Source organism: Streptomyces sp. NPDC055254 (assembly GCF_053606025.1).
The window spans coordinates 56,036-100,990 of sequence record NZ_JBSGQV010000019.1 but is presented as its reverse complement, the minus strand read 5'-3'; the positions used below and the strand labels follow the sequence as shown (position 1 = coordinate 100,990).

General features: G+C 72.5%; 38 protein-coding genes and 1 pseudogene (1 of these 39 running past the window's edge). 29 read left to right on the top strand and 10 right to left on the bottom strand.

Annotation, left to right across the window (positions count from 1 at the left end):
- Positions 1-330: 330 nt before the first annotated feature.
- The 6 genes and pseudogenes from leuS (at position 331) to ACWFQ8_RS19750 (ending at position 9,705) form a co-directional block, all read left to right on the top strand.
- Complete coding sequence (leuS, locus tag ACWFQ8_RS19775) at positions 331-3,201, top strand: leucine--tRNA ligase (RefSeq protein ID WP_453787538.1); 2,871 nt, start codon at positions 331-333, stop codon at positions 3,199-3,201.
- A 145-nt stretch (positions 3,202-3,346) separates the two neighbouring features.
- Positions 3,347-4,111, top strand: a complete 765-nt coding sequence (locus tag ACWFQ8_RS19770; RefSeq protein WP_453787537.1) for a hypothetical protein — start codon at positions 3,347-3,349, stop codon at positions 4,109-4,111.
- A 156-nt stretch (positions 4,112-4,267) separates the two neighbouring features.
- The gene (locus ACWFQ8_RS19765; RefSeq protein ID WP_453787536.1) at positions 4,268-5,113 is read left to right on the top strand and encodes a DegV family protein; all 846 of its coding nucleotides are present in this window, start codon (positions 4,268-4,270) and stop codon (positions 5,111-5,113) included.
- A 416-nt stretch (positions 5,114-5,529) separates the two neighbouring features.
- Positions 5,530-6,306, top strand: coding sequence for a helix-hairpin-helix domain-containing protein (locus tag ACWFQ8_RS19760; RefSeq protein ID WP_453787535.1), 777 nt, complete (start codon positions 5,530-5,532; stop codon positions 6,304-6,306).
- Positions 6,303-8,687: pseudogene (locus ACWFQ8_RS19755) on the top strand (ComEC/Rec2 family competence protein); the annotation flags it as partial. The gene ACWFQ8_RS19760 and the pseudogene ACWFQ8_RS19755, both read left to right, overlap by 4 nt.
- A gap of 136 nt (positions 8,688-8,823) precedes the next feature.
- Positions 8,824-9,705 (top strand): YceI family protein, encoded by an 882-nt coding sequence (locus ACWFQ8_RS19750; protein ID WP_453787534.1) that lies wholly within the window; start codon positions 8,824-8,826, stop codon positions 9,703-9,705.
- A 47-nt stretch (positions 9,706-9,752) separates the two neighbouring features.
- On the opposite strand, the gene ACWFQ8_RS19745 is transcribed toward ACWFQ8_RS19750, so the two are convergent.
- Complete coding sequence (locus tag ACWFQ8_RS19745; RefSeq protein ID WP_453787533.1) at positions 9,753-9,995, bottom strand: hypothetical protein; 243 nt, start codon at positions 9,993-9,995, stop codon at positions 9,753-9,755.
- 61 nt (positions 9,996-10,056) lie between these two features.
- On the opposite strand from ACWFQ8_RS19745, the gene holA reads away from it, so the two are divergent.
- Positions 10,057-11,049, top strand: a complete 993-nt coding sequence (gene holA, locus ACWFQ8_RS19740; RefSeq protein WP_453787532.1) for a DNA polymerase III subunit delta — start codon at positions 10,057-10,059, stop codon at positions 11,047-11,049.
- Between the two features lie 240 nt (positions 11,050-11,289).
- Here the strand turns inward: holA and rpsT are convergent, their stop codons facing one another.
- On the bottom strand, positions 11,290-11,556 hold the full coding sequence (rpsT, locus tag ACWFQ8_RS19735) for a 30S ribosomal protein S20 (protein ID WP_362808311.1): 267 nt from the start codon (positions 11,554-11,556) through the stop codon (positions 11,290-11,292).
- A 256-nt stretch (positions 11,557-11,812) separates the two neighbouring features.
- Here rpsT and lepA point away from each other — a divergent pair, with 256 nt between their 5' ends.
- The 3 genes from lepA to hemW all read left to right on the top strand — a co-directional run bounded on the left by lepA (position 11,813) and on the right by hemW (position 17,154).
- On the top strand, positions 11,813-13,678 hold the full coding sequence (gene lepA, locus ACWFQ8_RS19730) for a translation elongation factor 4 (protein WP_453787531.1): 1,866 nt from the start codon (positions 11,813-11,815) through the stop codon (positions 13,676-13,678).
- A gap of 227 nt (positions 13,679-13,905) precedes the next feature.
- Entirely contained in the window at positions 13,906-15,798 is a 1,893-nt protein-coding gene (locus ACWFQ8_RS19725; protein WP_453787530.1) for an AMP-dependent synthetase/ligase, read from the top strand.
- Between the two features lie 123 nt (positions 15,799-15,921).
- Complete coding sequence (gene hemW / locus ACWFQ8_RS19720; protein WP_453787529.1) at positions 15,922-17,154, top strand: radical SAM family heme chaperone HemW; 1,233 nt, start codon at positions 15,922-15,924, stop codon at positions 17,152-17,154.
- Positions 17,155-17,200: 46 nt separating this feature from the next.
- On the opposite strand, the gene ACWFQ8_RS19715 is transcribed toward hemW, so the two are convergent.
- The 3 genes from ACWFQ8_RS19715 to ACWFQ8_RS19705 all read right to left on the bottom strand — a co-directional run bounded on the left by ACWFQ8_RS19715 (position 17,201) and on the right by ACWFQ8_RS19705 (position 19,426).
- On the bottom strand, positions 17,201-17,776 hold the full coding sequence (locus ACWFQ8_RS19715) for a hypothetical protein (protein WP_453787528.1): 576 nt from the start codon (positions 17,774-17,776) through the stop codon (positions 17,201-17,203).
- A gap of 92 nt (positions 17,777-17,868) precedes the next feature.
- Entirely contained in the window at positions 17,869-18,672 is an 804-nt protein-coding gene (locus ACWFQ8_RS19710; RefSeq protein ID WP_453787527.1) for a DUF3097 domain-containing protein, read from the bottom strand.
- Between the two features lie 28 nt (positions 18,673-18,700).
- Positions 18,701-19,426, bottom strand: a complete 726-nt coding sequence (locus ACWFQ8_RS19705; protein WP_453787526.1) for an MBL fold metallo-hydrolase — start codon at positions 19,424-19,426, stop codon at positions 18,701-18,703.
- Positions 19,427-19,562: 136 nt separating this feature from the next.
- On the opposite strand from ACWFQ8_RS19705, the gene hrcA reads away from it, so the two are divergent.
- The 12 genes from hrcA to ACWFQ8_RS19645 all read left to right on the top strand — a co-directional run bounded on the left by hrcA (position 19,563) and on the right by ACWFQ8_RS19645 (position 31,377).
- The gene (gene hrcA, locus ACWFQ8_RS19700) at positions 19,563-20,579 is read left to right on the top strand and encodes a heat-inducible transcriptional repressor HrcA (protein ID WP_453787525.1); all 1,017 of its coding nucleotides are present in this window, start codon (positions 19,563-19,565) and stop codon (positions 20,577-20,579) included.
- Positions 20,580-21,716: a molecular chaperone DnaJ gene (gene dnaJ / locus ACWFQ8_RS19695; protein WP_453787524.1), complete on the top strand. Its 1,137-nt coding sequence runs from the start codon at positions 20,580-20,582 to the stop codon at positions 21,714-21,716. It abuts the gene before it with no gap.
- A 144-nt stretch (positions 21,717-21,860) separates the two neighbouring features.
- Positions 21,861-22,952 carry a nitronate monooxygenase gene (locus tag ACWFQ8_RS19690; protein WP_453787523.1) on the top strand — a complete coding sequence of 364 codons (1,092 nt, stop codon included), beginning with the start codon at positions 21,861-21,863 and terminating at the stop codon, positions 22,950-22,952.
- Positions 22,949-23,692 (top strand): 16S rRNA (uracil(1498)-N(3))-methyltransferase, encoded by a 744-nt coding sequence (locus tag ACWFQ8_RS19685; protein WP_453787522.1) that lies wholly within the window; start codon positions 22,949-22,951, stop codon positions 23,690-23,692. Before ACWFQ8_RS19690 ends, ACWFQ8_RS19685 begins: the two co-directional genes overlap by 4 nt.
- Before the next feature lie 159 nt (positions 23,693-23,851).
- Positions 23,852-24,211 (top strand): histidine triad nucleotide-binding protein, encoded by a 360-nt coding sequence (locus ACWFQ8_RS19680; RefSeq protein WP_453787521.1) that lies wholly within the window; start codon positions 23,852-23,854, stop codon positions 24,209-24,211.
- A 2-nt stretch (positions 24,212-24,213) separates the two neighbouring features.
- Positions 24,214-25,119, top strand: coding sequence for a ribonuclease Z (locus tag ACWFQ8_RS19675; protein ID WP_453787520.1), 906 nt, complete (start codon positions 24,214-24,216; stop codon positions 25,117-25,119).
- A gap of 212 nt (positions 25,120-25,331) precedes the next feature.
- Positions 25,332-26,426, top strand: coding sequence for a carbohydrate kinase family protein (locus ACWFQ8_RS19670; RefSeq protein WP_453787519.1), 1,095 nt, complete (start codon positions 25,332-25,334; stop codon positions 26,424-26,426).
- 186 nt (positions 26,427-26,612) lie between these two features.
- The gene (locus ACWFQ8_RS19665; RefSeq protein ID WP_453787518.1) at positions 26,613-28,748 is read left to right on the top strand and encodes a PhoH family protein; all 2,136 of its coding nucleotides are present in this window, start codon (positions 26,613-26,615) and stop codon (positions 28,746-28,748) included.
- Between the two features lie 13 nt (positions 28,749-28,761).
- Positions 28,762-29,259, top strand: coding sequence for an rRNA maturation RNase YbeY (gene ybeY / locus ACWFQ8_RS19660; RefSeq protein ID WP_453787517.1), 498 nt, complete (start codon positions 28,762-28,764; stop codon positions 29,257-29,259).
- A complete protein-coding gene (locus ACWFQ8_RS19655; RefSeq protein ID WP_453787516.1) occupies positions 29,256-30,560 on the top strand; it encodes a hemolysin family protein in 1,305 nt (434 codons plus the stop codon). Before ybeY ends, ACWFQ8_RS19655 begins: the two co-directional genes overlap by 4 nt.
- Entirely contained in the window at positions 30,557-30,919 is a 363-nt protein-coding gene (locus tag ACWFQ8_RS19650) for an MmcQ/YjbR family DNA-binding protein (protein ID WP_453787515.1), read from the top strand. The genes ACWFQ8_RS19655 and ACWFQ8_RS19650 overlap by 4 nt, the downstream gene beginning before the upstream one ends.
- 101 nt (positions 30,920-31,020) lie before the next feature.
- Positions 31,021-31,377, top strand: a complete 357-nt coding sequence (locus tag ACWFQ8_RS19645; protein ID WP_453787514.1) for a cytidine deaminase — start codon at positions 31,021-31,023, stop codon at positions 31,375-31,377.
- A gap of 234 nt (positions 31,378-31,611) precedes the next feature.
- Here ACWFQ8_RS19645 and ACWFQ8_RS19640 read toward each other — a convergent pair whose 3' ends face one another.
- A complete protein-coding gene (locus ACWFQ8_RS19640) occupies positions 31,612-32,946 on the bottom strand; it encodes an MFS transporter (RefSeq protein ID WP_453787513.1) in 1,335 nt (444 codons plus the stop codon).
- Between the two features lie 71 nt (positions 32,947-33,017).
- Between ACWFQ8_RS19640 and ACWFQ8_RS19635 the strand changes: the two genes are divergently transcribed.
- Positions 33,018-34,013, top strand: coding sequence for a GlxA family transcriptional regulator (locus ACWFQ8_RS19635; protein WP_453787512.1), 996 nt, complete (start codon positions 33,018-33,020; stop codon positions 34,011-34,013).
- A gap of 388 nt (positions 34,014-34,401) precedes the next feature.
- The gene (gene era, locus ACWFQ8_RS19630; RefSeq protein ID WP_453787558.1) at positions 34,402-35,352 is read left to right on the top strand and encodes a GTPase Era; all 951 of its coding nucleotides are present in this window, start codon (positions 34,402-34,404) and stop codon (positions 35,350-35,352) included.
- A 40-nt stretch (positions 35,353-35,392) separates the two neighbouring features.
- On the opposite strand, the gene ACWFQ8_RS19625 is transcribed toward era, so the two are convergent.
- From ACWFQ8_RS19625 to ACWFQ8_RS19610, 4 genes are all read right to left on the bottom strand, one after another.
- A complete protein-coding gene (locus ACWFQ8_RS19625) occupies positions 35,393-36,079 on the bottom strand; it encodes an SAM-dependent methyltransferase (protein ID WP_453787511.1) in 687 nt (228 codons plus the stop codon).
- Positions 36,080-36,178: 99 nt separating this feature from the next.
- Entirely contained in the window at positions 36,179-37,000 is an 822-nt protein-coding gene (locus ACWFQ8_RS19620; RefSeq protein WP_453787510.1) for a GNAT family N-acetyltransferase, read from the bottom strand.
- 75 nt (positions 37,001-37,075) lie between these two features.
- Complete coding sequence (locus ACWFQ8_RS19615; protein WP_453787509.1) at positions 37,076-37,345, bottom strand: protealysin inhibitor emfourin; 270 nt, start codon at positions 37,343-37,345, stop codon at positions 37,076-37,078.
- A 9-nt stretch (positions 37,346-37,354) separates the two neighbouring features.
- Positions 37,355-38,428 carry a M4 family metallopeptidase gene (locus ACWFQ8_RS19610; protein ID WP_453787508.1) on the bottom strand — a complete coding sequence of 358 codons (1,074 nt, stop codon included), beginning with the start codon at positions 38,426-38,428 and terminating at the stop codon, positions 37,355-37,357.
- A gap of 365 nt (positions 38,429-38,793) precedes the next feature.
- On the opposite strand from ACWFQ8_RS19610, the gene leuA reads away from it, so the two are divergent.
- The 5 genes from leuA to ACWFQ8_RS19585 form a co-directional block, all read left to right on the top strand.
- Positions 38,794-40,563, top strand: coding sequence for a 2-isopropylmalate synthase (gene leuA / locus ACWFQ8_RS19605; protein ID WP_453787507.1), 1,770 nt, complete (start codon positions 38,794-38,796; stop codon positions 40,561-40,563).
- A 320-nt stretch (positions 40,564-40,883) separates the two neighbouring features.
- On the top strand, positions 40,884-41,579 hold the full coding sequence (locus ACWFQ8_RS19600; protein WP_453787506.1) for a TerB family tellurite resistance protein: 696 nt from the start codon (positions 40,884-40,886) through the stop codon (positions 41,577-41,579).
- Positions 41,580-42,153: 574 nt separating this feature from the next.
- Complete coding sequence (locus ACWFQ8_RS19595; RefSeq protein WP_453787505.1) at positions 42,154-43,662, top strand: nucleobase:cation symporter-2 family protein; 1,509 nt, start codon at positions 42,154-42,156, stop codon at positions 43,660-43,662.
- A gap of 127 nt (positions 43,663-43,789) precedes the next feature.
- Positions 43,790-44,536: a DNA repair protein RecO gene (recO, locus tag ACWFQ8_RS19590; RefSeq protein ID WP_453787504.1), complete on the top strand. Its 747-nt coding sequence runs from the start codon at positions 43,790-43,792 to the stop codon at positions 44,534-44,536.
- An 11-nt stretch (positions 44,537-44,547) separates the two neighbouring features.
- Positions 44,548-44,955, top strand: partial view of an isoprenyl transferase gene (locus tag ACWFQ8_RS19585; RefSeq protein WP_030162777.1) — the start only. The gene runs 414 nt beyond the window's last position; 408 of the gene's 822 nt are visible here — the first part of the coding sequence; its start codon is at positions 44,548-44,550; its stop codon lies off the right edge, out of view.

Genomic DNA, 44,955 nt, shown 5'->3' with positions numbered 1-44,955 from the left:
GGGCTCTTGCTTGCTTTTCTGTTGTTCTGTTTTCCATTTCACTTACTCACACACGTTCCCCCCCGGGCCCCCCCGGGTGGGGGGCCCCCGCTTCTCGTCGTGCCCACCGGGCGCCACCTGGTGCCACCGGGCGGAACGGCCGAGCGTCGGCGGGGACCGCTGCGGTACCCTGACGCCATGCGTGCCGTACGCCTTCTGCTTACCGAGCCGCGCTGATCAGTACCGACCCCACAGACGGTCGGCATCGGCGCGGCGTCCCCTCCTGTGCGAGGGGTTTTTTCGTTTGGGCAGGCAGAGCCGGCAGAGACGATCGATGGAGCTTCAGAAATCATGAGCGAGACGAACACCCCGGCCCCCGAGGCGGCCGAGGCGCACCGCTACACGGCTGCCATGGCCGCCGACATCGAGGCACGCTGGCAGGACGTCTGGGACGAGCAGGGGACGTACGAGGCCCCGAACCCGACCGGTGACCTGGCCGGGGACCCGGCGATGGCCGCACGGCCGAAGAAGTTCATCATGGACATGTTCCCGTACCCGTCCGGTGCGGGGCTGCACGTCGGCCACCCGCTGGGGTACATCGCCACCGACGTCTTCGCCCGCCACCAGCGGATGACCGGCCACAACGTCCTGCACACCCTGGGCTTCGACGCCTTCGGCCTGCCGGCCGAGCAGTACGCGGTGCAGACCGGTACGCACCCGCGGGTGTCGACCGAGGCGAACATCGAGAACATGAAGGTCCAGCTGCGCCGGCTGGGTCTGGGCCACGACAAGCGCCGCTCGTTCGCGACGATCGACCCGGACTATTACAAGTGGACCCAGTGGATCTTCCTGCAGATCTACAACTCCTGGTACGACGCCGACGCGAAGAAGGCCCGCCCGATCGCCGAGCTGGTCGCCGCCTTCGAGGACGGCTCCCGTGAGGTTCCCGGCGGCCGTGACTGGGCCGGGCTGTCCGCGGGCGAGCGGGCCGACGTACTGAACGCGTACCGGCTGGCGTACGCCTCGGACGCGCCGGTCAACTGGTGCCCCGGGCTGGGCACCGTACTGGCCAACGAGGAGGTCACCGCGGACGGCCGCTCCGAGCGCGGCAACTTCCCGGTCTTCAAGTCCAAGCTGAGCCAGTGGAACATGCGGATCACCGCGTACGCCGACCGGCTGCTGGACGACCTGGACGCGCTGGACTGGCCCGAGGCCATCAAGCTGCAGCAGCGGAACTGGATCGGCCGCAGCGAGGGCGCGCGCGTCGACTTCGCGCTGGGCGACGAGGCCATCACCGTCTTCACCACCCGCCCGGACACCCTGTTCGGCGCCACCTACATGGTCCTGGCGCCCGAGCACCCGCTGGTCGAGAAGTTCATCCCGGCCGCCTGGCCGGAGGGCACCCGCGACGTGTGGACCGGCGGGCACGCCACCCCGGCCGAGGCCGTCGCGGCGTACCGCAAGCAGGCGGCGTCGAAGTCGGACGTCGAGCGGCAGGCCGAGGCCAAGGACAAGACCGGTGTCTTCACCGGCGAGTACGCGGTCAACCCGGTCAGCGGCGAGAAGGTGCCGGTCTTCATCGCCGACTACGTGCTGATGGGCTACGGCACCGGCGCGATCATGGCGGTCCCGGCGCACGACGGCCGCGACTTCGAGTTCGCGCGCGCCTTCGAGCTGCCGATGCGGTGCGTCGTCCAGCCGTCGGACGAGCGCGGCACCGACCCGTCGACGTGGGACGACGCCTTCGTCTCGTACGACGCGGAGCTGGTCAACTCCTCCGGTGAGGGCATCTCGCTGGACGGTCTGGGCGTCGTCGAGGCCAAGGCCGCGATCACCGACTGGCTGGCCGAGCGCGGCATCGGTGAGGGAACGGTCAACTTCCGTCTGCGCGACTGGCTGTTCAGCCGGCAGCGCTACTGGGGCGAGCCCTTCCCGATCGTCTACGACGAGGACGGTGTCGCGCACGCGCTGCCCGAGTCGATGCTGCCGCTGGAACTGCCCGAGGTCGAGGACTACTCGCCGCGCACCTTCGCGCCGGACGACGCGGACTCCCAGCCGGAGACCCCGCTGTCCCGCAAGGCGGACTGGGTCGAAGTCGAGCTGGACCTGGGCCGCGGCGACGGCGTCCAGCGCTACCGGCGCGAGACCAACACCATGCCGAACTGGGCCGGTTCCTGCTGGTACGAGCTGCGCTACCTCGACCCGACCAACTCCGAGGCGCTGGTCGACCCGGCGATCGAGCAGTACTGGATGGGGCCGCGCGAGGGCGCGCCGCACGGCGGCGTCGACCTGTACGTGGGCGGCGCCGAGCACGCGGTGCTGCACCTGCTGTACGCGCGCTTCTGGTCCAAGGTGCTGTTCGACCTGGGTCACGTCTCCTCGGCGGAGCCGTTCCACAAGCTGTTCAACCAGGGCATGATCCAGGCGTACGCGTACACCGACGCGCGCGGCGTGTACGTCCCGGCGGCCGAGGTCGAGGAGCGCGACGGCGGCTACTTCTACCAGGGCGAGCCGGTCAAGCGCGAGCACGGCAAGATGGGCAAGTCCCTGAAGAACGCCGTCACCCCGGACGAGATCTGCGAGGAGTACGGCGCGGACACGCTGCGCCTGTACGAGATGGCGATGGGTCCGCTGGACGTCTCGCGGCCGTGGGACACGCGCGCCGTGGTCGGTCAGTACCGGCTGCTGCAGCGCCTGTGGCGCAACATCGTGGACGAGGAGACGGGCGCGGTGACGGTCGTCGACGCCGAGCCCGCCGAGGGCACCCTGCGTGCGCTGCACAAGGCGATCGACGGGGCCGGCGCGGACCTGGCGGGGCTGCGGTTCAACACGGCCATCGCGAAGATCACCGAGCTGAACAACGCCCTGACGAAGGCGGGCCGGCCGCTGGAGCGCTCGGTCGCCGAGCGGCTGGTGCTGCTGGTCGCGCCGCTCGCCCCGCACATCGCGGAGGAGCTGTGGCACCGCCTGGGCCACAGCGAGTCGGTGGTCCACCAGGACTTCCCGGTCGCGGACCCGGCGTACGTCGTGGACGAGAGCGTGACGTGCGTGGTGCAGGTCAAGGGCAAGGTCAAGGCGCGGCTGGAGGTGTCGCCGACGATTTCGGAGGCGGAGCTGGAGCAGCTGGCGGTGACCGACGAGGGCGTGGTCGCGGCCCTGGGCGGTGCGGAGATCCGCAAGGTGATCGTGCGTGCTCCGAAGCTGGTGAACATCGTCATCTGACGTCGGCCGGCGTGGTGGGGCGTCCCGGTATGAGGGATGTCCCGTACGGGCAGGTTGGGGGTACGACGGGAACCCCTGGCCTGCCCGTGGCGTTTACGGTGGGGGAAGAAGGAAACAGCTGTCCGGCACTGGGGAAGGGACACTCATGGAGGCCGCGTTGATCATCTTCGCGCTGATGGTGCTTTTCGCCTTCCTGGGCCTGGGGGCCTACGCCACCGTCAAGGCGGTCGGGGCGGCGAAGCGCGGGGTGGACCGGACCATCACGCAGGCGCGCCGGACGGTCGAGGACACCACGTTGAAGGCCAAGAGCCTGGGACAGGTCGGGGTCGCGGGTGCGCTGGCGCAGCTGCGGCTGGACCTGCGGACGTCGATGCGGTCCACCGAGGCGACCCTGCACCACGGGGTCCGGACGGACTCCTCGCTGAGGGAGTCCATCGGGCTGTTCGAGCGGCTCAGCGCGCACGGGCGGGAGCTGGACGACGAGCTGAAGCGGCTGGAGCAGGAGCCGGACCGCAAGCGGACGGCGGAGAGCCTGCCCGCACTGCGCGAGCGCGTCGCGCAGATCACGCAGGCGGCCGAGTCGCTGCGGTGGGCGGCGCGCGACCGGGCCCGCCGGTTCGCGAACGACGACCTCTCCACGCTGTCGGCGCAGATCGAGGTCGAGTCGGGCGCGCTGCGCGACTGGTCCCGTGAGCCCGTGGACGACCTGGCGGCCGCTGCCGAGGCGTGGGACGCGGCGCAGGCCGCGGGGGCCGGGGCCGGGCCCGCTGCGGCTCGCGGGGACGCGCCGGGCAGCGCACCGGCGGCGGGTGGACGGGGCCCGGGATCGCAGCAGGCGGCCCTGGACCAGGCCGCACCGACGACGCCGTACCCGTGGCAGAAGACGCGCCGGCCGGAGAGCACGACCTGAGGCGGGGCGGGGGCCGCGACGGGGCGCGGCCCGGGGTCGCGTAGGGGTTTCGAGCACGTACGATCCGGGGCCGGGCGGGGGGACGAGGTCCGCCCCGTGCAGCCGACCCGGGGCCCAGGCTGCCGCAGTGCCTCCACGGGCGGTACCCTCCGGCTCATGTCCCGCCATGTCGCCATCGTCACCGATTCCACGGCCTACCTGCCCCGACCGGCCATGGCGAGGCACGGGATCACCTCCGTTCCGCTCACCGTGGTCCTGGGCGGCGAGGCACTGGAGGACGGCACCGAGATCTCGGCGCGCAGACTCGCCCAGACCCTGCAGAAACGCCGGTCGGTCACCACGTCGAAGCCCGGACCGGAGGACTTCGCCCGGGCCTACCGGGCCGCCGCCGACGCCGGCGCGAGCGCGGTCGTCAGCCTCCACCTGTCCGCCGAGCTGTCGGGGACCTACGACTCCGCCGTGGTCGCCGCCAGGACCGCGCCCGTACCGGTGCGCGTCGTGGACACCGGCATGGTCGCGATGGCCCTCGGCTTCTGCGCCCTGTCCGCGGCCGAGGTGGCGGAGGCCGGAGGTTCCGTCGACGAGTCCGTGGCCGCCGCCGAGAAGCGGGCGTCGGACATGGGCGCCTACTTCTACGTCGACACCCTCGAATATCTGCGGCGGGGCGGTCGGATCGGGGCCGCGCAGGCCCTCTTGGGCTCGGCCCTGGCGGTGAAGCCGCTGCTCATGCTGAACGACGGGCGGATCGAGATGCTGGAGAAGGTGCGGACGGCCTCCAAGGCCATCGCCCGCCTGGAGGAGCTCGCCGTGGAGCGGGCGGGCTCGGCCGACGTCGACGTGGCCGTGCACCATCTGGCGGCCCCCGAGCGGGCCGAGAAGCTCGCCCAGCGGCTCCGCGAGCGCATCCCCGGCCTGGTCGAGCTGCACGTGAGCGAGGTCGGCGCGGTGATCGGCGCGCACACCGGGCCGGGGCTGCTCGCGGCGGTCGTCTCGCCGCGCTGATCACCGGAACGAGTGGTCCGGTTATCCACAACGGGCGCGTCATCCACCGGAATTGAAGGTTCCGAGCGGGCTTCGCGAGGCGTCCCTACCGTCGTGGCATGACTCTTCGATCGCGTACTCCGTATCGCTCCGGGGCCACCAGCGGACCCGGACGTGCCCGTCTCTCCGACAGCCGTCTCTCCGACGGCCGCTTCCCCGACAGCCGCTTCTCCGACGGCCGCTTCTCCGGCGGTCGGTTCCGGCGCCGCCGAGGCCGCCGGGCCCCCGATCCGGTTGCGGGCGCGGAGCGGCGGCGGGCCGAAGCGCTCCTGGGCGGTGCGGCCGGGCCCGCGACCGCGCCTGTGCCGCCTCCACCTCCACCTCCGCCTCCACCTCCGACCGAGCGGGTACCGGGCTCCGACGTGCCCTCCGGGACCGTGGAGCCGCTCCCTGAGTCGGTGGGGCAGGCACCCGGAGACGGCGCGGGCCTGTCGGCGGGAGCCGCGCGGAGGCTGGCCGTTCGGGAGCGGCTGCCCGTGTGGCTCCAGGCCCGCTGCGGGATGGAGCCGCGCACGGTGGCCGCCGTGGCGGTGGTGCTGGTCGGTGCGGTCGGCTTCGCCGCGCAGCAGTACTGGTCGGCGCGGCCCGCCGTGGTCACGCCTGCGGCGGTCGTCGCACCGGCACCGGCACCGGGCACGGGACCGGCCTCCGCGCCGGGTCCGGGTCGGGGCCCCGGGCAGGCGTGGACGGATCCGCTCCCGGCGGCGGCCGTGGCCGGCGCGGCGGTGCCCGCCGAGGGCGGGGGACGGATCGTCGTGGACGTCAGCGGCAAGGTCCGCGACCCCGGGGTGCGCAGGCTGCCCGCCGGTTCGCGCGTGGAGGACGCGCTCGCGGCCGCCGGGGGAGTGCGGCCTGGCACGGACACCACCGGTCTCAACCGGGCCCGCGTGCTCGTGGACGGGGAACAGGTGCTCGTGGGAACTCCGGCGCAGCCGCAGCCCGGCGGGACCGGTCCGGCGCCCGGCCCGCTCAGCCTCGGCTCGGCGACCGTCGAGCAGCTCGACGGTCTGCCGGGGGTCGGGCCGGTGCTCGCCCAGCACATCGTGGATTTCCGCACCGCGCGCGGAGGCTTCCGTTCCGTGGAGGAGCTCCGCCAGGTCAACGGCATCGGTGAGCGGCGCTTCGCCGACCTGCGCACGCTGGTGCGGCCGTGAACGGGCCCGAGCGCCCCGGCCCGGTGGACCTGCGGATCGCGGGCCCGGCCCTGGCCGCATGGGGCGCCGCGGCGCTCGCGCTCGACGCGCCCGCCGGATGGGCCGCGACCGGGGCGGGTCTGGGGGCGGCCGGCGCGGGGCTGCTCCTGCTGGCGGGGTACCGACGTCCCGGCAGCCGGTGGCGGGCCGGGACGGCCGTGGCCGCCGCCCTGTTGTGCGCGGCGGCCGGTGCGGGGGTGGCGGGGCTCCAGCGGGCCGAGGCGCGGGCCGGACCGGTCACCGGGCTGGCCCGGGAGCACGCCCGTGTCCTCACCGTCTTCACCGTCGCCTCCGACCCGCGCGTCACCAGGAGCGGAAGCGGCCCGCCCGTGGTGGTGCTGGACGCGGTCGTGCGGGAGGTCACCGGGCCCGACGGGGCCCGCACCCGGGTCGAGACCCCGGTGCGGGTGCTCGCCGGGCACCCGGGATGGGCCCGGCTGCTGCCCTCCACCCGGGTGGAGGCCGTGGCCCGACTGGCTCCGGGGCGGGACGGGGAACGCGCCGTCGCACTGCTGCGGCCGGCCGGGGACGCCCCGCCCCGGGTGAGTGCCGGCCCCGATACCGCGCAGCGGCTCGCGGGGCGGTTGCGGGCCGGGCTGCGAGAAGCCACCGGGGGACTGGCCCCGGACGCCCGGGCCCTGTTGCCCGGGCTGGTCGTCGGTGACACCTCCCGGGTGCCGCCCGATCTGCACGAGGCCTTCCGCGCCACCGACCTGCTGCACCTGCTGGCGGTGTCCGGGTCCAACCTGACCGTGGTGCTGTTCCTGCTCATCGGGCCCCCGTCCCGTGCTCAGCGGGCCGAGCGGCGGGGGCTCGCGCCGCGCCTCGGGCTCTCCTTGCGGACGACGGCCCTGTGCGGCGCCGCCCTGACGCTGGCCTTCGTGGTCGTGTGCCGACCGGAGCCGAGCGTGCTGCGGGCCGCGGCCTGCGGGGCGCTCACCCTGCTGGCCATCGCCACCGGGCGGCGGCGGTCCCTGATCCCGGCCCTGGGCGCCGCCGTGCTGCTGCTCGTGCTCTGGGACCCGTGGCTGGCCCGCAGCTACGGCTTCCTGCTGTCCGTCCTCGCCACCGGGGCGCTGCTGACCCTGGCTCCCCGGGCGAGCGGGGCCCTGCGGCGGCGGGGCGTGCCGCCCCGGTTCGCCGAGGCGCTCGGGGCCGCCGCCGCCGCCCAGGCGGTGTGCGCACCCGTCGTCGCGGTGCTGTCCGCCCGGGTCAGCCTCGTGGCGGTGCCGTGCAACCTGCTGGCCGAGCTCGCGGCGGGTCCGGCGACCGTGCTCGGTTTCGCCGCGCTCGCGGCGGCCCCGCTGTGGATGCCCGCCGCGGAGCTGCTCGCCCGGTGCGCTGGGGTGCCGGCCGGGTGGATCGCCGCCGTGGCCCGGACCGGGGCGAGGCTGCCGGGTGCGGAGCTGGCCTGGCCCGGCGGGCTCACCGGCGGCCTGCTGCTCGCCGCCGCGACCGCGGCCCTCGTAGGGCTCGGGGCGCGGTACGGGCGGCGGCCTCGGGTGCGGCCGTGGGTGTGCCCCGCCCTGGCCGTGCTGCTGCTCCTGGCGGTGCTGCGGCCGCCGCAGCTGACCCGTACCCTCACGGGCTGGCCGCCACCCGACTGGAGCTACGTGCAGTGCGCGGTGGGCCAGGGGGACGCCGCCGTACTCGCCGTCGGTCCCGGGGAGGCGCTGGTCGTGGACACCGGCCCGGATCCCGGCCCGGTGGACGCGTGCCTGCGGGCGCTGGGGGTGCGCCGGGTCCCCCTGCTGCTGCTGACGCACTTTCACGCCGACCACGTGGGCGGGCTTGCCGGGGTGTTGCGGGGCCGGTCGGTGGGTGTGATTCAGACCACCGTGTGGGAAGAGCCCCCCGGGCGGGCGGAGTTCGTCCGCAGGACCGCCGCGGCCGCGGGCGTGCCCGTCGTACGGGCGCTGGCGGGGGAGCGTCGCCGGGCCGGGCCGCTGGAGTGGCGGGTGCTGTGGCCGCAGGCGGCCGGGCCGGCGCCCGGGGGACCCAACGACGCGAGCGTCACCCTGCTCGTGCGCTCCGCGGGACTGACCCTGCTGATGCTCGGTGACCTCGAACCACCCGCGCAGCAGGCCCTCTTGAGGAGCCGTCCTGAGCTGGGTCCGGTCGACGTCCTCAAGGTCGCCCACCACGGGTCCGCCCACCAGGACCCCGCGCTGCACGCCAAGGTCCGGCCAAGGCTGGCCATCGTGCCGGTGGGAGCGGGCAACGGGTACGGCCACCCCGCGCCGGGCACGCTCGCGCTGCTGCGGGCGCTGGGTGCGACGGTGCTGCGCACCGACACCGACGGGGCGGTCGCTGTCACGGGAACGGGCCCGGAGATGCGAGCATTTACCGTCGACCGGCGGCGAAACCGGCGCGGGTACGGAGGGCGTGTCCCTCCTGGTTGCCCGCGATCCGACCACATGATCGAATGCGTCTTCGCCGACGCGGTCCAAGTCCACAGAGCACGGGGGTGCATCAGCCATGTTCGGTCGCCGACGGGGGATGGAGACGGCGGGAGGTTCCAGCCCGAACACGTCCGCCACACTGACGCTGCCGCCGACGGCGCGGTTGCTCAGCTGCCGGGTCCTCGACACGGTGCAGCAGCCGGTCCGGCAGGCCAGGTTCGAGGTGACCGATCCGATCGGGCGCCGGATCGTCAGTGGGGAGACCGATCCGTACGGCGGCTTCACGGCGGCCCTCCCGGAGGGGGAGTACCGCCTGTCCGTGACGGCCGAGGGGTACGCGCCCTTCCACGGGGCGACGCTCGTCGGGGAGCCGGCCCGGCCCGGTACCGCAGAGATCGTCCTGGACGCGGTGGAGCCGCCGCTGCTGCCGCAGCCCGGCCACTGGGAACTCGACCCGGCGCACTCGACCGTCGCCTTCACGGCCCTCCACATCGGTTTCGCCCGGATCGGCGGCCGGTTCAACACGTTCGCGGGGGCGGTGCGGATAGCCGAGCGCATGGAGGACTCCTCCATGCGTGTGATCATCGACGCGGCGAGCATCGACACCGGAGTGCGGCTGCGGGACGACCACCTGCGGTCCGCGGACTTCCTGGACGCGGCCAGGCACCCGACGGTGGAGTTCTACAGCGACCGCTTCATCCACCGCGGCGGCAGCCGCTGGGCCGTCGCGGGCGCCCTCACGCTGCACGGGGTCAGCCGCTCGGTCACCCTGGACACCCGGTACCTGGGCCTCGGTACGGGGCTGGAGGGCGAACCAAGGGCCGCCTGCCGGGCCACGACCGAACTCCACCGCGAGGACTTCGCCCTCAACTGGCAGTCGGTCCTGGCGCACGGGATCGCGGCGATCGGTTCGAGCGTGGAAGTGGAGCTGGACGTACAGATCGTGCACAAGGCCTGAGGCGCCGGCGCCGGTCCCCAGACCGGCGCCGGGGTCCGGACGGAGCCCTACGGGGCTTCGAGCCAGCCCTCGTACCCGGCGGCGAGCCCGTCCAGCGCGGCGGGGTCGAGCCGCTCCCGCGGGTCCTCGACGACCACCAGCCACTGGGCGTCCTCGGCGTCGTCCTCACCCGCCAGGGCGTCGCGGACCAGTCTGGGTTCCTCCGGGAGGCCGAAGCGGTCGACGGCCTCCCGCGCCACCTCCTCGGCGGCGTCGCGGTCGGGCAGGACGAGTACATGGCGCGCGTTCACCGGTCCATTCTCGGCTACGGGGCGCGATGGACTGTCAGTGCGGCGTGGGATGCTGGATCCGATGGCCACCAGGAAGAACTCCACCGACGATCCGCTTGCCCCGCTCACCCTCGCGGTGGGGCAGGAGGACCTGCTGCTCGACCGTGCCGTACGGGAGGTGGTCGTGGCCGCGCGCGCCGTGGACGCCGACACGGACGTGCGCGACCTCGCCCCCGAGCAGCTCCAGCCCGGCACGCTGGCCGAGCTGACGAGCCCCTCGCTGTTCTCCGAACGCAAGGTGCTGGTCATGCGCAACGCGCAGGACCTCTCCGCGGACACCGTCAAAGAGGTCAAGGCGTACCTCGGCGCGCCGTACGAGGAGATCATCCTCGTCCTCCTCCACGCGGGCGGTGTCAAGGGCAAGGGCCTGTTGGACGCGGCGCGCAAGGCGGGCGCGCGCGAGGTCGCCTGCCCGAAGATGACGAAGGCGGCGGACCGGCTGTCGTTCGTGCGCGGCGAGTTCCGCACACTGGGCCGGTCGGCGACTCCCGAGGCGTGCCAGACGCTGGTGGACGCGATCGGCAGCGATCTGCGGGAGCTGGCGAGCGCGGCGGCCCAGCTCTGCGCGGACGTCGAGGGCACCATCGACGAGGCCGTGGTCGGCCGCTACTACACCGGCCGGGCCGAGGCTTCCAGCTTCACCGTCGCCGACCGGGCGGTCGAGGGACGCGCGGCGGAGGCCCTCGAAGCCCTGCGCTGGTCCCTGTCCACCGGGGTGGCGCCGGTCCTGATCACCAGCGCCCTGGCCCAGGCGGTGCGTGCCATCGGCAAGCTGGCCTCCGCTCCGCGCGGGGCCCGCCCGGGCGATCTCGCGCGGGACCTGGGGATGCCGCCGTGGAAGATCGACCGTGTCCGCCAGCAGATGCGGGGCTGGTCCGCGGACGGCGTCTCGGACGCCCTGCGCGCGGTGGCCGCCGCCGACGCGGGGGTCAAGGGCGGCGGTGACGACCCCGAGTACGCGCTGGAGAAGGCGGTCGTGGCGGTGGCCCGCGCGGCCCGCCCCCAGCGGGGCTGACGACGCCCGCGCAGCCGTAGCCGTAGCGGCAGAGTACGACCGCAACGCGAAGGCCCCGGCCGCCTCCCTGGGGAAGGGTGGCGGCCGGGGCCTTCGGTCACTGCTCGCACTGCTTGCGCAGCTCGTACTGCTGGTGTGCGCCGCACCCGCGTGGCGAACGCTTCGTGTGCGGAGCGGGGTGCCGGTCAGGAGCGGGAGAGAGGGCCCGCTGGGTCCTCACCGGCGATTCACATCGAGAGCTCAGCCCTGCAGGGAGGCAACCTTGACCGCCAGCGCCGACTTCTTGTTGGCGGCGGCGTTCTTGTGGATGACACCCTTCGAGACAGCCTTGTCGAGCGCACGCGCGGCGGCACGAGAAGCCACGGTGGCCTTCTCGACGTCACCGGCGACGACGGCCTCGCGGGCCTTGCGGATCGCGGTCTTGAGCGAGGACTTGACGGCCTTGTTGCGCAGGCGCGCCTTCTCGTTCGTCTTGTTCCGCTTGATCTGGGACTTGATGTTCGCCACGAAAGAGCCTTTTCAGGTTCAGAGTTTGATCTTCGGATTGTATCCCGACAGCCGAGAGGGCATACGAGACACAGCTGCCCACGCTACCAGGCACGCTCGGGGCGGCCCAAACCGAGCGCACTCCCCCGTCCATGGGACCATGGGAGCCTGCGTACAGATCCGCCGTCGCGCCGACGAGAGCGACGGGACCGGAGTTGTCCCCAGACCGACGTCCCGCCCCATGTCTTTGACTGCGACCCGAGAATCAGGACACTGCGTGCCCGCGACCCCCAGCCACGTGCCCGAGCCGAGCCGTACCGACCCGGCGCTGATCCGCAACTTCTGCATCATCGCGCACATCGACCACGGCAAGTCGACCCTTGCCGACCGGATGCTCCAGATCACGGGTGTGGTCGACCAGCGGCAGATGCGCGCCCAGTACCTCGACCGCATGGACATCGAGCGTGAGCGCGGCATCACCATCAAGTCCCAGGCGGTCCGACTGCCCTGGGCCCCCACCACGGGCGAGGGTCAGGGCAACACCCACATCCTCAACATGATCGACACCCCCGGGCACGTCGACTTCACGTACGAGGTGTCCCGCTCCCTCGCCGCGTGCGAGGGCACGGTCCTCCTGGTGGACGCCGCCCAGGGCATCGAGGCGCAGACCCTCGCCAACCTGTACCTGGCGATGGAGAAGGACCTCGCGATCGTCCCGGTCCTGAACAAGATCGACCTGCCGGCCGCCCAGCCGGAGAAGTTCGCCGAGGAGCTCGCGAACCTGGTCGGCTGCCAGCCCGAGGACGTCCTGCGCGTCTCCGCGAAGACCGGTCTCGGCGTGGACGTGCTGCTCGACAAGATCGTCGCCACCGTCCCGGCCCCGGTCGGCCCCAAGGACGCCCCGGCCCGCGCGATGATCTTCGACTCCGTCTACGACTCGTACCGCGGCGTCGTGACGTACGTGCGTGTGGTCGACGGACAGCTGAACAAGCGCGAGCGCATCCGGATGATGTCCACCGGCGCCACCCACGAGCTGCTGGAGATCGGCGTCTCCTCCCCGGAGATGACCCCGGCCGACGGCATCGGCGTCGGCGAGGTGGGCTACATCATCACCGGCGTGAAGGACGTCCGTCAGTCCAAGGTCGGTGACACCATCACCAGCCTGCACAACGGTGCGACCGAGGCCCTCGGCGGCTACAAGGACCCGCGTCCGATGGTCTTCTCGGGCCTGTACCCGCTTGACGGCTCGGACTACCCCGACCTGCGCGAGGCCCTGGACAAGCTCCAGCTCAACGACGCCGCGCTGGTCTACGAGCCGGAGACCTCGGCGGCGCTCGGCTTCGGCTTCCGCGTCGGCTTCCTCGGCCTGCTCCACCTGGACGTGGTGCGCGAGCGCCTGGAGCGCGAGTTCGGTCTCGACCTGATCGCCACCGCGCCGAACGTGGTCTACCGCGTCGTCATGGAGGACGGCAAGGAGGTCTCGGTCACCAACCCGAGCGAGTTCCCCGAGGGCAAGATCTCGGACGTGTTCGAGCCGGTCGTACGGGCCACCCTGCTCGCGCCCTCCGAGTTCATCGGCGCGATCATGGAGCTTTGCCAGCAGCGCCGCGGCACCCTCCTCGGGATGGACTACCTCTCCGAGGACCGGGTCGAGATCCGCTACACGCTCCCGCTCGCGGAGATCGTCTTCGACTTCTTCGACCAGCTGAAGTCCAAGACGCGCGGCTACGCATCCCTCGACTACGAGCCCACCGGCGAGCAGTCCGGCAGCCTGGTCAAGGTCGACATCCTGCTGCACGGCGACAAGGTCGACGCCTTCTCCGCCGTCTGCCACAAGGACGCCGCCTACGCCTACGGCGTGCGCCTGGTCGCCAAGCTGCGCGAGCTCATCCCGCGGCAGGCCTTCGAGATCCCGATCCAGGCGGCCGTCGGCTCCCGCGTCATCGCCCGCGAGACCATCCGCGCCATCCGCAAGGACGTCCTCGCCAAGTGCTACGGCGGTGACATCTCCCGTAAGCGGAAGCTGCTGGAGAAGCAGAAGGAAGGCAAGAAGCGGATGAAGATGGTCGGCTCCGTAGAGGTCCCGCAGGAGGCCTTCATCGCCGTCCTCTCCAGCGACGAGTCGAGCAGCAAGAAGAAGTAGCGGCACCGAAGGAAGCAGGCCCCCGAGCGAAAGCGCGGGGGCCTCTTTCGTTATGAACCGGCCGCTCGCGGGCTCTTACGCGCCGGGCGGACGGCCTCTAGTCTGATCACGGCTCGATGGTTACTCGCCAGTCACTAGCCCGCAACGTCTCAAACCCGCCTGTCCCAAGCGCCCCGCAAGCGCCCCCACGCCCACGCACTGCCGCGTGAACCGGTCCGGAGGATGTCGTGAGCGACACACAGACCTTGATCGAGAACCGTCCGCCCACCGTGGCGGCCCTCTTCCTGGAGCGCGTCGCCGCCACGCCCCACGGGGAGGCGTACCGTTTCCCGGTGCCCTCGGCCGGCGGCCCGGGCGCTCCCGACGACTGGAAGTCGCTCAGCTGGGGCCAGGCGGCGGAGCGCGTCTTCGCCATCGCCGCCGGGCTGATCGACCTCGGCCTGCGCTCGGAGGACCGGGTCGCGCTCGCCTCCAACACCCGGGTCGAGTGGATCCTCGCCGACCTCGGCGTGATGTGCGCGGGCGCCGCGACCACCACGATCTACCCCAGCACGAACGCGGAGGAGTCGGCGTACATCCTCGCGGACTCGGCGAGCCGGGTACTGATCGCCGAGGACGGCAAGCAGCTGGCGAAGGCCCGCGCCCACCGCGCGGACCTGCCCGAGCTGCAGCACGTCGTGGTCCTGGACGCGGCCGACGCGATCGCCGCCGAGGGCGACCCGGAGGGCTGGGTGCTCTCCCTCGCCGAACTGGAGAAGCGCGGTGCGGAGCACCTCGCCAAGCACCCGGAGGCGGTCAAGGAGCGGATCGCGGCCATCACGGCCGACCAGCTCGCCACCCTGATCTACACCTCGGGCACCACCGGCCGCCCCAAGGGCGTGCGGCTGCCGCACGACAACTGGTCCTACATGGCCAAGGCGACCGTGGCCACCGGCCTGATCACCAAGGACGACGTCCAGTACCTGTGGCTGCCGCTGGCGCACGTCTTCGGCAAGGTGCTGACTTCCGGCCAGATCGAGGTCGGCCACGTCACCGCCGTCGACGGCCGCATCGACAAGATCATCGAGAACCTGCCGGTCGTCCAGCCGACGTACATGGCGGCGGTTCCGCGCATCTTCGAGAAGGTCTACAACGGGGTCGCGGCCAAGGCCCGGGCCGCCGGCGGCGCCAAGTACAAGATCTTCCAGTGGGCGGCCGGTGTCTCCCGCGAGTACGCCAAGGTCAGCCAGGACAACTTCCGGCGCACCGGGCGGGCGGCGGTCCCCTTCGGACTCTCCACCAAGCACAAGGTCGCCGACGTGCTCGTCTACTCCAAGCTCCGCGACGCCTTCGGCGGCAACCTGCGGGCCGCCGTCTCGGGCTCCGCCGCCCTGGCCCCGGACATCGGCTACTTCTTCGCCGGTGCGGGCATCCACATCCTGGAGGGCTACGGCCTCACGGAGTCCAGCGCCGCCTCCTTCGTGAACCCGGGCGAGGCCTACCGCACCGGCACGGTCGGCAAGCCGCTCCCCGGCACCGAGGTCCGGATCGCCGACGACGGCGAGATCATGCTGCGCGGCCCCGGCATCATGCAGGGCTACCACGGGCTGCCGGACAAGACCGCCGAGGTGCTGGAGGCCGACGGCTGGCTGCACACCGGTGACATCGGCGAACTCTCCGCCGACGGCTACCTGCGGATCACCGACCGCAAGAAGGACCTGATCAAGACCTCCGGCGGCAAGTACGTCGCCCCGGCCGAGGTCGAGGGCCAGTTCAAGGCGATCTGCCCGTACGTCTCCAGCATCGTCGTGCACGGCGCGGACCGGAACTTCTGCTCGGCGCTGATCGCGCTCGACGGGCCGTCGATCCTGGGCTGGGCCGCCGATAACGGGCTGGAGGGCAAGACGTACGCGGAGGTCGTGGCCGCGCCGGAGACGAACCGGCTCATCGAGACGTACGTCCAGACCTTGAACGAGGGGCTCCAGCGCTGGCAGACGGTGAAGCAGTTCCGGCTGCTGCCGCGCGACCTGGACGTGGAGCACGGGGACCTCACCCCGAGCCTCAAGCTGAAGCGGCCGGTGGTCGAGCGGGAGTTCAAGTACCTGATCGACGAGATGTACGAGGGGTCCCGCGAAGCCTGACGCCTCGCGGCGAGCCACGCCCGGTGCGGGGCACCTCCGCCCCGCACCCCCGCCGGGCCGGCGCTCGGGGGCCCGCTTCGGGTGGGTGGGGCGGGGGTGGGGGCGGGTGCGGGACAATGGGGTATGCCTTCCGCACTGCCCGATGGTGAACCCATGCCCGAAGACGGCTCGCTGCCGGCGCACGCCCTGGCGGGTGCGGGGGAGCGGCCGCTCGGCTTCTACCTGCACGTCCCGTACTGCGCCACCCGCTGCGGGTACTGCGACTTCAACACCTACACGGCCACCGAGCTGCGGGGGACCGGCGGCGTGCTCGCCTCCCGGGAGAACTACGCCGACACCCTGATCGACGAGGTCCGCCTCGCCCGCAAGGTGCTCGGCGACGACCCCAGGGCCGTCCGGACCGTCTTCGTCGGCGGCGGCACCCCCACGCTGCTGCCCGCCCGGGACCTCGTACGGATGCTCGCCGCGATCCGCGACGAATTCGGCCTGGCCGAGGACGCCGAGATCACGACCGAGGCCAATCCGGAGTCGGTCGATCCGCAGTACCTGGCCGAACTGCGCGCCGGCGGCTTCAACCGGCTCTCCTTCGGCATGCAGAGCGCGAAGCAGCACGTCCTGAAGGTGCTCGACCGCACGCACACGCCCGGACGCCCCGAGGCCTGCGTCGCGGAGGCGCGCGCGGCCGGCTTCGAGCACGTGAACCTGGACCTGATCTACGGCACGCCCGGCGAGTCCGACGAGGACTGGCGCGCGTCGCTCGCGGCCGCCCTGGGAGCCGGACCGGATCACATCAGCGCCTACGCGCTGATCGTCGAGGAGGGCACGCAGCTCGCCCGGCGGATCCGCCGGGGCGAGGTCCCGATGACGGACGACGACGTCCACGCCGACCGCTACCTGATCGCGGACGAGGTCATGGCGCAGGCCGGGTACTCCTGGTACGAGGTGTCGAACTGGGCCACTTCGGAGGCCGGCCGCTGTCTGCACAACGAGTTGTACTGGCGCGGCGCCGACTGGTGGGGCGCCGGGCCGGGTGCGCACTCGCACGTCGGGGGCGTGCGCTGGTGGAACGTGAAGCACCCGGGCGCGTACGCCGCCGCACTGGCGCAGGGGCGTTCCCCGGGCGCCGGCCGCGAACTCCTCTCCGAGGAGGACCGGCGCGTGGAGCGGATCCTGCTGGAGCTGCGGCTCGTGGACGGCGTACCGCTGTCCTTGCTGGCTCCGGCCGGGCTGGCGGCCTCGCGCCGCGCACTGGCGGACGGCCTGCTGCACCCCGACCCGTACGAAGCGGGCCGCGCCGTGCTCACCCTGCGCGGCCGCCTCCTGGCCGACGCCGTCGTGCGCGACCTGGTCGACTAGGCCGGGCCGTCTTCTCCGGCATCCCGCGACGGCCCGGCCCCGCCCGCTAGTAGCCCCAGCGCGCCTGGCCGCCGTCCTGGCGGCAGTGGATGATCCGGCCGTTCCCGGCGTGCGTGGAGCGGCCGATGTCGGCCTTGCGGCAGAACTGGCCCGCGTTGTAGCAGTTCCCCGCGTTGGAGACGATCTCGCAGTCCGCGGCCACGGGCTCGGACGGCGGCGCCGGGGCCTTCGTCGCGGGTTGCGGGGTGGGCTTGGTCGCCGCCCGGGTCGTGGGGGCGGCGGGCGCCTTCTGGTCGACGGCGGGGGCGGTGACCGGCGGGGCCGGGACCTGCGTGGGAGTCGGCGAGGGCGGCGGTGTCGGGGACGGAGTCGGTGTCGGGGAGGCCGTCGTCGGGGCCGCCGACGTGAGGGACGGCGGCGCGGGCACCGCGGGCCCCTCGCTCGCGGCCGGCCCGCAGGCGACGGCGGCGCCCGCCACCAGGAGGGCGACCAGCGCCCGCCGGATCCGGTCCCCCGGACGTCCGCGGCCCCTGGAGCCGTCGCCGGTCCCGCTGGAGCCGCCGGTCCCGCTGGAGCCGCCCGTTCTGCTGTCGCCGGTTCTGCCGCCCTCGGTGCTGTGCATCGGTGCCCCCACCTGGAAGTCGCGAAAGGAGGCACATCATAGGAACATCCGTCCGGCGAGGGAGGGGGTTTCGCCGCGATCGTGACCTAGCCCTACGAGGGCGCCGTCACGTGGTCGATGAGGTGTTCCACCGCGCCCAGCAGGGTCGGTTCCAGGTCCTTGTACGAGGTCACGCGCGACAGGATGTGCTGCCAGGCGGCCCCCGTGTTCTCCGGCCAGCCCAGGGCCCGGCAGATGCCCGTCTTCCAGTCCTGGCCGCGAGGGACCGCCGGCCACGCGGGGATGCCGAGCGCGGACGGCTTCACCGCCTGCCAGACGTCCACGTACGGGTGGCCCACGATCAGGACGTCGGGGGAGGTCACCGCCGCCGCGATGCGGGACTCCTTCGACCCCGGCACCAGGTGGTCCACCAGGACGCCCAGGCGGGCGTCCGGGGCCGGGCCGAATTCCGCGACGACGGCGGGAAGTTCGTCGATGCCCTCCAGGTACTCCACCACCACGCCTTCGATCCGCAGGTCGTCGCCCCAGACCCGCTCGACCAGCTCGGCGTCGTGCCGCCCCTCGACATAGATCCGCCCGGCCCGGGCCACCCGAGCCCGGGCGCCGGGGACGGCGATGGACCCGGACGCGGTACGGGCCGCGGCCGCCGGCCCCCGGGGCGGGCGGACCAGGGTGACCACGGCGCCCTCCAGCAGGAAGCCGCACGGATCCATCGGGAAGACCCGCCGCTTGCCGAACCGGTCCTCCAGCGTCACCGTGCCGGCCTCGCAGGCCACCACCGCGCCGCAGAAATCCGTACCCGCCACCTCGACCACCAGGTCGGGCTCCGCCGGCACCTCCGGCACGGCCTTGGGGCGCTTCCACTGCGGGGTCAGGTCGGGGGAGTACTCGCGCATCCGGCCGACAGTAGGAGAGCGGCGCCGGTCACGCCTCCGACACGCCGAAACGGGCCGCCAGTGTGGCGCGTTGCGCACGGACGAAGTCCGCGCCGACCACCGCTCCGTGACCCGGCACGTACAGCGCGTCGTCGCCACCGAGCGACAGCAGCCGGTCCAGGGCGGCGGGCCACCGGGCCGGCATCGCGTCCCGGCCGGCCTGCGGCTCGCCCGACTCCTCCACGAGGTCCCCGCAGAACACCACCTCCCGCCCGCCGGGCACGAAGACCGCCAGGTCGTGCCCGGTGTGCCCCGGTCCCACGTTCGCCAGCAGCACCTGGATCCCGCCCAGCTCCAGCGTCCACTCGCCCGACACCGGGTGGCGGGGCAGCACCAGCAGTTCGACGGCCTCCGCCGCCTCGTCCTGCGGGAGCCCGTGCTCCACCGCCGAGCGCCGCAGCGCCTCGCGGTCACCGGCCAGCACCCCCGCCAGCCCCACCGCCCCGTACACCTCGGCGCCCGCGAACGCCGCTCCGCCCAGCACGTGGTCGAAATGTCCGTGCGTGAATGCGATATGAGTCACGTGCCGCCCGGTCAGCCGCTCCGCCTCGGCCCGCAGCAGCGCCCCCTCCCGGAGGGACGACCCCGGATCCACCAGGAGGACGGAATCGTCCCCCACCACCAGCCCCACGGTGCAGTCCCACACCGGCAGCCGGCGCCGACCGGCCCGTCCGCTCAGCCGTTCCCAGCCCGCCTCTTCCCAACGCACGTCCATACGGCGACGCTACCCTGGCGGGCCTCCCTTGCCAGGGGCTTACTACCCGGCCGTACACTGAGCGGGGGATCTCTGGCACTCGAACGCTCGGAGTGCCAACGGAGCAGGCAACGGACCACAGCTGGAGGTGTGCGCGATGCTCAGTGAACGCAGACTCGAAGTGCTGCGCGCCATCGTCCAGGACTACGTCGGGACGGAGGAGCCGGTCGGCTCCAAGGCGCTCACCGAGCGGCACCGGCTCGGCGTCTCGCCCGCCACCGTGCGCAACGACATGGCCGTGCTGGAGGAGGAGGGCTACATCGCCCAGCCCCACACCAGCGCCGGCCGGATCCCCACCGACAAGGGCTACCGCCTCTTCGTCGACAAGCTGGCGGGGGTCAAACCACTGTCGTCGCCGGAGCGCCGGGCGATCCAGAACTTCCTCGACGGCGCCGTCGACCTCGACGACGTGGTCGGCCGTACGGTGCGGCTGCTCGCGCAGCTGACCCGGCAGGTCGCCGTCGTCCAGTACCCGAGCCTGACCCGGTCGACCGTCCGGCACGTGGAGCTGCTCCCGCTGGCTCCCGCGCGCCTGATGCTCGTACTGATCACGGACACCGGGCGGGTCGAGCAGCGGCTGATCGACTGCCCGAGCCCATTCGGCGAGGCCTCGCTCGCGGACCTGCGGGCCCGGCTCAACAGCCGGGTCGTCGGCCGTCGGTTCACCGACGTGCCGCCGCTCGTCCAGGACCTTCCCGAATCCTTCGAGGCCGAGGACCGCGGCACGGTCTCCACGGTGCTCGCGACCCTCCTCGAAACCCTGGTCGAGGAAGCCGAGGAACGGCTGATGATCGGCGGTACCGCCAATCTCACCCGCTTCGGACACGATTTTCCCCTGACGATCAGGCCGGTGCTGGAGGCGCTGGAGGAGCAGGTCGTGCTCCTCAAGCTGCTCGGCGAGGCCAACGAGTCGGGAATGGCCGTACGGATCGGGCACGAGAACGCCTACGAGGGGCTGAACTCCACGTCGGTCGTCTCGGTCGGTTACGGTTCGGGCGGCGAAGCAGTCGCCAAACTCGGCGTGGTCGGACCGACCCGCATGGACTACCCCGGAACGATGGGAGCGGTACGCGCAGTGGCACGTTACGTCGGACAGATCCTGGCGGAGTCGTAAGTGGCCACGGACTACTACGCCGTTCTCGGCGTGCGCCGCGACGCATCGCAGGACGAGATCAAGAAGGCATTCCGGCGGCTCGCGCGCGAGCTGCACCCGGATGTGAACCCCGATCCCAAGACGCAAGAGCGTTTCAAGGAGATCAACGCGGCGTACGAGGTGCTCTCGGACCCGCAGAAGAAGCAGGTCTACGACCTCGGCGGCGACCCGCTGTCCTCCTCGGGCGGCGCCGGCGCGGGCGGCTTCGGAGCGGGTGGCTTCGGCAACTTCTCCGACATCATGGACGCCTTCTTCGGCCAGACCTCGCAGCGCGGGCCGCGCTCGCGGACCCGGCGCGGCCAGGACGCGATGATCCGCCTGGACCTGGAGCTGGACGAAGCCGCCTTCGGGACGACCAAGGACATCCAGGTCGACACGGCGATCGTCTGCACCACCTGCTCCGGCGAGGGTGCCGCCCCCGGCACCTCGGCGCAGACATGTGACATGTGCCGCGGCCGCGGTGAGGTCTCGCAGGTCACCCGGTCCTTCCTGGGCCAGGTCATGACCTCCCGCCCCTGCCCGCAGTGCCAGGGCTTCGGCACCGTCGTCCCGACCCCGTGCCCCGAGTGCGCGGGCGACGGCCGGGTCCGGTCCCGCCGCAGCCTGACGGTCAAGATCCCGGCGGGCGTCGAGAACGGCACCCGCATCCAGCTCGCGGGCGAGGGCGAGGTCGGCCCCGGCGGCGGCCCCGCCGGCGACCTGTACGTGGAGATCCACGAGCTGCCGCACCCGACGTTCCAGCGGCGCGGGGACGACCTGCACTGCACGGTCACCATCCCGATGACGGCGGCGTCCCTCGGCACCAAGTGCCCGCTGGAGACGCTGGACGGCATGGAGGAGATCGACATCCGGCCCGGCACCCAGTCCGGCCAGTCGATCCCGCTGCACGGGCGCGGCGTCACGCATCTGCGCGGCGGCGGGCGCGGCGACCTGATGGTCCACGTCGAGGTCACGACCCCGAGCAAGCTCGACCCGCAGCAGGAGGACCTGCTGCGCCAGCTCGCGAAGCTGCGCGGCGAGGAGCGGCCCACGGGCCAGTTCGCGCCGGGCCAGCAGGGCCTGTTCAGCCGTTTGAAGGACGCTTTCAACGGTCGCTGACGGGCGAGCCGAACACCGTACGAGCCCGGCCGGGGACGCCCCCGCGCCGGGCTCGGCGCATGTCCGGCGGAGCTCGGTGAAGCGGACTATGCCAGGCGAATGCCATGATTCGGCCCCCCGCACGGGACGTGGCACGATGCGTCCATGTCCTCCTCGCCGAACGGTCTCACCCCTTACCCGATCGTGCAGGCTCCCATGGCGGGCGGCGCCTCCAGCCCGCTGCTCGCCGCCGCCGTGTGCGAGGCGGGCGGGCTGGGGTTCCTGGCCGGGGGGTACAAGACCGCCGACGGCATGTACCAGGAGATCAAGCAGGTCCGCGCCCTGACCCGGCGCCCGTTCGGCGTCAACCTCTTCATGCCGCAGACCGGCTGCGCCGACCCGGCCGCGGTGGAGGCCTACCGGGGGCAGCTGGCCGGCGAGGCGAGCTGGTACGGGATCTCCCTCGCCGACGAGGACGTCTACAGCACCTGCGACGACGGCTACGACGCGAAGCTCGCCATCCTGCTCGAAGACCCGGTCCCGGTCGTCTCCTTCACCTTCGGCTGTCCCGGGGCCGCGGCGCTGGCGGCGCTGCGGAAGGCGGGCACCCGCACCACCGTGACCGTGACCTCCGTCGAGGAGGCCCGTACCGCGCAGCACGCGGGAGCCGACGCCCTGTGCGTGCAGGGCGTGGAGGCGGGCGGTCACCAGGGCACCCACCGCGACGACCCGCAGGCCGACGGCACGGCGTCCGTGGGGCTGCTCGCGCTGGTGGCCCAGGTGCGGGAATCCGTGTCGCTCCCGATCATCGCGGCGGGCGGTCTGATGCGCGGCTCGCAGATCGCCGCGGTGCTGGCGGCGGGCGCGGAGGCGGCGCAGCTCGGCACCGCCTTCCTGGCGTGCCCGGAGTCGGGTGCGGACCCGCTGCACAAGAAGGCGCTGACGGACCCGCTGTTCGTCCGGACCGAGCTGACCCGGGCCTTCTCCGGGCGGCCGGCGCGGGGACTGGTGAACCGGTTCGTGCGCGAGCACGGTCCCTACGTCCCCGCCGCCTACCCTCAGGTCCACCACCTGACCTCGGCCCTGCGCAAGGCGGCCGCGGCGGCCGGGGATCCGCAGGGCATGGCCCTGTGGGCGGGGCAGGGGCACCGGCTGGCGCGGACGTTGCCGGCCGGTGAGTTGGTGGAAGTACTGGCAGCCGAACTGGCCGAGGCGAAGAGCGCGTTGAGAGCAATGCAGATGAGGAGTGCGTCATGACCGCCCCCGTGTTCGTGGTCGAAGAGGTCCCGGCGGGACCGGAGTTCGTCCTGGACGGCCCCGAGGGCCGGCACGCGGTGTCCGTGAAGCGGCTGAACCCGGGTGAGGCGGTGGTCCTGACGGACGGCCGGGGCGGCTGGGCCGACGCGGTCGTCAAGGCGGCGGAGGGCAAGGACCGGCTGGTCGTGGCCGTGTCCGCGGCCGGCCGCGAGCCGGAGCCCGGGGTGCGGATCACGGTCGTCCAGGCCCTGCCCAAGGGGGACCGCGGCGAGCTGGCCGTCGAGACCATGACCGAGACCGGCGTGGACGCGATCGTGCCCTGGCAGGCCTCGCGCTGCATCACGCAGTGGCGCGGGGACCGGGGTGCCAAGTCCCTGGCCAAGTGGCGGGCCACGGCCCGCGAGGCGGGCAAGCAGTCCCGCCGGGTCCGCTTCCCGGAGGTGGCCGAGGCCCTGTCGACCAAGCAGGTGGCGGCGCTGCTGGCCGACGCCGATCTGGCGATGGTCCTCCACGAGGACCGCGACACCCCCTCGGAGGCGCTGGCCGCGGCCCCGCTGCCGCAGGCCGGCTCCATCGTCCTGGTGGTCGGCCCCGAGGGCGGGGTCTCCCCGGAGGAGCTGGCCGTCTTCGCCGGGGCGGGGGCCCGCCCCTACCGCCTGGGCCGCTCGGTGCTTCGCACCTCCACGGCGGGCACGGCCGCGACGGCGGTCCTGCTGGCCCGGACGGGACGGTGGTCCTGACGCGCGGACGGGACGGTGGTCCCGACGGGTGGCCGGGACGGGTCGTGACGGGCGGCCGCGACGGTGGTCCTGAACGGCGGCCGGGCCGGGGGCGTCGCGGTGCGGGACGGGCTGGATACGATGCCCGGACCGATCACCACCGTCACGGGAGGCACCGCAATGGCCGGGGAACCGCAGGCCGACTGCCTGTTCTGCAAGATCGTCACCGGGGACATCCCGGCGACCGTGGTCCGGGAGACCGAGACGACCGTCGCCTTCCGGGACATCAACCCGCAGGCGCCGACGCACGTCCTGATCATCCCCAAGGCGCACTACCCCGACGCGGCCTCGCTCGCCGAGGCCGAACCGGCCCTCGCCGCCGACCTGCTGCGGGAGGCCGGCCAGATCGCCCGCGACGAGAAGATCACCGAGCACGGCTACCGGGTCGTGTTCAACACGGGATCCGGCGCCGGCCAGACCGTCTTCCACACCCACGCGCACGTCCTCGGCGGCCGCGGCCTCCAGTGGCCGCCGGGATAGCCGTGTCCGTACGAGAACTCGTGGTGCTCGGGACCGCCAGCCAGGTCCCGACCCGCCACCGCAACCACAACGGCTACCTGCTGCGCTGGGACGGGGAGGGCATCCTCTTCGACCCGGGCGAGGGCACCCAGCGCCAGATGCTGCGCGCCGGGGTGGCCGCGCACGACATCAACCGGATCTGTGTCACCCACTTCCACGGTGACCACAGCCTCGGCCTCGCCGGGGTGATCCAGCGGATCAACCTCGACCGGGTCCCGCACCCCGTGGCCGCGCATTACCCGGCCTCCGGACAGAAGTTCTTCGACCGGCTGCGGTACGCCACGGCCTACCGGGAGACGGTCCTGCTCGAAGAGGGGCCGGTGACCGGGAACGGGACGCTGGCGCGCGGGGCGTCGTACGTCCTGGAGGCACGGCTGCTGTCGCACCCGGTGGAGTCCTTCGGCTACCGGATCACCGAGCCGGACGGGCGCCGCATGGTGCCGGAACTGCTCGCGCGGCACGGGATCAAGGGGCCCGACGTGGGACGGCTCCAGCGCGACGGGCGGCTGGGGGAGGTGACCTTGGACCAGGTCAGCGAGCCCAGGCCGGGGCAGCGGTTCGCCTTCGTCATGGACACCCGGATGTGTCCCGGCGTGGAGGCGCTCGCGGAGGGCTGCGACATGCTGGTGATCGAGTCGACCTTCCTCGACGAGGACGCCGGCCTGGCCGCCGACCACGGCCACCTGACCGCCGGCCAGGCGGCGGGCGCGGCCCGTGACGCGGGGGTCCGGCACCTGGTGCTGACGCACTTCTCGCAGCGGTACGCGGACCCGTCGGAGTTCGAGCGCCAGGCGCGCGCCGCGGGCTTCGAGGGTGAGCTCACGGTGGCGGCGGACCTGATGCGGGTACCGCTGCCGAAGCGGACCTGAGGCCGGGTCCCCGGCCCGTTTCGAGCCTCCCGCCGGGGCCCCGGTCAGCCGCGGCGGCTCCGCCGCGCCCCCGGGGGACCTCGCGGAGAAGAGCATTCCGGGAGTGATCTGGGACACACTGTGTTTTGGGCCCGTCCGGGCCGGGCGGGCCTGGCGGCTTTCCACCGGAAACCCTCGCGCAGAAACGACCCTTCAAGAACGGGGAGTACACCGTGACCAGTCGGGACGGCCTCGACAGCCGCTCAGCAGTGGACCCGCTCGGGCCGGTGCGGGATCCCGAGGAACCGGGCTGTGACGTCTTCCTGACCGGAACGGTCTTCCTCGACATCATCTTCACCGGCCTCGACTCGGCTCCCGTGCGCGGTACGGAGTCCTGGGCGCGCGGCATGGGATCCAGCCCCGGCGGGGTGGCCAACATGGCCACCGCGCTGGCCCGGCTCGGCCTGCGCACCTCGCTCGCCGCGGCCTTCGGGGACGACCACTACGGCGAGTACTGCTGGGACGCCCTCGAACAGGGCGAGGGCATCGACCTGTCGATGTCCCGCACGGTCCCGGGCTGGCACAGCCCCGTCACCGTCTCCATGGCCTACGAGGGCGAGCGCACGATGGTCTCGCACGGCCACGAGGCCCCGCCGCCGGCGGGCCCCGGACCGTTCCCGCAGTGCCCGCCGCGGGCCCGGGCGGCCGTGGCCTCGCTGGGACCGGGCCGGGGCGAGGACTGGGTCGGCGCGGCCGCGCGGCGCGGCTCGCGGGTCTTCGCGGACGTCGGGTGGGACGAGAGCGGCCGCTGGGACCTGGGCGCCCTGGGCGACCTGGAGCACTGCGAGGCCTTCCTGCCGAACGCGGGCGAGGCCATGCGCTACACCCGGACCGACTGCCCGCTCGCGGCCGCCCGGGCACTGGCGGAGAAGGTGCCGATCGCGGTGGTGACGATGGGGCCCGAGGGCTCGTACGCGGTGGACGGGCGGACCGGCGAGACGGCGCGGGTCCCGGGAATCACGGTGGACGCGCTGGATCCGACCGGGGCGGGCGACGTGTACGTGGCCGGCTTCGTCACCGGAACCCTGGCGGGCTGGCCGCTGGCCGACCGGCTCGCCTTCGCCGGCCTGACGGCGGCGCTCTCGGTCCAGGAGTTCGGCGGTTCGCTGTCCGCCCCCGGCTGGCCGGAGGTGGCCCACTGGTGGCGAGCCGCCCCGGACGAGCTGCGCGGCCGCTACGGCTTCCTGGACGACCTGATCCCGCCCGGCTCCACCCCCGCCGCGCGCCGCCGGGCGGTGCCGACCATCGGATTCCGGTACCCGGTGTAGTGGCGCGCCGACGCGTGGGTGCCGCCACCTCGGGGGGACCGCCGGTGCCGGGCCGGGCGCGGGACCCGTCCGGGCCCGTAAAACCTCTCGGGGAAGCCGCTGCGGAGACGTACGCTTGGTAGTCCGGAGGTCGTCGATCGGCGCGGCCCCTCAGCGGGAGGTATGCGCAGGCCACAGTGCCGGCCCATGACTCAGACACCGACAGCCCACATCCCCGCGCCGGGGCAGGCGCGAGCCCACTTCACCGTACCGGCCACGCACCCGATGGTGACCGTACTCGGCTCGGGTGACGCCCTGTTGCGCGTGATCGAGAAGGCCTTCCCGAAGGCCGACATCCATGTTCGGGGCAATCAGGTCAGCGCGATCGGCGAAGCGGCGGAAGTCGCCCTGATCCAGCGCCTGTTCGACGAGATGATGCTGGTGCTCCGCACCGGGCAGCCGATGACGGAGGACGCAGTGGAACGCTCCATCGCCATGCTCAAGGCGAGCGGCAACGGCAACGCGAACGGCGACGGGCCGCAGGAGACCCCGGCCGAGGTCCTCACCCAGAACATCCTCTCCAGCCGGGGCCGGACCATCCGTCCCAAGACCCTGAACCAGAAGCGCTACGTCGACGCGATCGACAAGAACACGATCGTCTTCGGCATCGGCCCCGCCGGTACGGGCAAGACCTACCTGGCCATGGCCAAGGCGGTGCAGGCCCTGCAGTCCAAGCAGGTCAGCCGGATCATCCTGACCCGGCCCGCCGTCGAGGCGGGGGAGCGGCTCGGATTCCTCCCGGGCACCCTCTTCGACAAGATCGACCCGTACCTGCGCCCGCTCTACGACGCGCTGCACGACATGATCGACCCGGATTCCATCCCGCGCCTCATGGCCGCCGGGACCATCGAGGTGGCCCCGCTGGCCTACATGCGCGGCCGCAGCCAGCCGATCTTCACGAACGTGCTGACGCCGGACGGGTGGCGGCCCATCGGCGATCTCCGCGTCGGGGACCTCGTGATCGGGTCGAACGGCGAGCCGACGCCGGTCCTGGGCGTGTACCCCCAGGGCGAGAGGGACATCTACCGCGTCACCGCCCAGGACGGTTCCTGGACCCTGTGCTGCGGTGAGCACCTGTGGACGGTCCGTGCGGCATCGGACGGGCGCGGCGACGAGCCGTGGCGGGTCCTTGAGACGAAGGACATGATCGGCAACCTCCGGGCGGCGCACGCCCGCCGGTACGAGCTGCCGCTGCTGACCGCTCCGGTCGCCTTCCCCGAGCGAGAGGTCCCCATGGACCCGTACGCGCTGGGTCTGCTGCTGGGCGACGGGTGCCTCACCGGATCCACCACGGCGTCCTTCGCCACGGAGGACGAGGAGCTCGTCCGCTCCCTGCGGGCGCTGCTTCCCGGCATCACGGTCCGGCACAGCGGTGGTCCCGACCACGTGCTCGACCGGGCGACGGCCCCCGCAGACGTGGTCACGCTGGAGGACCCCGTCACCGGGGCCATGCGCGAACTGGATCCGCACCGCGGTCGGTCGCACTCCGAGTCCGTCCCGGACGACTACCTCTTCAACACGGCTGAGGTCCGTCTGGCGGTGCTCCAGGGGCTGCTCGACTCGGACGGCGAACCGGTCGCTCAGCGGGACCGCACCTGCCGGATCCAGTACTCCACCGCGTCGATCGTCCTGCGGGACGACGTGATCGCCCTGGTGCAGTCGCTCGGCGGCGTGGCCTCCACCCGGCGTCGCGCGGCCGAGGGGCGCCGGCAGGACACTGCCCCGGCCGCCCCCCGGTACGACACGCACGTGGTCGACATCCGTCTGCCCGAGGGCATCGAGCCCTTCCGCCTCACCCGCAAGCGGGACGCGTACCACGCGGCCGGCGGCGACGGGCGCCCGATGCGCTTCATCGATTCCATCGAGCCGGCAGGCCGGGAGGAAGCCGTCTGCATCCAGGTCGCGGCCGAGGACTCCCTCTACGTCACCCAGGATCACCTGCTGACGCACAACACCCTCAACGAGGCGTTCGTCGTCCTCGACGAGGCGCAGAACACGAGCCCGGAGCAGATGAAGATGTTCCTGACCCGGCTCGGCTTCGACTCGAAGATCGTCATCACCGGTGACGTCACCCAGGTCGACCTGCCGAACGGCACCAAGTCCGGGCTGCGCCAGGTCCAGGAGATCCTCGACGGGGTCCCGGACGTCCACTTCTCGCGGCTCACGTCCGAGGATGTCGTCCGGCACAAGCTGGTCGGCCGTATCGTCGACGCGTACGAGAAGTACGACAGCCGGCAGGCCCCGGACGCCCGTGGCGGCCGGGGCGGCCAACACGGGAAGTAGAACTCAGCGCACCATGTCGATCGACGTCAACAACGAGTCCGGAACCGAGGTCGACGAGCAGGCGATCCTCGACATCGCCCGCTACGCGCTCACCCGGATGAGGATCCACCCGCTCTCCGAGCTCTCCGTCATCGTCATCGACGAGGCGGCGATGGAGCAGCTCCACATCCAGTGGATGGACCTGCCCGGCCCCACCGACGTCATGTCCTTCCCGATGGACGAGCTCCGTCCGCCGACGAAGGACGAGGAGGAGCCCCCGCAGGGTCTCCTCGGCGACATCGTGCTCTGTCCCGAGGTCGCGAAGAAGCAGGGCGAGGACGCGCCGACGCAGCACTCCATGGACGAGGAGCTCCAGCTCCTGACCGTCCACGGGGTGCTGCACCTGCTCGGCTACGACCACGAGGAGCCGGACGAGAAGGCCGAGATGTTCGGCCTCCAGGCGGCCATCGTCGACGGCTGGCGCGGCGAGCGCGGCATGACCGGTCCGTCACCGGCCCCGACCGTCTCGTGAACGCCCCGCAACTGATCACCGGTGCGGTCCTGCTCGTGGTGGTGGCATGGTTCGCGGCCTGCGCCGAGTCCGGGATCGCCCGCATCTCGGGCTTCCGCGCCGAGCAGGCGGTGCGCGAGGGCAGGCGCGGCAGCGACAAGCTGCTCCAGGTGGCCTCCGACCCCACCCGCTACCTCAACGTGGCGCTGCTGGTCCGGGTCACCTGCGAGATGGCGGCGGGGGTGCTCGTCACGTACATGTGCCTCGACGAGTTCGGCGAGAACTGGACCGCGCTGCTCGTGGCCATCGCCGTGATGGTGCTCGTCTCCTTCGTCGCCGTCGGCGTGTCCCCCCGTACGATCGGCCGCCAGCACCCGCTGAACACCGCGACGGCGGCGGCGTACGTCCTCGTCCCCCTCGCCCGGGTGATGGGGCCGATCCCGCAGCTGCTGATCCTCATCGGCAACGCGCTCACGCCCGGGAAGGGCTTCCGCAAGGGGCCCTTCGCCTCCGAGGCGGAGCTGCGCGCGATGGTGGACCTGGCGGAGAAGGAATCGCTGATCGAGGACGACGAGCGCCGGATGGTGCACCAGGTCTTCGAGCTCGGCGACACGCTGGTGCGCGAGGTGATGGTGCCGCGGACCGACCTGATCTGCATCGAGCGGTACAAGACGGCCCGGCAGGCGACCACGCTCGCGCTGCGGTCCGGGTTCTCGCGCATTCCCGTGACCGGGGAGAACGAGGACGACATCGTCGGCATCGTGTACTTGAAGGACCTGGTCCGCAAGACCCACATCAGCCGGGAGGCGGAGTCCGACCTCGTGTCGACGGCGATGCGGCCGGCCGTCTTCGTGCCCGACACGAAGAACGCGGGCGATCTGCTGCGCGAGATGCAGCAGGTGCGCAACCACGTGGCCGTCGTCATCGACGAGTACGGCGGCACGGCCGGGATCGTCACCATCGAGGACATCCTGGAGGAGATCGTCGGTGAGATCACCGACGAGTACGACCGGGAGATCGCGCCGGTGGAGGAGCTGGGCGGGGACCGCTACCGGGTGACGGCACGTCTCGACATCACCGACCTGGGTGAGCTGTTCAAGGTCGAGGCCTTCGACGACGAGGACGTCGAGACCGTCGGCGGCCTCCTGGCGAAGGCGCTGGGCCGGGTCCCGATCGCGGGCGCCTCGGCAGTGGTGGACCTGCCGGACGGGCGGCCGCTGCGACTGACGGCCGAGTCCCCGGCGGGGCGGCGGAACAAGATCGTGACGGTGCTGGTGGAGCCGGTCGCGGTGGCGGAGACAGCGGGAGAGGAGGGCGAATGACGCCGGCGGAACTGCGGGACCTGTGCTTGGACTTCAACGCGGCGGTGGAGGAGTTCCCCTTCACCCCGGAGACCTCGGTGTTCAAGGTGCTGGGCAAGGTGTTCGCGCTGGTGGCCCTGGAGGCGGAGCCGTTGAAGGTCAACCTCAAGTGCGATCCGGAGCAGGCGGTGCGGTTGCGAGCCGAGCACGAGGCGGTCGTCCCGGGCTACCACATGAACAAACGGCACTGGAACACCGTGACCGTCGGCGGCCCGGGCGCCCTGCCGGAGGGGCTGGTGCGGGAGCTGGTGGAGGACTCGTACGACCTGGTCGTGGCGGGACTGCCGAAGGCGGAACGGCTGCGGCTCGACCGGGCGTGACGGGCGGCGCCGGTGCCGGTGCGGGTGACGTGCGGTGCGGTGGAGGTGCCCCGGCGGGGTCGTTGCACGGCCCCGCCGGGGCGCTCCCTATGCTTCCGTCCATGACCGACAGCACCGGGATCGACCCCGAGGACAGCAAGATCATCACGCTGGCGCGCAGCGCCCGGGCCCGTAACGGCGTGCCCGAGGGGGCGGCGGTGCGGGACGAGACGGGCCGCACCTACGTCGCCGGCACGGTGGAGCTCGACTCGCTCCGGCTGAGCGCGCTGCGGACCGCCGTCGCCATGGCGGTGGCGAGCGGGGCCCGCTCGCTGGAGGCCGCCGCCGTCGTCAGCGCGGCGGACGCCCCGGCCGAGGCCGACCGCGCGGCCGTCCGCGACCTCGGCGGCCCGGACACCCCCATCCTGCTGGCCGCCCCGGACGGCACCCTCAAGTCCACCACCCCGGCAGGCCCGTAACCCCGGCACCCGATCCTCACCCCGTCCCTCAGGGGCGCGAGCCGGAAACCGGGGCCGGGCCGGGAGCCCGGGCCCGACCCGGAGCCGGCCGGGGGCCGAGTCCGGAACCGGAGTCGACCCGGGGCCCGCCTGGAACCGGAGCCGACCCCGGGCCCGCCTGGAACCGGAGTTGACCCGGGGCCCGCCTGCTATCGGAGTCGACCGCGGGGCTCGGCCGGTGGCCGAGCAGGAGCTTCACACCGGGGCGGGGCCGGGAGGCCGGGGCCCGGGGTGAGGCTCGGGGGCCGCCGGAGGCTGGTGGCGGCGGATGACCATCGACATCAGCGCCGCCACCGCGCACAGCGCGCCCGACGCGTACCAGACGACGTCGTACGAGCCGAAGACGTCCCGCGCCACGCCCCCGAGGAAGGCCACCACCGCCGCGCCGATCTGGTGCGAGGCCAGGACCCAGCCGAACACGATCGCGCTGTCGTCCCCGTAGTGCTCGCGGCACAGGGCGATCGTCGGCGGGACCGTCGCCACCCAGTCCAGGCCGTAGAAGACGATGAAGAAGATCAGCGGCGGCCGCACCGACGGTGCCAGCAGCATCGGCAGGAAGAGCAGCGAGATCCCGCGCAGGGCGTAGTAGACCGCCAGGAGCCGCCGGGCCTCGAAACGGTCCGTGAACCAGCCCGAGGCGATCGTGCCGACGACGTCGAAGACGCCGATCACGGCCAGGAGCCCGGCGGCCGCCGTCACCGGCATGCCGTGGTCGTGGGCGGACGGCACGAAGTGGGTCCTGATGAGGCCGTTCGTCGAGGCTCCGCAGATCGCGAAGGTGCCCGCCAGCAGCCAGAACGGGCCGGTCCGGGCCGCCTTGAACAGGACCGCCACCGCCCGCCGCGCCGCACCGGGGACGGGCGCGGGCTTCTGCGCGTAGTCGCCGCCGTACGGGGCGAGCCCCACGTCCGCCGGATGGTCGCGCAGCAGCAGCCAGACGAAGGGGACGACGGCCAGCGCGGACAGCGCCACGGTCACGGTCGCCGGGCGCCAGCCGTGGTCCTCCACCAACCAGGCCAGCAGCGGCAGGAAGACCAGCTGCCCCGAGGCGCCGGCGGCGGTCAGGATGCCGGTGACCAGCCCGCGCCGGGCGACGAACCAGCGGTTGGTCACCGTCGCCGCGAAGGCCAGGGCCATCGAGCCGCTGCCGAGGCCGACAAGCACGCCCCAGAACAGGATCAGCTGCCAGGCGGCGGTCATCCACACCGTGGCCAACGCACCGCCCGCTATGACCAGCAGGGCCGTCGCGACGACCCGGCGGATGCCGAAGCGGTCCATCATCGCGGCGGCGAACGGCGCGGTGAGCCCGTACAGCGCGAGGTTGACCGAGACGGCGAGGCCGATGGTGCCGCGCGACCACGCGAACTCCGTGTGCAGCGGCTCGACGAGCAGTCCGGGCAGGGAGGCGAAGCCGGCGGCGCCGATGATCGTCACGAAGGCGACGACCGCGACGAACCAGGCGCGGTGAATCCGTCCGGCCGGCCGGGGGGCGGGCGGCGAAGAAGTGGTGAGGGGGGCTGTCTGCGTCACGCAGACAGCTTCCGGTGCCCGGGACCCGACGAGAAAGTGGCCTGACTGTCATCGTTCGCTACGATCGGGCCATGGACGCGAAGCCGCCGCACCACGTCGCCGTGCTCGCCCTCGCCGGGCTGCTGCCCTTCGAGCTCGGCATCCCGCACCGCATCTTCGGCAAGGCCGCGGACCCGGCCGGACAGCCCCTCTACACGATCTCGACCTGCGGCCTCGCCCCCGGCCTGGTGCGCACCGAATCCGACTTCGCGATCGCCGTGGAGCACGGCCCCGAACTGCTGGCCACCGCCGACACCGTGGTGGTCCCCGCCTCGCACGAGCTCGGTCCCGTGTACGAGGAGGGCCGGCTCACGCCGGAGCTCGCCGAGGCCCTCGCGCACATCCGCCCCGGGACCCGGCTGGTCTCCATCTGCACCGGTGCCTACGTCCTGGCCGCCGCCGGGTACCTGGACGGCCGTCCGGCCACCACCCACTGGGCCTCCGCCGAACACTTCCAGCGGCTCTTCCCGGCCGTACGGGTGGACGCCGACGTGCTCTACACCGACGACGGGGACGTCCTGACCTCGGCCGGGGTCGCCGCCGGCATCGACCTGTGCCTGCACATCGTGCGCGCCGACCACGGCGCCGCCGTCGCCAACGACGTGGCCCGGCGCACCGTCGTACCGCCGTACCGGGACGGCGGGCAGGCGCAGTTCATCGAGCGCCCGATGCCGCAGCCGCAGCTCGCCAGTACCACCGCGGCCCGCGCGTGGGTGCTGGACCGGCTGCACGAGCCACTGCGGCTGACGGACATGGCCCGCCAGGAGGCCATGTCGGTACGGACCTTCACGCGCCGCTTCCGCGAGGAGTCGGGGGTCAGCCCGGGCCAGTGGATCGTGGGCCAGCGGGTGGAGCGGGCGCGGCGGCTGCTGGAGCGGACGGACCTGCCGATCGAGCAGGTGGCACGGGAGGCGGGCTTCGGCACGGCCCAGTCGCTGCGCAAGCACGTGCAGGCGGCGCTCGGCGTCAGCCCGACCGCCTACCGGCGCACGTTCCGGGCAGGGGCGGAGACCCCGACGTCCGAGTAGACCCGGACGCCCGAGCGGGAGGAGGAGACCTGGACGCCCGGGCCGCACGAGGAGACGCGGGCTCCCGACGAGAGGCGGGCTTCGGGCGATACGCGGGCTCCGGGCGAGACCCGGGCTCACCGGACTGCCGGCCGAACTGCTCCCGGACGCGGGCTCACCGGACCGCCGGCCGAACTGCTCCCGGGGGCGGGAAGTCCGCCTCAGCGCCCGCTGGGACGGTGCGTTCGCGGCGGAACGACCCGAGGTGACGGTACGCGCCCGGGCGGACGGAACCACAGCTCAGAGCGGTGCCGCCGACGCCGCGCGCCCCCTGCTGCCCACCGTCCTCGCGGCCGGTCCCGCCCTCGTCGCCGCGGCCTGGTCGGCGCTGGGAGCCGCATCGGGGAGAATGGCCCGTATGAGCGATCGTTCCCCCGAGTCCACCGTCCCGCACCGTGCGGGCTTCGCCTGCTTCGTCGGCCGCCCCAACGCGGGGAAGTCGACCCTCACCAACGCACTCGTGGGTACCAAGGTCGCGATCACCTCCAACCGGCCGCAGACCACCCGCCACACCGTCCGCGGCATCGTGCACCGCCCCGACGCGCAGCTCGTCCTCGTCGACACGCCCGGCCTGCACAAGCCGCGGACGCTGCTCGGCGAGCGCCTCAACGACGTCGTACGGACCACCTGGGCCGAGGTCGACGTGATCGGCTTCTGCCTGCCCGCCGACCAGAAGCTCGGCCCCGGCGACAAGTTCATCGTCAAGGAGCTCGCGGGGATCAAGAAGACCCCCAAGATCGCCATCATCACCAAGACCGACCTGGTCGAGTCCAAGGCGCTGGCCGAACAGCTCCTCGCCGTGCACCAGCTCGGCGCCGAGCTGGGCTTCGAGTGGGCCGAGATCGTCCCCGTCTCGGCCGTCGGCGACAGCCAGGTCCAGCTGCTGGCCGACCTGATCGCGCCGCTGCTGCCGGAGAGCCCGCCGCTGTACCCCGAGGGCGACCTGACCGACGAGCCCGAGATGGTGATGGTCGCGGAACTGATCCGCGAGGCCGCGCTGGAAGGCGTACGGGACGAGCTGCCGCACTCCATCGCCGTGGTCGTCGAGGAGATGATCCCGCGCGAGAACCGCCCGGCCGACCGGCCGCTGCTCGACATCCACGCCAACGTGTACATCGAGCGGCCGAGTCAGAAGGGCATCATCATCGGCCCGAAGGGCGCCCGCCTGAAGGAGGTCGGGATGAAGTCGCGCAAGCACATCGAGGCGCTGCTCGGGACCCCGGTCTTCCTCGACCTGCACGTGAAGGTCGCCAAGGACTGGCAGCGGGACCCCAAGCAGCTTCGCAAGCTCGGCTTCTGACCCCTGCCGGCGGCGGGATGGCCGGCCCCCGGCCGGCCGGTCAGGGCAGGCGCCGGACCTTCACCACGTTGTCGGGGCGGGTCCCGGCGCTGCCGTCGGGCGCCTTCATGGTCTGTACGTGTTCCTCCGCGAGCAGGACCTCCCAGCCGCCCTCCGGGAGCTCCAGCTGGTCCAGGACCTCTTGGGGCGTGGGCAGCGCGATCCCCGGGTGGTGCTCGTCCGGGGCCCATGAGGGGCTGCCCGCGTGGCCGACCACCAGGAGGATCCCGCCGGGGGCCACGGCCGCGGCGGCCGTGCGCAGGACCCGGGGCCGCGGGAACTCGCCGTAGGTGTGCAGGAAGCAGGCCGAGACGAGGTCGAACTCCCCGTCGGGGAAGGACTCCGTGAAGTCGTGCCGCTGCCACTCCACGCGGTCGGTGACACCGGCCTCCGCGGCGTGCTCGGCCGCCCGCCCCAGTGCCACCCCCGAGATGTCGGTCCCGGTGACCCGCCAGCCCATCCGGGCCAGCCACACCGCGTCGGCCCCCTCGCCGCAGCCGAGGTCGAGGGCCCGGCCGGGGGTGAGCCCCTGGACCTCCCGCACCAGGACGGCGTTGGCGTTGCCGCTCCAGATGCGGTCGCTCTCGCGGTAGCGGTCGTCCCAGAAGTCCTCGCCCCCGACGGGCCGGCCGTCAAGGGCGTCGTCGTGCGCGTCGTGGGTGTCGTGGGTGTGCGCGTGCTCGGTCACGGCGGCCTCTTCTCTGTCTGCGTGCCTGTGCGACCGATGCTCCGCCGGGGCAGTCGGGGAGGCAAACATCCTTGCCGTTCCGGCAAATCCTTCGGCGGGTCAGGCGGCCGGCGGCTCCGCGATCAGGGCCGTCGCCACCCGGCGGAAGCCGATACGGGCGTAGACGCGCGCCACGTCCTCGTCGCCGGCCGAGAGGAAGACCGTACGGATCCCGCTCTCCCGGGCCCGCGCGACCAGAGCCGCCGTCACCCCGAGGGCCAGGCCCCGGCGCCGCGCCGCGGGCAGGGTGGCGACAGCCACCACCTCGGCGACGTCGTCAACCGGGTTGTACTGCCCCGAGCACAGCACCACGCCGTCCCGCGCGGCCGCCGCCATGACGGTGCGGCCCGATGCCAGCATCGCGGACACCCGCTCGCGGCGGGCCGCGGCGTCGGGCTCCGCCGTCGCCGCCGCCAGCTCGGCGGGGCCCGCTTCGCCCACCCCCGTCCCGGGGTCCGCGAAGGCGAGCACCGGGACCGTCGCCGCGGCCGCCAGCAGCGGGTCGTCCGCGCCGAGCAGGCGCACCTCCGGGAGGGCGGGGACCACCACCGCGGCCGGGTCCAGGACCATCAGGGGATGCGCGTGGACGTGCAGTCCCGCCGCCTGCGCGGCGGTCCGGAGGGAGGGGCTGGTCTCGGCCACCCACTCGAAGGCCTCGGGGACCCCCAACTCGCGCTGACGGGCCCGGACCCGCTCCACGTCGGCAGGCGTGGCGCCGGCGCCGCCGAGGGCGGGCCGCGCGTAGTACGGCCAGCCGTCGCCCTCCTGGACGAACAGGGTCAGCGGGCCGAAGTCCTCGGCCCGCGCCCCGCCCACGCGCGGCACCGCGTCGTAGTACCGCTCGATCTCGGACAGCGTCGTTTCGATCATTTGGTCGGACATCCGGCCATCCAAGCAAAAGGCCGCCGCCCGGGCACCCCGATATCGAGGCGCTCGGGAGCGGGCCCTCGGGCGCCCTCAGGCACCCTCCTTCAGCACGCGCGAGATCAGGGCCCGCTGCGCCTCCGTCAGGTGCGGCTCCCGGCAGGCCACCGTCCGCTCGTCCACCGTGATCCGGTACGAGAACCCGTCCCGTACCCGGTCCGCCGGATCCTGTGGCGGACCCGGCCGCAGGGCCCGTCGCACCAGGGCCTGCCATTCGTCCTCGTCCGCCCGACCCGAGGTGTCCACCTCCGCCCGCCGCTCGATGCCCGCGAAGCCGCCCGTCCGCACCACCTGAATACGCATGGGAGCCGTCTACCCCACGAGCGGGACGCCCACCGCGGACCACGCCTTCTGGAGCGCCCGGTGCTCCGCGCCGCCGTCCCCGTACCGGGCGACGGCCGCCGCCGCCGACAGCCGCGCGAAGTCCCGGAAGTCCGCGTCCGGGGTCAGCCCGCCGCCCGTCAGGGTGTCGTACCAGACCTGACCGGCCCGCTCCCAGGCCTTGCCGCCCAGTTCGGTCGCGACGATGTAGAAGGCGTGGTTCGGGATGCCGGAGTTGATGTGCACCCCGCCGTTGTCCCGCCGGGTCTCCACGTAGTCGTCCATCGTTCCCGGCTGCGGGTCCTTGCCCAGCTCGTCGTCGTCGTACGCCGTCCCGGGCGCCTTCATGGAGCGCAGCGCCACCCCGGTCACGTTCGGCCCGAGCAGCCCGGCGCCGATCAGCCAGTCGGCCTCCTCCGCCGTCTGCTCCAGGGTGTACTGCTTGATCAGCGAGCCGAAGACGTCCGACATGGACTCGTTGAGGGCGCCGGACTGCCCGTAGTAGTCCAGGTTCGCCGTGTACTGGGTCACGCCGTGGGCCAGCTCGTGCCCGATGACGTCCACCGCGACGGTGAAGTCGAGGAAGAGGTCCCCGTCGCCGTCGCCGAAGACCATCTGCCGGCCGTCCCAGAAGGCGTTGTTGTACTCCTCGCCGTAGTGGACGGTCGCGTCGAGCGGCAGGCCCGCATCGTCGATCGAGCGCCGCCCGAAGGCCTGGAGGAACAGCTCGTACGTCGCCCCGAGCCCCGCGTACGCGCGGTTGACGGTGGCGTCCTTGCCCGCCGGGTCGCCCTCGCCGCGCACCTTCTTCCCCGGCAGCCGGGTGAGGTGCTGGGCGTCGTAGAGGGTCCGCTCCGGCCCGTCGGGGACGGGTGCGCCCAGGGTGGGCGCGACCGCCCGCACGGTGGTCACCCGGCGCCGGGTGCGCAGCAGGGAGTCGCGTTCCAGGGTGCGCTGCGCGAGGTCGGCGCGCCGGGAGTCGCCGGACCGGGCCGCCTTGTCGAGCAGGTGCGGGGGCACCACGGTGCAGAAGACGGGGTGGCGGGGGGAGAGGGAGGCATCCATGACCGGCAATGTGGCAGTGAGTCACGTTCCTGTCACTAGCTGCGACCATGATTCATTCGCTCGTCTGACGGTACGGACGCCAGATTGACAGTTCGCGCGGACCTCTCGGACAAAAAAGAAGCTTGGCTTACATTTGATGCAATTCGGACACGAGGGTCTTGCATACTGAAACAGACCCTCGCGTCACGGCGCGGCTCGGCTAGGCTCGGTCCATCATGCGTTTCGGGCTGCTTCTCCTTAGCCGCCGCGGCGAGGGTCTGTAGTCGTAGGCCGACCCCCTCCCCGCGGAGTTCGGTGTGCGGTTCTCACGACCGCGGTCGGCCGTCCCAGCGAACTACACGCGGACACGCGAGGAGCCCAACGCCATGAGCCAGCAGCCTTTTGTCGGTCGCCCCACGCCCATCACCAACGCGACCCACACCCAGAAGCCCTCCGGCATGCCGATCCACAAGTACGGCTTCTACGAGCAGGTCGAGATCCCGGACCGCACCTGGCCGAACGCCCGCGTCACCAAGGCTCCCCGCTGGCTGTCCACCGACCTGCGCGACGGCAACCAGTCGCTGATCGACCCGATGACCCCCGCCCGCAAGCGCGAGATGTTCGACCTGCTGGTGCGCATGGGCTACAAGGAGATCGAGGTCGGCTTCCCCTCCTCCGGCGAGACCGACTTCGCCTTCGTGCGCTCCATCATCGAAGAGGGCGCGATCCCGGACGACGTCACCATCTCCGTACTGACCCAGGCCCGCGAGGACCTGATCGAGCGGACCGTGGAGTCCCTGGTGGGCGCCAAGCGCGCCACCGTGCACCTGTACAACGCGACCGCCCCGACCTTCCGCAGGGTCGTCTTCCGCGGCTCCAAGCAGCAGATCAAGCAGATCGCCGTCGACGGCACCCGCCTGGTCATGGAGTACGCCGGGAAGCTGCTGGGCCCCGAGACCACCTTCGGCTACCAGTACAGCCCCGAGATCTTCACCGACACCGAGCTGGACTTCGCCCTGGAGGTCTGCGAGGCCGTCTGCGACGTGTGGCAGCCGGCCGAGGGCCGCGAGATCATCCTGAACCTGCCCGCCACCGTGGAGCGTTCGACGCCGTCCACGCACGCGGACCGCTTCGAGTGGATGGCCCGCAACCTGACCCGCCGCGAGCACATCTGCATCTCCGTCCACCCGCACAACGACCGCGGAACCGCCGTCGCCGCGGCCGAGCTGGCCCTGATGGCCGGCGCCGACCGCATCGAGGGCTGCCTGTTCGGGCAGGGCGAGCGCACCGGCAACGTCGACCTGATCACCCTGGGCATGAACCTGTTCTCCCAGGGCATCGACCCGCAGATCGACTTCTCGCAGATCGACGAGATCCGCCGCACGAGCGAGTACTGCAACCAGATGGAGGTCCACCCGCGCCACCCCTACGCGGGCGACCTGGTCTACACCGCCTTCTCCGGCTCTCACCAGGACGCCATCAAGAAGGGCTTCGACGCCATGGAGGCCGCCGCGGCCGCCGCCGGCCCGGGCGTCACCGTCGATGATCTCGAGTGGGCCGTGCCCTACCTGCCCATCGACCCGAAGGACGTCGGCCGTTCCTACGAGGCCGTCATCCGCGTCAACTCGCAGTCGGGCAAGGGCGGCATCGCGTACGTCCTGAAGAACGACCACAAGCTGGACCTGCCGCGCCGCATGCAGATCGAGTTCTCCCGGATCATCCAGGCCAAGACCGACGCCGAGGGCGGCGAGGTCACGCCGAAGGCGATCTGGGACGTCTTCTCGGACGAGTACCTGCCCAACCCGGCCAACCCCTGGGGCCGCGTCCAGCTGCGCTCCGGCTCCACGGCCACCGACAAGGACGGCACGGACACGCTGACCGTCGAGGCGGTCGTGGACGGCGTGGAGACCGTGCTGAACGGCACCGGCAACGGTCCGATCTCGGCCTTCTTCGACGCCCTGGCCGGCATCGGCATCGACGCCCGACTGCTGGACTACACCGAGCACACCATGAGCGAGGGCGCCTCCGCCGTGGCCGCCTCGTACATCGAGTGCGCCATCGACGGCCGGGTCCTGTGGGGCATCGGCATCGACGCCAACACCACCCGCGCCTCGCTCAAGGCGGTCATCTCCGCCGTCAACCGCGCGGGCCGCTGACCGCGGCCGACCACTGACCGCGGGCGCCCCGCCCCTCCCGACGGAGGGGCGGGGCGCCCGCGTCGCCGGGCCGGCCGTCGTCACCCGGCCCCGCCCTCGGGGCCGGTCTGCCGTACACCCGAAAGAGGGACCGCCGCGACCGGGCGGGACCTCTCGCTCATGGGGCCGTTCCCGCGGAGAACGGCCGGAACCGGGGGCGCAGACCGGCCAAGTCCGGTCCCCGGCGCAGGTTGTCCTGCCGCATAGCTGACGCACGCTCACCGATGTGGCTAACATCACGCCCACCCGGCGGTGCTGCCGGAAGGCGACGGAGGTGCGACGTGCTGCCAGTTCGGGGTGGGGACGGCCGGAAGCTGACGGTCTGGGGCACCCGTACCACCTGGAGCACCGTGGGCGACGGGGAGTTCTTCTGCCCCGCCTGCGGTGGTGACCGCAACTACCGCCGGCGCACCGGTCGCCGCCGTTTCACCGTCCTCGGCGTGCCGCTGCTGCCGCGCGGGCAGGCCGGACCCGTCATCGAGTGCCAAGGCTGCCGCGAGCGCTTCGACACGGACGCCTTGGACCACCTCACCACCACCCGCTTCACGGCGCTGCTGCGCGACGCGGTGCACACCGTGACCCTGGCCGTGCTCGCCGCGGGCGGTACGGCCTCGCGCAGCGCCCTGGAGGCCGCCGTGTGGTCCGTACGGACGGCCGGCTTCCAGGACTGCACGGAGGAGCAGCTGGAGTCCCTCGTGGAGGCGCTGTCCGCCGACGAGGGCCGGCTGGGGCTGTACGACGTCCCGGAGTGCTGCGGGGCCGCCCTGTCGATCGAGCTCCACGAGGCCCTTGAGCCGCTGGCGCCGCACCTGGCCGGACCGGGCCGCGAGTCGATCCTGCTCCAGGGCGCGCGGGTGGCCCTCGCGGACGGCCCGTACATCCCGGCCGAGCGCGAGGTGCTCGCCACCGTGGGCGCGGCCCTGCGGATCGACGCGGAGGAGGTGGCCCGGCTGCTGTCGGCGGTCCGGGCCCCGTAGCGCGGGTCGGGGCGGTGCACGGTCGGTCCCCTCCTACGACCACCGCCCGCCCGTCCCCGAAACCGGCCGGAATGGCTCCGTACGACGTAACGATCCGGCCTCGCACGTCCGAGATCCGGCGTTCCGCAGACCCTGTGAGGGTGCGGAACCGGCAGTTCCGAGTGCTGACCATCCACCCTTTGGACGGGTGGAGTGGAGGCTCCGGATGTGCGGTGCGCCGCTAGGTGAAGCGGGTTTCCGCAGGTCGTCGCCCCTGCCGTGCGCGGTTGCGCACCTCCGGAGCCGTCGTCGCGGGTTCGCGGACATACGCCTGCGATCCGGTCCGCGCCACTGGAGAAACCTACAGATCGGGTCTCTCTGAGCGTCAACAATTTGTGGAAGTCGACGATATCTGTGAGGCCTCCCACGGGCGTTCAATTCCGGTCACACGGCGAGACGCCGCCGGTAACACGGCGAGGCTTCGATCCACGTGTACGTACGGACGACCCCGGCGGACCAACGGGTTAGCGACCCACTCCGGCCAGGGCTCACAGATCTCTCCCACTCACCTACCTCATTGAAGGGCAAGGCAGAGATGGCACGTGTCGCCGCCCGGCTTTCCTCCAGCGGAGAGCAGAGCACGCACCCGGTCGACGAGGTGCTCCCCCTCCCCAAGCTCGCGCTGTACGGCTTCCAGCACGTACTCGCGTTCTACGCCGGCGCGGTGATCGTCCCGATCATCGTCGGCAACGCGCTGAAGCTGAGCCCCGAACAGCTCGTCTACCTGATCAACGCGGACCTCTTCACCTGCGGTATCGCCTCGATCATCCAGGCCTGGGGCATCGGCCGGATCGGCGCGCGACTGCCCCTGATCCAGGGCGTGACCTTCACCGCCGTCTCCCCGATGATCGCCATCGGGCTCGGCGCCGGAGGCGGCACCGCCGCACTCCTGGTCATCTACGGCGCGGTCATCACGGCCGGCATCGCGACCTTCGCCTTCGCCTGGCTCCCCGCCAAGGCGTTCCGGACGGTCATGCGGCTGTTCCCGCCGGTCGTCACGGGCACCGTGATCACCGTTCTGGGCATCGTGCTGATACCGGTCGGCCTCAACGACGCGGCCGGTGGCCTCGGCAGCCCTGATTTCGGCGACCCGAAGCACTTCGCCTACGCCGGCGGCACGATGCTCTTCATCCTCGTCCTGATGAAGCTGGGCAAGCCGTTCCTCTCCAGCATCTCCATCCTGCTGGGCCTGGTCGGCGGCACCCTGGTCGCCTTCCTCCTCGGGGACGCGAAGTTCGGCGACGTCGGTGACTCCGACTGGATCGGCGTCACCACCCCCTTCCACTTCGGCATGCCGCAGTTCGAGTGGTTCCCGATCGTCCTCATGCTCATCGTCATGCTGATCACCATGGTCGAGACGACCGGTGACACCTACGCCGTCGGCGACATCGTCGGCAAGGAGGTCGACAGCGAGACCGTGGCCCGCGCCCTGCGTGCCGACGGCGCCGCGACCGCGCTGGGCGGTGTCCTCAACTCCTTCCCGTACGTGGCCTTCGCGGAGAACGTCGGCCTGGTGCGGATGACGAAGGTGAAGAGCCGGTTCGTGGTGGTCGCCGCCGGTGTCTTCATGATCGTCCTGGGGCTGCTGCCCAAGGCCGCCGCGATCGTCGCCGCCGTCCCGCACGGTGTCCTCGGCGGCGCCGCGACCGTCATGTTCGGCATGGTCGCCCTGGCCGGTATCCAGACCCTGGCCAAGGTCGACCTCAAGGAGGAGAAGAACGCCCTGATCGTGGGCGTCTCCCTCGCCTTCGCCCTGCTCCCCGCGACGGTCCCGGTCTTCTTCACCGAGCACATGGACGCGGACCTGTCCTCGCTCCTGAACAGCGGTGTCACCCTGGGCGCCACGGCCGCCATCGTCCTCAACCTGATCTTCAACGGGCTGTCCAAGGAGGAGCCGGCGGTCCCGACGGTCGAACTGCCCGCCCAGGTGGCGGCCCCGGCGGACGGCCCGGACGAGGCCCCCGCGGCTGCCGCGGCCGCGGGCGGGGGCGCCCCCGCCCCGAGCGGCACGGCGGACGGCGCGCAGCAGACCCCCGCCCCCTGATCCCTCCTCCCCCGAGGGGCGACGCCCGCCGCCCGGACCCCCGTCCGGACGGCGGGCCGGCGCCGTCCGGGCCCTCCGCGCCCGGGGCCGTCCCCGAGCCGGCCTCCGCACAGGCGACAATGGGCCCATGAGTCTGTTCCGCGACGACGGCATCGTGCTGCGCACCCAGAAGCTGGGTGAGGCGGACCGCATCATCACGCTGCTGACCCGGGGCCACGGCCGCGTCCGCGCGGTCGCCCGAGGGGTGCGGCGCACGAAGTCCAAGTTCGGCGCCCGGCTGGAACCTTTCTCCCACGCCGACGTGCAGTTCTTCGCCCGGGGCAGCGAGCTGATCGGCCGCAGCCTCCCGCTCTGCACCCAGACCGAGATCATCGCCCCGTACGGCAACGGCATCGTCACCGACTACGCCCGCTACACCGCCGGCACCGCCATGCTGGAGACCGCCGAGCGGTTCACGGAGAACGAGGGCGAGCCCTCCGTGCAGCAGTACCTGCTGCTCGTGGGAGCCCTGCGCACCCTCTCGCGAGGCGAACACGAACCGCACCTGATCCTCGACGCGTTCCTGCTGCGCTCCCTCGCCGTCAACGGCTACGCGCCCAGTTTCGAGGACTGCGCGAAGTGCGGGATCCACGGCCCCAACCGCCACTTCTCCGTCGCCGCGGGCGGGGTCATATGCGGGGACTGCCGGGTGCCCGGCAGCGTCGTACCCTCGTCGGAGGCCATCGCCCTGCTCAGCGCACTGCTGACGGGCGACTGGGGGCACGCCGACGCGTGCGAGGCGCGTCACGTGCGGGAGGGCAGCGGGCTGGTCTCCGCCTATTTGCACTGGCATCTGGAGCGCGGGCTACGCTCCCTGCGATACGTCGAGAAATAGGAGCTGGGCACATGGCACGACGCGGGATTCTGGGACGCTCTCGCCGGGAGTACAAGGTTCCCGAGCCGCACCCGTCCGGTGAGCGCCCGCCGAAGATCCCCGGCGAGCTCGTCCCGAACCACGTCGCGGTCGTCATGGACGGCAACGGCCGCTGGGCCAAGGAGCGCGGTCTGCCGCGCACCGAGGGCCACAAGGTCGGCGAGGGCGTCGTGCTGGACGTGCTCAAGGGCTGCCTGGAGATGGGTGTCAAGAACCTCTCCCTGTACGCCTTCTCGACGGAGAACTGGAAGCGCTCGCCCGACGAGGTCCGCTTCCTGATGAACTTCAACCGTGACGTCATCCGGCGCCGCCGCGACGAGATGAACGAGCTGGGCATCCGCATCCGCTGGGTCGGCCGCATGCCGAAGATGTGGAAGTCC

Coding starts and splice junctions, on each gene's coding strand:
- ACWFQ8_RS19750 (WP_453787534.1), top strand. CDS start 8,824: ATGTTCGGTCGCCGACGGGGGATGGAGACGGCGGGAGGTTCCAGCCCG.
- ACWFQ8_RS19705 (WP_453787526.1), bottom strand. CDS start 19,426: ATGGACGTGCGTTGGGAAGAGGCGGGCTGGGAACGGCTGAGCGGACGG.
- ACWFQ8_RS19715 (WP_453787528.1), bottom strand. CDS start 17,776: ATGCACAGCACCGAGGGCGGCAGAACCGGCGACAGCAGAACGGGCGGC.
- ACWFQ8_RS19710 (WP_453787527.1), bottom strand. CDS start 18,672: ATGCGCGAGTACTCCCCCGACCTGACCCCGCAGTGGAAGCGCCCCAAG.
- ACWFQ8_RS19680 (WP_453787521.1), top strand. CDS start 23,852: ATGGCCGGGGAACCGCAGGCCGACTGCCTGTTCTGCAAGATCGTCACC.
- ACWFQ8_RS19650 (WP_453787515.1), top strand. CDS start 30,557: ATGACGCCGGCGGAACTGCGGGACCTGTGCTTGGACTTCAACGCGGCG.
- holA (WP_453787532.1), top strand. CDS start 10,057: ATGGCCACCAGGAAGAACTCCACCGACGATCCGCTTGCCCCGCTCACC.
- ACWFQ8_RS19765 (WP_453787536.1), top strand. CDS start 4,268: ATGTCCCGCCATGTCGCCATCGTCACCGATTCCACGGCCTACCTGCCC.
- leuA (WP_453787507.1), top strand. CDS start 38,794: ATGAGCCAGCAGCCTTTTGTCGGTCGCCCCACGCCCATCACCAACGCG.
- ACWFQ8_RS19620 (WP_453787510.1), bottom strand. CDS start 37,000: ATGTCCGACCAAATGATCGAAACGACGCTGTCCGAGATCGAGCGGTAC.
- ACWFQ8_RS19610 (WP_453787508.1), bottom strand. CDS start 38,428: ATGGATGCCTCCCTCTCCCCCCGCCACCCCGTCTTCTGCACCGTGGTG.
- ACWFQ8_RS19665 (WP_453787518.1), top strand. CDS start 26,613: ATGACTCAGACACCGACAGCCCACATCCCCGCGCCGGGGCAGGCGCGA.
- ACWFQ8_RS19635 (WP_453787512.1), top strand. CDS start 33,018: ATGGACGCGAAGCCGCCGCACCACGTCGCCGTGCTCGCCCTCGCCGGG.
- hrcA (WP_453787525.1), top strand. CDS start 19,563: ATGCTCAGTGAACGCAGACTCGAAGTGCTGCGCGCCATCGTCCAGGAC.
- ybeY (WP_453787517.1), top strand. CDS start 28,762: ATGTCGATCGACGTCAACAACGAGTCCGGAACCGAGGTCGACGAGCAG.
- hemW (WP_453787529.1), top strand. CDS start 15,922: ATGCCTTCCGCACTGCCCGATGGTGAACCCATGCCCGAAGACGGCTCG.
- recO (WP_453787504.1), top strand. CDS start 43,790: ATGAGTCTGTTCCGCGACGACGGCATCGTGCTGCGCACCCAGAAGCTG.
- leuS (WP_453787538.1), top strand. CDS start 331: ATGAGCGAGACGAACACCCCGGCCCCCGAGGCGGCCGAGGCGCACCGC.
- ACWFQ8_RS19595 (WP_453787505.1), top strand. CDS start 42,154: ATGGCACGTGTCGCCGCCCGGCTTTCCTCCAGCGGAGAGCAGAGCACG.
- ACWFQ8_RS19685 (WP_453787522.1), top strand. CDS start 22,949: ATGACCGCCCCCGTGTTCGTGGTCGAAGAGGTCCCGGCGGGACCGGAG.
- ACWFQ8_RS19645 (WP_453787514.1), top strand. CDS start 31,021: ATGACCGACAGCACCGGGATCGACCCCGAGGACAGCAAGATCATCACG.
- ACWFQ8_RS19615 (WP_453787509.1), bottom strand. CDS start 37,345: ATGCGTATTCAGGTGGTGCGGACGGGCGGCTTCGCGGGCATCGAGCGG.
- era (WP_453787558.1), top strand. CDS start 34,402: ATGGCCCGTATGAGCGATCGTTCCCCCGAGTCCACCGTCCCGCACCGT.
- ACWFQ8_RS19690 (WP_453787523.1), top strand. CDS start 21,861: ATGTCCTCCTCGCCGAACGGTCTCACCCCTTACCCGATCGTGCAGGCT.
- ACWFQ8_RS19770 (WP_453787537.1), top strand. CDS start 3,347: ATGGAGGCCGCGTTGATCATCTTCGCGCTGATGGTGCTTTTCGCCTTC.